Origin of the sequence: Plantibacter sp. RU18 (assembly GCF_050613355.1) — a bacterium.
Taxonomy (GTDB): domain Bacteria; phylum Actinomycetota; class Actinomycetes; order Actinomycetales; family Microbacteriaceae; genus Plantibacter.
Window position 1 is genome coordinate 1,981,270 of the sequence record NZ_CP159618.1, and the last position, 56,384, is coordinate 2,037,653.

A 56,384-nucleotide genomic window follows, 5' to 3' on the forward strand; every position below is an offset into this window, starting at 1 on the left:
GTGCACGGCGCAAAGCGCGGACGCGAACTCGGCTTCCCGACCGCGAACCTCTCTCCCGACTCCCAGGGCCTGATCCCTGCCGACGGGGTGTACGCGGGCTGGCTCGGGTGGCGCGGGCATCACTACCCGGCCGCGATCTCCGTCGGCAACAACCCGACCTTCGACGGCGTGCCGCAGAAGCAGGTCGAGGCGTACGTCCTCGACGAGACCGATCTCGACCTCTACGACGACGAGGTCGAGGTGCAGTTCGTCGAGCGCATCCGCGGTATGGTCGCGTTCACCGGCATCGAGCCGCTCATCGTCCAGATGACCGACGACGTCGAGCGCGCGCGCCGGATGCTCTCCTAGTGGCACCGCTTCCGCTCTGGCGGGGCAGGACCCTCGCACTCGTCGGGATCGTACTCGTCGCCGCGAACCTGCGTACAGCCGTCACCTCGCTGTCGCCCATCTTCGCGGAGATCGACGGCGACATCGGCGTCGGATCGGTCGGCCTCGGGTTGTTGGGCATGCTGCCCCCGCTGTGCTTCGCGCTCTTCGGGGTCTTCACGCCGCGTCTTGTGCGCCGTCTGCACCTCGAGCCCGTCCTCCTCATCGCGCTCGCCTCGATCGTGCTCGGCCACCTCGTCCGATCGCTCGCCCCGAACTTCGCCGTCCTCGCGATCGGCAGTGCGCTCTGCTTCGCGGGGATCGGGATCGGCAACGTCGTCCTGCCCCCACTGGTCAAGAAGTACTTCCCCGACCGCGTCGGGCTCGTCACCTCGCTCTACGCGACGGTGCTGTCGATCAGCACCTTCATCCCGCCGCTCATCGCCGTGCCGGTGGCCGACACCGCCGGGTGGCACGTCTCGTTGGGGATCTGGTCGATCGTCGCCTTCCTCGCGGTGCTCCCGTGGTTCGCGCTGCTCCTCCGCGAGCGCCGTGTTGCCCGGGCGACCGCCGACCCGGAGATCGAAGAGGCGCCCCGTGTCGACCGGGTGCTCGTCCACCGCTCGCCGATCGCCTGGGCGATCGCCGCGGTGTTCGCGACGTCGTCGCTCAACGCCTACGTCATGTTCGCGTGGCTGCCCACGATCGTGGTCGACATCGCCGGCGCGACGCCTGCGCAGGGCGGATTGCTCCTGTCGCTCTTCTCCGCAATGGGCGTCCCGGCGAGTCTCGTCGTCCCGATGCTCGTCGCCAGGCTCCGTAACGTCGCGATCCTCGTGTACGTCGCGAGCGCCTGCTTCGTGCTCGGCTACCTCGGACTGCTTCTCGCGCCGACGACGCTCACCTGGCTCTGGGTCCTGCTGGCCGGTCTCGGTCCGCTGTTGTTCCCGCTCGCACTCGTCCTCATCAACCTGCGTACGGCGACCCACGACGGTGCCGTGGCCCTGAGCGGGTTCGTCCAGAGTGTCGGCTACACGCTCGGGGCACTGGGGCCACTCGTCGTGAGCCTCCTGCACGCCCTGACCGGCTCGTGGACGGCTCCGTTGATCCTGCTGCTCGTCACGGGTGCGGCCTGCGCCGTCGCCGGACGGATCACCGGGCGCCCGACGACGATCGAGGCCGATCTGGCGGCGCGCGCGACGCGCGAGGGCCGCTGAGCGGAGGGCCCGGCGCACGCTGCTGCGCGAACGCGCACGCGGCGCTGCTCATCTGAGCACAGACGGCTACGGGTGTTGTCGCAGCCCGGACCTCGTCCTAGGCTGGAGGCGTCCTGAGGAGGCCTGACGTGATCGAGAGCGACGAACTGCTCGCCGTCCGCGCTGCGGAGCTCTACTACGACGAGACCAAGACGCAGGACGAGATCGGTGCCCTCCTCGGAATCACCAGGTGGAAGGTCGGTCGGCTGCTCGCCCAGGCGCGCGAGCTCGGCTACATCCGGATCGAGATCGTGCACCCGCGAGCCAGGCGGCTGCCGCTCGAGCGTGCGCTGCGCGAGCGATTCGGCTTGGTCGACGCTGTCGTCGTGCCGAGCCCGAGCGACAGCACCGAACTGCACGAGCGGGTTGCACGGGCAGCCGCCGACTACCTGGGTGCGATGCGTCCGGTTCCCCGAACCCTCGGTGTGAGCTGGGGGCGCACCCTGCGCGATGTCGCAGACCACCTGCCGGACGGCTGGGCGACCGGCATCTCCGTCGTGCAGATCAACGGCGGCGTCAGTCTGAATCAGCGCGTCGGGACGGCCGCCGCAACCGCGGCGCGCATCGCGGAGAAAGGCCGCGGGGACGTCACACTGCTGCCGAGTCCCGCGATCTTCGAGCGCCTCGAGACCAAGCTGAGCATCGAGTCCGACCGCACGGTGGCTGACGTCCTGCGTGCGGCCGCTGCCGCCGACACATACCTGTACGGAGCGGGCGTCGCCAGCTCGGACTCCGCGCTCGTCCACAGCGGGTACCTGACCGCGGCCGAGGTCGACGTGCTCGTCGCTCGCGGTGCCGTCGGCGACGTCGTCGGCCGGTACATCGACGGCGAGGGCATGATCGTCGACCCGACGCTCGACGAGCGCACCGTGGGACTCGACCTCGAGGCGCTCCGTGGCGTCACGCGCAGCATCGCCGTCATCGCGGGGGCACAGAAACGTGCCGTCGCCCGTGCCGTCGTCAGCAGCGGCCTGTGCACGGTCCTCGTCACCGATGAAGCGACGGCGAGCGCCCTCCTCGCCGACCACGATTCACTCAACAGCCCGCAGTACACGCCGGAGCATGAACTGCTCGGAAGGAACGCACCATGACCACTCCACCAGGAGACCTCGTGGCCAAGCCCACGGCGCTCGAACTGATCGACGGCCCCGTCACCGACGCCAGCCTCCGCCGCTACCTCGACGGCCTTCCGGGCGTCGACGCCGTCGGCTTGGAGCAGCGCGCTGCGGGGCTCGGCACGCGGTCCATCAAGACGACCTCGAAGGCCTGGGCGCTCGACCGGATCATCGAGCTCATCGACCTGACCACACTCGAGGGCGCGGACACCCCCGGCAAGGTGCGCTCGCTCGTCGCGAAGGCCATCACGCCCGACGCGTCCGACCCGAGCACCCCGCGAGTCGCCGCGGTGTGCGTCTACGGCGACATGGTCCCGTACGCCGTCGAAGCGCTCGGCGCGGCGCACACCCAGCCCGGCGCCGGTCACGACGCGGGTGGCATCAGCATCGCCGCCGTCGCGACGGCGTTCCCGAGCGGGCGGGCGTCGCTCGCCGTCAAGCTCGCCGACACGGCCGACGCCGTCGACGCCGGCGCGGACGAGATCGACATGGTCATCGACCGTGGGGCGTTCCTCTCCGGCCGTTACGGCCAGGTCTTCGACGAGATCGTCGCCGTCAAGGAGGCCTGCCGTCGCAGCGACGGCAGCTTCGCGCACCTCAAGGTCATCCTCGAGACCGGCGAGCTGAACACCTACGACAACGTCAAGCGGGCCTCCTGGCTCGCCATCCTGGCCGGCGGCGACTTCATCAAGACGTCCACCGGTAAGGTCTCGCCGGCTGCGACGCTGCCGGTCACCCTGCTCATGCTCGAAGTCGTCCGCGACTGGTACCGCCTCACGGGCGAGCAGATCGGCGTGAAGCCGGCCGGCGGCATCCGTTCCTCCAAGGACGCCATCAAGTACCTCGTCACCGTCGCCGAGACGGTCGGCGAGGACTGGCTGCAGCCGCACCTGTTCCGCTTCGGCGCTTCGAGTCTGCTGAACGACGTGCTCCTGCAGCGTCAGAAACTCACCACAGGCCACTACTCGGGCCCCGACTACGTCACGATCGACTAGGACATCATGAGCTTCCTCGAATACGCACCAGCACCAGAATCCACCTCCGTCCTGCACCTCCGGAAGGAATACGGCCTCTTCATCGACGGCGAGTTCACCGAGGGGACCGGCGGGACGTTCCAGACGATCTCGCCGAGCACGGAACAGTCGATCGCGACGATCTCCGCCGCGAGTGAGGCCGACGTCGACCGTGCGGTCGTCGCCGCCCGCCGCGCCTACGACCGCGTCTGGTCCAAGCTGTCCGGGGCCGACCGCGGGAAGTACCTCTTCCGAATCGCGCGTCTGGTGCAGGAGCGTGCCCGCGAGCTCGCCGTCGCCGAGAGCCTCGACAACGGCAAGCCCATCAAGGAGTCGCGGGACGTCGACGTCCCGCTCGTCGCCGCCTGGTTCTTCTACTACGCCGGTTGGGCGGACAAGCTCGACTACGCGGGGCTCGGGGCGAACCCCCGTTCGCTGGGCGTGGCCGGCCAGGTCATCCCGTGGAACTTCCCGCTGCTCATGCTGGCGTGGAAGGTCGCTCCGGCCCTCGCCGCCGGCAACACCGTGGTGATCAAGCCTGCCGAGACGACGCCGCTCACGGCATTGATCTTCGCCGAGATCCTCCAGCAGGCCGAACTGCCCGACGGAGTCGTGAACATCGTGACCGGTGCCGGCGCGACCGGCGCTGCGATCGTGCGCCACCCCGACGTCAACAAGGTCGCGTTCACCGGTTCGACGGCGGTCGGCCGCGAGATCGCGAAGACCATCGCCGGCTCGGACAAGCGCCTGACGCTCGAGCTGGGCGGGAAGGCGGCGAACATCGTGTTCGACGACGCCCCGATCGACGAGGCCATCGAGGGCATCGTCAACGGCATCTTCTTCAACCAAGGCCACGTGTGTTGCGCAGGGTCCCGGCTCCTCGTCCAGGAGAACATCCACGACGAGGTCGTCGACCGCCTGAAGCAACGCTTGCAGACCCTGCGGATCGGCGACCCGCTCGACAAGAACACCGACGTCGGTGCGATCAACTCAGCGGAGCAGCTCGCCCGCATCCGTGAGCTCTCCGACATCGGCGAGCTGGAGGGTGCCGAGCGATGGAGCCCGGACTGCGAGCTGCCCGAGAACGGGTTCTGGTTCAAGCCGACGATCTTCACGAACGTCTCGACGAGTCACCGCATCGCACGTGAGGAGGTCTTCGGCCCGGTGCTCTCCGTGCTGTCGTTCCGCACCCCTGCCGAGGCCATCGCGAAGGCGAACAACACGCCGTACGGCCTCTCGGCCGGCATCTGGAGCGACAAGGGTAGCCGTATCCTCGCCGTCGCGGACAAGCTCCGTGCCGGGGTCATCTGGGCCAACACCTTCAACCGCTTCGACCCGGCGAGCCCGTTCGGCGGCTACCAGGAGTCCGGCTACGGGCGCGAGGGTGGCCGTCACGGCCTCGGCGCCTACCTGGCATCCGCCGGTTCGGCAGCGTCCGTCGTCACCGCAGCTCCGAAAGCTGCCAAGAAGGGAGCTCAGCGATGAGTCGGCTCACGATCCCCAAGACCTACAAACTCTCGATCGGCGGGAAGTTCCCGCGGAGCGAATCCGGAAGGACGTACGAGGTGACCGACTCGAAGGGCGCATTCCTCGCGAACGCCTCACTGGCGTCCAGGAAGGATGCACGCGACGCCGTCGTGGCTGCCCGCGCTGCGCTCGGTGGCTGGTCCGGCGCGACCGCATACAACCGTGGCCAGGTGCTGTACCGCATCGCTGAGCTGCTCGAGGGCCGTCGGGCGCAGTTCGTCGACGAGATCATGCAGGCCGAGGGCGTCTCGCAAGCGAAGGCGACAGCCCAGGTCGACGAGGCGATCGACCTCTGGGTCTGGTATGCGGGCTGGGCGGACAAGTACGTCCAGGTCGTCGGGGGAGCGAACCCCGTCTCCGGGCCGTACTTCAACCTGTCCGTCCCGGAGCCCACCGGTGTCGTCGCGCTGATCGCGCCGCAGGAGTCCTCGCTCCTCGGGTTCGTGAGCGTCGTGGCTCCGGCGCTCGTCGCAGGCAACACCGTCGTCGTCATCGCGAGCGAGCGCCTACCGCTGTCGTCGATCAGCCTCGCGGAGGTGCTCGCGACAAGCGACGTGCCTGGCGGTGTCGTCAACGTGCTCACCGGTTCGCCGTCCGAGATGGCGCCCTGGCTGGCCTCGCACGCCGACGTGAACGCACTCGACCTGGCGGGTGCCGAGGCGCTGGATTGGATCGAGCTCGAGATCCTGGCCGCCGAGACGCTCAAGCGGGTCCTGCGTCCCTCAGGTGGCCGGGTCTCGGTCCCCGCGAGTCTCGACCGCATCACGGCGTTCACCGAGGTGAAGACCGTCTGGCACACGAAGGCGCTGCTCTAGCGGCAGGCGCGGGCCAGACGGTCCTTGCACACCGTCGGTCCCCTGTACACCCGGTCGGACGTTTCAGGCTCGCGACGTAACGTAGCGCCCATGACCGAAACTGCGACTCCGAAGCGCGTGCTCGTGACGGGCGCCACCGGCTACATCGGCGGGCGGCTCGTGCCGCGGCTCCTCGAGGAGGGCTATGCGGTACGAGCGCTCGTCCGCTCCCCGCAGAAACTCACCGACGTGCCGTGGCGGGACGATGTCGAGGTGGTCGAGGGCGATCTCGGCGACCCCGCGCGGGTGGCCGAGGCCTGCGAGGACGTCGACGTGGTGTACTACCTCGTCCACTCGATGGGCGGTAAGGGCGACTTCGAGCAGACCGAGTACGACGCCGCCGAGCACGTGGCCGCGGCGGCCGCGGCCGCGGGGGTGTCGCGGATCGTCTACCTCGGGGGCCTCCACCCGGAGGGTGTCGAACTCTCCAAGCACCTGCGTTCACGGACCGAGGTCGGCCGCATCCTGCTCGCCTCCGGCGTCCCGACGATCGTGCTGCAGGCAGGCGTCGTCATCGGTTCGGGCTCGACGTCGTTCGAGATGATCCGTCACCTCACCGAGATCCTGCCGTACATGCCGGCGCCACGCTGGGTGCGGAACTTCATCCAGCCGATCGCCGTGCGCGACGTGCTCCACTATCTGCTGGAGAGCGCGACGGTCGACCAGGACGTCAACCGTGCCTTCGACATCGGCGGTCCGGACGTGCTGCGGTACGGACAGATGATGAACGGGTACGCCGTGGAGGCGGGTCTCCCACAGCGGCCGATCGCCCCACTGCCCGTCCTGACACCCTGGCTCGCCTCGCAGTGGGTGAACCTCGTCACGCCCATCCCGAGACGCCTCGCCTCGCCGATCATCGAATCGTTGCTCGTCGACTGCGTCATGGGCGATCACGACATCGACGACGTCATCCCGCAGCCTGCAGGCGGTCTCACGGGTTACCGCCGTGCTGTGCGCCTCGCGTTGCAGCGCATGAAGGACGGCGAGGTGGAGACGACGTGGCGCAACGCGACAGTCGTCGGTGCACCGAGCGACCCACTGCCGAGCGATCCGGAGTGGGCGGGCCACACCGTCTACATCGACCTGAAGGAACGGAAGACGGCGACGAGTGCCGATCGCCTGTTCTCGGTGATCGAGTCCATCGGCGGCGAGAACGGATGGTACTCGTTCCCGCTGGCCTGGGCGGTCCGCGGGTGGATGGACAAGCTCGTCGGCGGCGTCGGCCTTCGTCGTGGGCGCGATGACCCACAGAAGCTCAGCGTGGGCGATGCGCTCGACTTCTGGCGTGTGGAGTACCTCGAGCGCGGGCGGATGCTCCGCCTGCGGGCAGAGATGCGTGTACCCGGACTCGCCTGGCTGGAGATGAGCGCGACACCGGTCGACGGCGGCTCGGTCTACCGTCAGCGGGCGGTCTTCTTCCCGAAGGGACTTGGTGGGCGACTCTACTGGTTCGCGATCCTGCCGTTCCACGGGATCATCTTCAACGGGATGGCGAACCGCATCACCGAGGCAGCCGTCGCGCTGCCCGGTGCAGACGGCGTCTCGTCGCGGAAGTCGAAGGTCACGCCGGTGTCGCCGGCCGAGCACGAAGCAGCTGATTCCGCCGAGGCGGACATGCAGGCCTCACGACCGACTCCCGGACCCGCGGAGTAGCGTGGGGCTATGAGCGAACCCACCGTCGTCACCGTCACCGGCGCGGGCGGCCAGATCGGCTACTCCGTGCTGTTCCGTATCGCCTCAGGGCAGTTGCTCGGGCCCGACCGCCCCGTCGTCCTGCGATTGCTCGAGGTCCCGCAGGGGCTCGCATCGGCCGAGGGAACGGCTTTGGAACTGCAGGACGGCGCGTTCCCGTTGCTCGTCGGGCTCGAGGCGACGACCGAGGTGTCTCGGGCGTTCGACGGCACGAACATCGCGCTGCTCGTCGGTGCGCGTCCGCGTGGTCCCGGTATGGAGCGCGGTGACCTCCTCGCGGCGAACGGCGGGATCTTCGCGCCGCAGGGTGCGGCGATCGGGGCCGGTGCGGCTGACGACATCCGGGTGCTCGTCGTCGGGAACCCGGCCAACACGAACGCACTCATCGCGCAGTCGGCGGCGACGGGGGTTCCCGCTGAACGCTTCACCGCGCTGACCCGGCTCGACCACAACCGGGCCGTCGCGCAGCTGGCCGCCAAGACGGGAGCTGCGGTGTCCGACGTCGACGGTGTGGTGATCTGGGGCAACCACTCCGCGACGCAGGTGCCGGACCTCTCGCACGCGACCGTCGGTGGTCGCCCCGCGCTGGAACTGGTCGACGAGGCCTGGGTCGCCGAGGAGTTCATCCCGCGGGTGGCGAAGCGTGGAGCCGAGATCATCGCTGTGCGTGGATCGTCGTCTGCCGCGTCGGCTGCGGCTGCCGCCATCGATCACGTCCACGACTGGGTGAACGGCACGGCGACGCCGACGCACCCGGACCGCTGGACCTCCGTGGCGCTGCCCTCGCAGGGTTGGTACGGCGTGCCCGACGGACTCGTGAGCTCGTTCCCGGCGCGTTCAGTCGACGGCCGGTGGGAGGTCGTCGAGGGACTCGACATCGCACCGGTCTGGCAGGAGCGCATCGACGCCTCGGTGGCGGAACTCGAGGAGGAGCGCGCGGCGGTGCGGGAGCTCGGTCTGCTCGGTTGAGCCGTGATGTCGCCGGATCTGCGTCGGCAGAGGACCTAGATCCCTGGCATCGGATTCGCTCGGTCGCTAGCGTGAACGCATGCGCCGAACCCTGCTTGCCATCACACCCCTCGCTGTCGTCCTGCTCCTGGCAGGATGTGCCGGTTCTCCGACGGCGTCGCCCACTCCGACGTCGACCTCGGCGGCACCATCGCCGACGAGCAGCCCGACGGCGACCGGTGCGGTCGATCCGAACGCACCGGAGGGGCAGTGCGCGGACAGCGTCATCCAGGTTGCAGTCTCGGGGTCTGAGGGTGGTGCTGGCAGCATCTCGTCGAACGTCGTGTTCACGAACACGGGGCAGGAGTCGTGTGTCCTCCGCGGGGCGCCCGGAGTCTCGGTGGTGGGCGATGGCAACGGCACGCAGCTTGGTGCAGCGGCTGTCCAGCAGGAGGATGCGGCGCCGGTGGACGTGACGCTCGCGGCGGGTGGTTCTGCCTCGGCGATCCTCACCTCGGTCAACATCGGCACCGACGGTGGACCGCTCGACAACTGTGAGCCAGTCGCCGGCGATGGCTACCGTGTCTTCCCACCGCACTCGTTCACGGCGGTGTTCGTGGCTTCCGCCGCGGTCCCGGCATGCTCGAACGCGGCCGTCACGTGGATGACGATCGGTCCGGTGCAGGCCGACTGAGCCCGCAGGGCCCTCGGCACGTTGACCATCTTTCCGTGGGAACCCGAATTTTCAGGGCGCCGGGGTCAACCGAACGGTCCGCAGAGCCTGACTTCATGGGGTTGCGGTGGGGTGCAGCTCGTGAGTGCTGCGCATTGCTGATCTCGGACTGGTTCGGCATCAGCGTCGTGCTGGTCTGGTGTAGTTCAACGGAGGGTAGGGTGCTTCGGTCACGGGTGCGTCCGCGAACGGGAACTGAGGGTCGAAGCGCCCGACGGGGATCGGCGTCGCGGCCATTCCGCTCGCTGCGCTCGGGCTACTCGAGCCGAGGATCGCGGGCGCGGCCACGGCGTCCTCGAGGGTGTTCGTCGGGCGCAACAGCCTGAGCCTCGCGGGATTCCGCGCAGCGGCCTGACCTTAGCCGTCGGACGTCGGTGCGCGGCGGATACACTGACCCCAGAACCGGTCGATGCAGATGGGTGGTGGTGACGTGTCCAGTCCCTGGCTGGCCGCTCCGGCGCGTGCGGAAGCGCAGCGTGGACTCGTCCGACGGCTCGTGCGCGAGTCGTGGGAGCGCTCGATGGGCCGTCATCTCGACCCGGACAACCTCATGCCCGCGCTGGCGTTCGACGACGACGAACTGCGCGAGCACCGGCTCGGACACCCGCTCGCCGGTGTGCTCCCGGTCATCACCAGACTGCTCGTGAATGACGCCGACGACGATTCAGGCATGCTCGTGGCGGTCGGCGACGCGATGGGGCGACTGCTCTGGGTGGACGGCGACCGTCACCTGCGACGTCGCGCCGAGGGCATGCTCTTCGTGGAAGGCGCCGGCTGGTCCGAGCGCGAGGTCGGCACGAGCGCGCCGGGGACCGCCCTCGAACTCGACCACGGCATCCAGATCCATGCTGCTGAGCACTTCAACCGCCTCGTGCACCCGTGGAGTTGCACCGCTGTGCCCGTCCACGATCCCGAGACGCGGCAGATCATCGGCGTCATCGACATCACCGGGGGAGCGCAGGCGGTCGCGTCGCATGCCTTGCCGTTGATGGAGGCGACAGCCGCTGCGGTCGAGTCGGAGATCATGGTGCAGCGTCTGCGGGCGATCGCCGACCGACGCTCCCTCGGCCGTGCGCGCCGGGAGCAGCAGCTGCGTCGCGCGACACCGATCCGCGCCGGCCTACAGGTCCTCGGACGTGACACCGGACTCCTCATCGGACACGGCGCGGTCACACCCACGGCGCTCAGCCGTCGGCATGCGGAGATCCTGACGCTCCTGTCCTGGCACCGTCAGGGCCTCAGTGCGGACGCGCTCGCCGAGCTGCTCTACGACGGCGACGAAGCCGCCGTCACGCTCCGCGCTGAACTCGTGCGCCTGCGAAGGGTGCTGACCGGTGTCGCGCCGGCGCTCGTCCCCGCATCGCGTCCATACCGGCTGACCACTCCGCTCGAACTCGATGCGCACCAGGTGCTGTCGCTCCTCGATCGCGGCGCCCATCGCGCGGCGCTCGCCGCGTATCCCGGTCCGTTGCTGCCCGACTCCTCGGCTCCGGGCATCGTCGAACTGCGAGAACTCGTGGCGACCAGGCTCCGTGAGGCGATGCTCACGGACGCGTCCGTCGACCTGTTGCACGACTACATCCGCGCAGCGGCAGCTCCGGACGACGCCGAGGTCTTGCTCGCATGCCTCCGTCTGCTTCCTCCGCGATCGCCGAAGCGCGCGGGGCTCGTCGCCCGCATCGAGGCGATCGAGGCCGAACTGGCTGCTCCCTGACGGCTGCGCCCATGCAACATCGTGCAACCTCCGCGTGAGTACTCTCGAACCGAGCCCACCCGAGAGGTGCGGCCACCGACAACGTCGTCGACAAGGAGTGACATGACCGTCTACGCCAACCCGGGCACCGCAGGTGCCGTGTTCACCTACGCGCCACGCTACGACCACTTCATCGGGGGTGAGTACGTCCCGCCGGCGAACGGCCAGTACTTCGAGAACCCGACTCCCGTGACCGGGGCGGTGTTCACCGAGATCGCCCGCGGTACCGCCGCCGACGTCGATCGCGCGGTCGAGGCCGGTTGGAAGGCGTTCCCCGCCTGGTCGAAGACGAGCGTCGCGGAGCGCGCCGTCATCCTCAACCGCATCGCCGACCGCATGGAGGAGCACCTCGAGGAGATCGCCGTCGCCGAGAGTTGGGAGAACGGCAAACCGGTCCGGGAGACGCTCGCCGCGGACATCCCGCTCGCGATCGACCACTTCCGCTACTTCGCCGGCGCGATCCGTGCACAGGAGGGCGGCATCTCCGAGCTCGACCACGACACGGTCGCGTACCACTTCCACGAACCTCTCGGCGTGGTCGGGCAGATCATCCCCTGGAACTTCCCGATCCTGATGGCAGTGTGGAAGCTCGCCCCGGCGCTCGCCGCAGGGAACTGTGTGGTGTTGAAGCCGGCCGAGCAGACGCCGGCATCGATCCATGTCATCGTCGACCTCGTGAAGGACCTGTTGCCGCCGGGAGTCTTCAACGTCGTCAACGGCTTCGGCATCGAAGCCGGCGCCCCGCTCGCGTCCCATCCCCGCATCCGGAAGATCGCGTTCACGGGCGAGACCACCACCGGCCGCCTCATCATGCAGTATGCGAGCGAGAACCTCATCCCCGTGACGCTGGAGCTCGGTGGCAAGAGCCCGAACGTGTTCTTCGAGGACGTGGCGCGGGAGAAGGACCTCTACTACGAGAAGGCGCAGGAGGGCTTCAGCATGTTCGCCCTCAACCAGGGAGAGGTGTGCACCTGTCCGAGCCGGGCGCTCGTGCAGCGCTCCATCTACGACGGCTTCGTCGGAGACGCACTGACCAGGATCGGGAAGATCACGCAGGGCAACCCGCTCGACACCGACACGATGATCGGAGCCCAGGCCTCGAACGATCAGCTCGAGAAGATCCTGTCGTACATGGACATCGGGAAGCAGGGCGGCGCGAAGCTGCTCATCGGCGGCGAACGCGCTGATCTCGGGGGTGAACTGAGCGGCGGCTTCTACGTCCAACCGACCGTGTTCGAGGGCACGAACGACATGCGGATCTTCCAAGAGGAGATCTTCGGTCCTGTGCTCGCGCTCACGAGCTTCAGCGACTACGACGAGGCGATCTCCATTGCGAACGACACCCTGTACGGACTGGGAGCCGGTGTGTGGAGCCGCGAGGCGACGACGCTCTACCGTGCGGGACGGGCGATCGAGGCCGGTCGTGTCTGGTCGAACACCTATCACCAGTACCCGGCACACGCGGCGTTCGGGGGCTACAAGCAGTCGGGTATCGGTCGCGAGAACCACAAGATGATGCTCGACCACTACCAGCAGACCAAGAACCTCCTGGTCAGCTACGCGGAAGGCCCCATGGGCTTCTTCTGATCCGGAGTGGGTCCACGCGGGTGGCGCGCGTTCGGGTCGCGCCACCCGCTTCCCGGCGGCACCCGAGTACTCGAGCAAGGAGGGCATCATGACCGGACGCGTCGAGGTCACCGAGAGCGCAGCAGCGTTGCTGCGCGAGATGACCGCTGTCCACGGGCCGCTCATGTTCCACCAGTCCGGTGGATGCTGCGATGGCAGCTCACCGATGTGCTACCCCGTCGGCATGTTCCGGACCGGCGCGGTCGACATCCTGCTGGACACGCTCGAGGTTCCTGAGATCGATGCGCCCGTCGAGGTGTACATGTCGCGGTCGCAGTTCGAATACTGGAAGTACACGCACCTGACGATCGACGTCGTGCAGGGCCGGGGGAGCGGGTTCAGTGTCGAAGCGCCGACGGGCCAGCGGTTCATGATCCGTTCACGCATGCTCCATGATGCCGAGCTGGAGCGCTTCGGGCTCGCTGAGGCCGCCACGGACTGAGTGCTCGCGAGCGGCTCGGCCGATGCCGTACACTGGCCAGACGCCCGTCGGGTGCCCGTGTCGTCCGTCTGCAGCGTTCTGTTGCGTCAGGATGACGTGCAGGGCCCGGCGCCCGTGTCTTCCGGCCCCTCGGCCGACGAGGCTTTTCGACTGCTCAGGAGGAGCATGCCGTACACCGGCCAGCAACGCCGTTCCCAGGGGCGTTCCAGCACCCGTTCATCTGGCCGCTCGAACACCCGCGGATCCTCGTCGCGACATGACGACGAAGCGCCGATCATTCCGATCCTCGCGCGCAAGGTGCGCGAGGTCGAGGCGAAGGCACAGAAGGGCAAGGTCGGACCGACGAACCGGACCAAGTACCAGGTCATCGCGTTCCTCGTCCGTGAGGAACGCGCACGCGTCAAGGCCGACACGAGCTACAGCGACGCCACCCGCGCGGAACTCCTCAAACGTCTCGACGGCGTCGCGACCATCCTCGCCAAGACGGCGGCGCGCGACACCTCACTCATCCAGTTGCTCGAGGCCGACGCCGCGACGACGCCTGTCGCGCAGCGCCTGCGCCGTGACTGGTTGCTCGAATCGGGCGCCGAACTCAGCGCCGACGAGCTCATCATCACGGTCGAGAAACCCGTCGTCGAGTCGGTCGTCCCAGCGGAGCTCGCCGAGAAGCAGGTGATCCCGCAGTCCGTGAAGGCGCGTCAGCTCGCCAACCCGTTCCTCGCGCCAGACTTCACCCAGCCGGCTCCACCGCCCACCGCGCGGCGTCGTCTCGACAGCTGGGAACTCATGGGCCCGCTGTACAAGTCGTTCGAACTCGGTTCCGGTGGCGGAGCTGCGTCGATGGAGCTCCCGGAAGCCCCGAAACTCGATCGCCTGTCGCCGCGGGGGCTCGAGGTCATGAAGCACCAGGCGCGATTCGTGGAGGCCGTCAAAGAAGGGCACCGCTCCTTCCTGCTCGCCGATGAACCGGGCCTCGGCAAGACGGCCCAGTCCGTGCTCGCGGCATCGGTCGCGGAAGCCTACCCGTTGCTCGTCATCGTGCCGAACGTCGTGAAGATGAACTGGGCGCGCGAGGTCGAGCGCTGGACGCCGCACCGCCGCGCGACCGTCATCCACGGCGACGGCCAGGGTCTCGACGCGTTCGCCGACGTCATCATCGTCAACTACGAGGTCCTCGACCGCCACCTGGCCTGGCTCGGCGACCTGGGATTCCGGGGCATGGTCGTCGACGAGGCGCACTTCATCAAGAACCTGCACTCGCAGCGCTCGCAGCACGTCCTGTCGCTCGCGAACCGCATCCGCAAGTCGGCACCCGGGCAGGACCCGCTGCTGCTCGCGCTCACGGGTACACCGCTCATCAACGACGTCGAGGACTTCAACGCCATCTGGCAGTTCCTCGGCTGGATCAAGGACGGCAAGCCGACGCCCGCGCTCATGGAGCGACTCGAGGACGCCGGCCTGACACCGGCAGAACACGGTTTCTACTCGGCAGCCCGCTCGGCCGTCATCGACATGGGCATCGTCCGTCGCAAGAAGATCGATGTGGCGAAGGACCTGCCGGCGAAACTCGTCGCAGACCTCCCGGTCGAGCTCGACGACGACGCGATCCGCTCCATCCGCGAAGCAGAGGCCGAGCTCGGTCAGCGACTCAAGTCGCGGTACGTCCGTGTGCTCGAAGCGCGCGGTGAGCAGGTCGACGCGCTCCACGACCCGAACACCGAGCTCATGCGCATGGTCGCCCAGGCCGAGCTCGACGAGTCCAAGGCCGCCGGTGGCACCGAGAACGTGTTCACCATGATCCGGAAGATCGGTCAGGCCAAGGCTGTGCTCGCGTCCGACTACACGGCGCAGCTCGCCCGATCGGTCGGCAAGGTCGTCTTCTTCGCCAAGCACATCGACGTCATGAACGCCGCAGAACAGCTCTTCGCCGGTCGTGGCCTGAAGACGGTCTCGCTCCGCGGTGACCAGACGGCGCAGGTCCGTCAGGCGGCGATCGACGCGTTCAACACCGACCCCGAGGTCTCGGTCGCTGTCTGCTCGCTCACGGCGGCCGGCGTCGGCGTCAACCTGCAGGCCGCGTCCAACGTCGTCCTCGCGGAGCTCTCCTGGACCGCAGCCGAGCAGACGCAGGCGATCGACCGCGTGCACCGCATCGGTCAGGAGGAGCCGGTCACCGCGTGGCGCATCATCGCCGCCCACACGATCGACGCCAAGGTCGCAGAACTCATCGACAGCAAGCAGGGGCTCGCGGCTCGGGCACTCGACGGCAGCGACCAGGACGTCGCCTCGGTCGACTCGGTGCAGTTGAACGCGCTCATCCACCTGCTGCGCGAAGCACTCGGCGGCTAGGAGCCCGCTTCCTCAGACGCTCGGACGCGGGAGCTCGATGCCACCCGTGTCCGAGTCGTCGGGATCCTGGCGAGGATCGGTGTCTGCGTCGTCCCGGTCGATGTGGTGCTGCACCACGAAGCCGATGACCGCCACCGCCAGCATCGTCACCACGGAGATGGCGATCACCAGTTCGGTCATGACCCTCCCCAGGCTCGAGAACGATTCAGCATAACGAGTCGTTCTCCTGAGTGGGCTCTGATCCTCCGGGGGCGCCGGCGCTCAGACGCCGAGCGCCACCTTGACCTGGGCCAGCGACGGGTTCGTGGCGGTCGAGCGATCGGGGAAGATCACGGTCGGCACGGTCTGATTGCCACCGTTCAAGGACGCGACGAGTTCGGCGGTGCCGGGAACCTGTTCGATGTCGATCTCGGTGAACGGGATGCCGGCGGCGGAGAGCTGATGCTTCAACCGTGAGCAGTACCCGCACCAGGTGGTGGAGAACATCGTGATGCCGCCATCGGCGGGGAGATAGTCGTCGGCACTCATCCCAGCAGCCTAACCCGGGCCGGATGAAGCGCCTCCTGCAAGACGGTATTGTCGGGGGTGACTCCCGGCGCCTGCGGTGCCCCGATCCCCTGAAGGACAGTTGACATGAGAATTGGTGTGCTCACGAGCGGCGGCGACTGCCCCGGCCTGAACGCGGTCATCCGCGGAGCGGTCCTCAAGGGGACGAAGATCCACAACCAGGAGTTCATCGGCATCCGCGACGGTTGGCGCGGCATCGTCGACGGCCTGACCATGCCTCTGGACCGTCACAGTGTCCGCGGACTGGCGAAGCAGGGCGGCACGATCCTCGGCACGAGCCGCACCAACCCCTTCGAGGGCCCGCACGGAGGCCCCGAGAACGTGCAGCACACAATGGACCGGCTCGGTATCGACGCCCTGATCGCCATCGGCGGCGAGGGGACCCTCGCCGCGGCGAAGCGCCTCACCGACGCCGGACTGAAGATCGTCGGCGTTCCGAAGACCATCGACAACGACCTCGACGCGACCGACTACTCCTTCGGGTTCGACACCGCTGTCGAGATCGCCACCGAGGCCATCGACCGACTGCGCACCACGGGTGAGTCCCACAAGCGCTGCATGGTCATCGAGGTCATGGGCCGTCACGTCGGCTGGATCGCGCTGCACGCCGGTATGGCCGCCGGGGCTCACGCGATCCTCATCCCGGAGCAGCCGCAGTCGATCGAGCAGATCTGCGAGTGGGCCGACAGCGTCTACCAGCGTGGTCGCGCGCCCATCATCGTCGTGTCAGAGGGCTTCACGCTCGACACCATGGAGACCGCGCACTCGGAGAAGGGCCTCGATGCCTTCAACCGCCCGCGCCTCGGCGGCATCGCCGACGTGCTGGCGCCCGAGATCGAGCGCCGCACGGGCATCGAGTCCCGCGCGACCGTCCTCGGTCACCTGCAGCGCGGCGGGGTGCCCAGCGCATACGACCGCGTGCTCGCGACCCGACTCGGTATGGCGGCGATCGACTCCGTCATGGCCGGCGACTGGGGGACGATGATCGCACTCCGCGGCACTGAGCTCGTGAACTGCCGCTTCGAGGAAGCCCTCGGCAAGCTGAAGACCGTTCCCGTCGAGCGGTACGAGGAAGCGGCGATCCTCTTCGGCTAGACCTCACTCGCACCTCGACAGGCTCGGTGACCGCTTCTCGGCCACCGAGCCTGTCGCGTGTCAGCCCTCGTCGTCCGTTTCCGCGAGCCCCAGCACGTCGAGGAGCCAGGCGAGTTCCTCGGCGCGCTCGTGCCAGGCGTTGTAGCGTCCGCTCACACCGCCGTGACCGGCGCTCATCTCGATCTTGAGCAGCGCGGGTGCGCCGACGTCGCGGAGACGCGCCACCCACTTCGCCGGTTCGACGTACAGCACACGGGTGTCGTTGAGGCTCGTCGTGGCGAGGATGCGCGGATACTGCAGGGTTTCGTCGACGTTCTCGTACGGGCTGTAGCTCTTCATGTAGGCGTACACGTCGGCGTTGTGGAGCGGGTCTCCCCATTCGTCCCATTCGATGACGGTGAGCGGTAGCGAGGGGTCGAGGATGCTCGTCAAGGCGTCGACGAACGGGACACCCGCGAGGATCCCCGCGAAGCGCTCCGGAGCGAGGTTCGCGACGGCGCCCATGAGCAGACCGCCGGCGCTCCCGCCCTCGGCGACCAGTTGCGCGGGTGTCGTCCAGCCCGTGTCGATGAGGTGTCCGGCGACGTCGACGAAATCGCTGAAGCTGTGCTTCTTGTGGAGCAGTTTGCCGTCCTCGTACCAGTGCCGACCGAGCTCGCCACCACCGCGCACGTGCGCGATCGCGAAGGTCACGCCACGGTCGAGCATCGAGAGGCGGGCGATCGAGAAGGATGGGTCCATGCTGGCCTCGTAGGAACCGTAGCCGTACAGGTGCAGCGGGCCGGGACCGTGCTCGCGCGTCCCGACGCGACGGACGATCGAGATGGGGACGCGTGTCCCATCGGCCGCGGTGGCCCATTCGCGGAACTGCTCGTAGCGGGACGGATCGTAACCACCGAGCACGGGCTGCTGCTTGCGGACGAAACGCTCACCCGTCCGGACGTCGAGTTCCAGCACGGTCGACGGCGTCACCATGGATCCGTAGCCGAATCGGAGCATGGGCTGGGCCCATTCGCCGTTGCCGTGCCAGCCGACGGAGGAGAGCGGCTCGTCGAAGCCGAGCTCGTCGATCGCGCCGGTCCGAGGTTCGAGCAGTCCGATCCGGGTGAGGCCGTCGCGCCGGTAGGCGATGGTGACGACCTCGGCGAAGGCGTCGACGTCCTCGAGGCGACGTTCACTGCTGTGCGCGACGACCACGCGTGGCTCGGCGAGCGGGTCGGAGAGCGGTACCTCGACGAGCTCGAAGTCCGGGGCGTCTCGGTTGTGGAGGATGAGGAGTCGATCCTCGCCGTCCGCGATGCGGTGCTCGACGCTGTACTCGACGTCGTCGGTCCGTGGCCAGACCACCCGGGCCTCTTCGGTCAACGCGTCCGCCGGCACGATCCGGGTCTCGCTGGTGACCGATGAGCCTGCGTCGATCATGAGCAATGAGCGGCTACGGGTGAAGCCGGCGCCCACCCAGAAACGCTCGTCAGGCTCGTGGAAGAGGACGACATCGTCCACCTGGGCGGTGCCGACGCGGTGCAGGTGCACGGTGTCAGGCCGCCAGGTGTCGTCAACCGTCGTGTAGACGATCGCGGCGCCGTCGGGGGAGAACTCCGCGCCACCCGCGGTACCGGTCAGCTCGTCGTCGAGGTCCGTGCCGGTCGCGAGGTCGCGGATCCTCACGGTGTAGCGCTCATCGCCCTCGACGTCGACGCCGTAGAGCAGCCGGGTGCCGTCGTCTGCGACGTCGAAGCTGCCGAGCGAGAAGAACTCGTGCCCCTCGGCCTCGACGTTGGCGTCGAGGATGATCTGTTCGCCGGGGGCTGCGCCGCTCTCCGGGAGGACCGGCGGTGTCCAGTCGTCGCCGGTCGTGACCGGCACCCGGCACTGGATGCCGTACTGCTGCCCCTCCACGCTCCGGCCGTAATACCACCAGTCTCCGGCGCGGGTCGGCACGGACAGGTCCGTCTCGAGGGTTCGGCCTTTGATCTCCTGGAAGATGCGCTCGCGCAGCTCCGCGAGGTGCGCCGTCTCCTGCTCGGTGTACGCGTTCTCCGCTTCGAGGTGCTCGATCACCTCAGCCGACTCCTTCTCGCGGAGCCATTCGTAGGGATCCAGCACGGTGTCGCCGTGGTGGGTCCGTTCGATCGGTCGGGTCTGGGCACGTGGAGCAGAGAGCTTCGCCATGCTCCAACGCTAGTCGAGTGCCGAGCCTCCCAGCCCACTCCGAGCCATCGGCGAGCCAGCGGGACTAGCGTTGCCGCATGACGACCATTCCCACCATCGCTCTGAGCGACGGCACCAGCATCCCCGCGATCGGCTTCGGCACCTACCCGCTGCGCGGGCGTGAGGGCACCGATGCCACGCTGTCCGCGATCGCCGAAGGCTACCGTCTGCTCGACACCGCGGTGAACTACCGCAACGAGGACGCGGTCGGCGCGGCAGTCCGCGAAACCGACGTCCCCCGCGAGGAGCTCGTCATCGCGACGAAACTGCCCGGTCGCGACCACGGCTACGAGGAGACGATCACCTCGTTCCGCGGATCACTCGACTCGCTCGGACTCGACACCATCGACCTGTACCTGATCCACTGGCCGAACCCGTCCGTCGGGCGTTTCGTCGAGTCCTGGAAGGCCATGGTCCAGCTGCAGCGCGAGGGCCTTGTCCGGAGCATCGGGGTCTCCAACTTCACCGAGGAGTTCCTCACCCGCATCGCCGATGAGACCGGCGTGCTGCCGGCCGTCAACCAGATCGAGCTGCACCCGTACTTCCCGCAGGAGGAGCTGCTGGCGTTCCATCAGCAGCAAGGGATCCTCACGGAGGCCTGGAGCCCGCTCGGCAAGGCGCAGGCGCCTTTCGCGGAAGCGCCGATCGCCGCCGCCGCCGAAGCACACGGCGTCACCCCGGCGCAGATCATCCTGCGCTGGCACCACGAGCGCGGCGTCCTCCCGATCCCGAAGTCGGCGTCTGCCGAGCGTCAGCGTTCGAACATCGACATCTTCGGCTTCGAGCTGAACGACGCCGAGGTGCAGGCGATCACAGCGCTCGGCAAGGCGGACGGTCGGCTGTTCGGCGGCGATCCGAACACCCACGAGGAGATGTGATCTGCGGCGGGCGTCCTTGGACGCCCGCCGTGCACGGCTCGTAGACTGGATCAGGTGAAGCCCAGAGGTCACGCAGCTGAAGCCGTCCGCCGTCATCCGTCGAGGTCCTTCCTCCTGGTGCCGCTGCTGGCGGTGATCGCCCCGATCCTCGCGCTCGCCGTCCTGGCGCAACCGGCCGGGGCCTCGGCCGAGACCCGTACCGACGTCTCCGACTTCACCTTCTCCTCCTTCGACGGCGACTACACGCTGTCCCGCGGCGCGGACGGCGTGGCGGACCTCACCGCCGTCGAGACCTTCGTCGCGGAGTTCCCGGAGTTCGATCAGAACAAGGGCATCATCCGCGCGATACCCGACGTCTTCGACCGAGCACCGTTGCAGACGGAGATCGTCTCGGTCACCGATGCCGACGGTCGCGACGTCGCGTGGGAAGCCGATCGCGAGGGTGACTTCCTCGAGCTTGCACTCGGGACCGACGACTACGTGCAAGGCACACAGAGCTACGTCATCACCTATACGCAGCGTGGCGTCGTCGGAGCCTACCGGGACACCCGATCGGACGAGTTCTACTGGGATGCGCCGGGCACTGGATGGGACCAGCCGTTCGCCGACGCCCGGATGACGGTGCACGTCGATGCCGAGAGCGCAGACGCGCTCACGGGTGACGGAGCGTGCTACCGGGGTGATCCGGACGACAGCGCACCCTGCGACCTCTCGCAGGCGGAAGAGCCGGGCGGTGACGTCTTCACCACCGCCTCGGTGCCGCTCGAGGCGAGGCAGACGCTCACGGTCGCCATCGGCTTCGAACCGGGCACCTTCTCGCAGCCGGCCAGGCCGGGGGAGGCGCCGGTCTTCTCGATCGTGCCGATCATCCTCGGGGCGCTGTCCGCCGCAGGACTCGGCGCACTCGTCTGGATCCGCGCGAGGTTCTGGCGCAACCACCCGGGCCGCGGGATCATCGTTCCGCAATACACGGTGCCGAAGGACCTCACCCTGCTGCTCGCCGGCGACATCAGCGGCCGGACGGGCACGTCGATGGCGGCGCAGATCGTGAGCCTCGCGGTGCGTGGCAAGCTCCGCATCGTCGACGGGCCCGGCAAGGAGTTCCTCCTGGAGTACGTCGACGACAGTGCGACGGACGAGCAGGAACGTCGCGTCCTGGCCATGCTGTTCCCCGACCGCCGAGCGCCCCGCTCGATGAAGCAGGTGGATGCGGCCCTCGGGAAGGCGGTCACCGCCGAACTCGCGGCGACGAAGCAGATCGCGCTGGACCGCGGGTTCCGACGTAGGGTCGCCTCGGGGCGCGCCTGGATCATCGTCGGAGCGCTCGCGGTCGTCGGCGTCGCAGGCTTCGTCTTCTTCGGCGTCGCCTACACGATCCGAGCGGACAACGGCTGGTCGCTCGGCGCGCTGTTCGTCACGGGAATCGCAGTGCTCGCCGGCATCGCCCTCGCCATCGCGCCGAAGCCCCTGACCGCAGTCGGCGCCGATGCGTACGACTATCTGCTCGGCCTGCGCATGTATCTGCAGCTCGCCGAGGCGGACCGCTTCCGGATGCTGCAGAGCCCGGACGGTGCGGAGCGCATCGATCTGGGCGATCCCGGGCAGCTCGTGCGCCTGACCGAGCGGCTCCTGCCGTTCGCCGTCCTCTGGGGCGTGGAGCGGGACTGGTCGCGCGAACTCGGGATCCGCTACGAGCAGGCCGGGACATCACCGAACTGGTACGCCTCCGGACAGCCTTTCCAGGCCGCCCTGTTCGCGAACGCGTTCACCGGGTTCACCGGCTCCGCGACGAGTACATCCGCGTCCTGGTCCACGAGCGGCGGAGCCAGCAGCTCCGGAGGCTCCATGGGCGGGGGCTTCGCCGGTGGCGGTGGCGGCGGCGGCGGAGGAGGCGGCCGGTGACCGGAGTCGAGTTGACCTCGACCGGGCAGGGTGTAAGGATCGTGTACGGCGGGTAAACCGCCCGCATCTCGCACATGAATTCCCCCCAAACACCTCGTCGGGGGAGCACTGTGTCCGCATTCGTAACGCCTCGAGAAAGACACCAGTGGAACTCGTTACCCTGACTGTCGTGCTGGTCATCGCACTGGCACTGTTCTTCGATTTCACGAACGGTTTCCACGACACGGCGAACGCCATGGCGACCCCGATCGCCACCGGTGCGTTGAAGCCGAAGACAGCCGTCCTGCTCGCCGCGATCCTCAACCTCGTCGGCGCCTTCCTCTCGACGGAAGTGGCGAAAACCATCTCCGGTGGCCTCATCCGCGAGGGTGAAGGCGGGATCCAGATCGGGCCGGAGCTCATCTTCGCCGGCCTCATCGGGGCGATCGTCTGGAACATGCTGACCTGGCTGCTCGGGCTGCCGTCGTCCTCCAGCCACGCGTTGTTCGGCGGCCTCATCGGCGCGGCGATCGTCGGCGCAGGGTTCGGCTCCATCGACTTCGGTGTCGTGCTCTCGAAGGTCATCCTGCCGGCGCTCATCGCTCCGGTCACGGCGGGACTCGTGGCGTACTCCGCGACGAAGCTCGCCTACCGGATCACCCGTCGATACGACGGCAAGCCGGATGGCCGCGACGGGTTCCGATACGCGCAGATCTTCTCCTCATCGCTCGTCGCGCTCGCGCACGGCACGAACGACGCGCAGAAGACGATGGGCGTCATCACGCTCACGTTCATCGCCGTCGGCGTGCAGAGCGTCGGCTCCGGCCCGGAGCTCTGGGTCATCGTCGTCTGCGCCTTCGCGATCGCGCTCGGTACGTACATGGGCGGCTGGCGCATCATCAAGACGATCGGCACGGGCCTCACGGATGTGAAGCCCGCGCAGGGTTTCGCCGCCGAGACGAGCACTGCGGCCACGATCCTCGCGTCGAGCCACCTCGGCTTCGCGCTCTCGACCACGCAGGTCGCCTCAGGTTCCGTCATCGGGTCGGGCCTCGGTCGCCGCGGTTCGACGGTGCGCTGGGGCACCGCCGGTCGTATCGCGCTCGGCTGGCTCATGACCTTGCCTGCCGCCGGGATCGTCGGTGCGCTCGCGGCGGCCGTCGCCCATCTCGGTCTCGTCGGCATCATCATCGACGCGGTCGTCGGCATCGGCGTGATCCTCACGATCTTCCTGCTCTCGCGTCGTAACGAGGTCAACCACAGCAACGTGGTGAGCGAGGTCGCGGACTCCGGTCGAGCCGTGAAGATCAAGCGCAACCCGAAGCCCAAGAAGGTGAAGAAATGATCGACTGGGTGGCATTCCTGATCGTGTTCGCGACGTCCGTCGTCGCAGCGACCGCGGTCGTGAGCCTCTACTCGTTCGGCCTGCGACTGTTGACCACCGCCGGTCGTGTCCCGGTCGTCGCTCCGGCCGAGTTCACCGATGCCATCACCGTCATCACGGCGGAGGAGGCCGCGAAGGCGGCGAAACGCGCGGCGAAGGCGGCGCGCAAGAACCCGTTGACGCCGGCGCAGCAGAACCTCGCCCGTGCCGGGGCGTACGCCTGCTTCGTCCTCTGCGCGGCAGCGGTCCTCTTCGGCATCTACCTGATCGTCCCCTTCTTCCACCAGGGCTGATCCCCCCCGCTCCGTCGGCCAGCGCGGTGCGCTGGACCCAGCGCGGGTCTGTGGCGCGAGCGCCACCCTCCAGAGATCCGCGCTCGCGCCAGTGCGTGTCACGCGCGGCTGAACGGTGTCATCGTGGCCAGCGCGGTGCGGTGGCGCGAGCGCGGGCGATCAGGCACCAGCGACAGGAAATGGCGCGAGAGCGGGTCTCCAGAGACCCGCGCTCGCGCCATCAGGGGGCGGCCGGTCCAGCGCACCGCGCTGGCATCAGCACAGCTCAGGCGGTGTTGCGCCAGCGGCCGATCAGGGTCATCAGATGGTAGATGACGATCGCGGCGATGGTGCCGAGCGCGATCCCGTTGAAGCTGACGTCGCCGCCGGCCACCCACGTGAAGTCGGCGATACCGATGATGAGTGCCGTCGCCGCTGTGAACTGGTTCACGGGCTTCGAGAAGTCCACCTTGTTGTCGAGCCAGATCTTCACACCGATGATCCCGATGAGGCCGTAGAGGGCCGTCGTCACACCACCGAGGACTCCGGCCGGGATGGTGTTGATGACCGCACCGACCTTCGGGGACAACCCGAGGAGCACGGCGAACAGCCCGGCGACCCAGTAGGCCGCGGTCGAGTAGACGCGCGTCGCCGCCATGACGCCGATGTTCTCGCCGTAGGTGGTCGTGCCGGAACCGCCGCCGAAACCGGCGAGCATGGTCGCGAGGCCGTCGGACAGCAGCGCACGTCCCGTCTGCTTGTTGACCGAAGCATCGGTCATCTGGGCGACGCCGCGGATGTGCCCGACGTTCTCGGCGATCAGCACGAGCACGACGGGCAGGAACGCGGGCAGGACCGCCCAGACGGCGGGGTTCGTGATCGGGTTGTCCGCGAGGTGGAACTCCGGCAGCCCGAACCATGCGGCATCGGCGATCTTCGAGAAGTCGATCTCCTGGCGGATCGTGGCGGTGATGTAGCCGACGATGACACCGATCACGATCGACAGTCGTCCGAGGATCCCGCGGAACAACACCGTCGACAGGATGACGGCTGCGAGCGTGATGAGTGCGGTGAGTGGCGCGTCGACGAAGTTGTCCTTGGCGGCCGGCGCCAGATTGAACCCGATGAGCGCGACGATCGCTCCGGCGACGACCGGTGGCATGAGCGCATCGATCCAACCGGTTCCGGTGAGCTGCACGACGACACCGACGAGCGCGAGCAGGACACCGACGGCGAGGATGCCGAACAGTGCACCGCCCATGCCCTGGCTGGCGACCGCTGCGGTGATCGGGGCGATGAACGCGAACGACGAGCCGAGATAGCTCGGGACACGGTTCTTCGTGATGATGAGGAACAGGATGGTGCCGACGCCGGAGAAGAACAGGGTCGTCGTCGGCGGGAAGCCGGTGAGGACGGGCACGAGGAACGTCGCGCCGAACATCGCGACGACGTGCTGCATACCGAGCCCGATCGTCCGAGGCCAGGTGAGTCGTTCGCCGGGTCCGACGATCGCGTGGGTCTCGACGTGTCTGCCGTCGCCGTGCAGAGTCCAGGGCAGCGCCATGTGTTCTCGATTCCGTGTGTGCAGGGGAGGTGGTGAAGGGTCCAGCCGATCGTATCGGCCCTGTCGCGTGCGGGTGAGCGCTGCCGGTACGCTGGTTGCTTCGCCGGTCGATCCAGGAGGTCCCGTGACCACGACGCCACCCGCTCAGCGCTCGTTCCGAGAACGTCTCGACGGCTTCTTCGAGATCACCAAGCGCGGCTCGACCGTCGGCACGGAGGTGCGTGGCGGGCTCGTGACCTTCGTGGCCATGGCGTACATCGTCATCCTCAATCCGATCATCCTGAGCGGCTCCGCAGATGTGACGGGCGGCGAGCTCGGGTTCTCCCAGGTCGCAGCGGTGACGGCCCTCACCGCCGGTGTCATGACGATCCTGTTCGGACTCGTCGCCCGCCTGCCGTTCGCGTTCGCCGCCGGTCTCGGCATCAACTCGTTCCTCGCCGTGAGCGTCGTCGGCCAGGTCACCTGGGCGGAGGCGATGGGTCTCGTCGTCATCAACGGCCTGATCATCGTGCTCCTCGCCGCGACCGGCCTCCGCGCGATGATCTTCAATGCCGTCCCGATCCAGCTGAAGATCGCGATCACGGTGGGCATCGGCCTCTTCATCGCGTTCATCGGCTTCGTCGACGCCGGTTTCGTGCGCTCGACCGGCGCCGGTTCGCCGCCCGTCGGCCTCGGCATCGAAGGTTCGGTCGCGACGATCCCCACCGCGGTGTTCGTCATCTCGCTGCTGCTCACTGGCGTGCTCGTGGCCCGCAAGATCAAGGGCGCGCTGCTGATCGGCATCGTCGTGTCCACGATCATCGCGATCATCGCCGAGGCGGTCTTCAGGGTCGGTGCGTCCGCCGGCGGCGAGAACCCGGGCGGCTGGAACCTCAGCGTCCCGACCGTCCCGACGCAGATCGTCGGCATCCCCGACCTCAGCTTGCTCGGCCAGGTGAGCTTCGGCGGTTTCGAGCGCATCGGTGCCCTTGCCGCTCTCATGCTGGTGTTCACCCTGGTGTTCACGAACTTCTTCGATGCCATGGGCACGATGACCGGGCTGTCGAAGGAGGCTGGTGTCGCCGACGCGAAGGGCGACTTCCCCCGCCTCCGATCGGCTCTGATCGTCGAGGGTGTCGGCGCGGTCGCCGGCGGCGCTTCGTCGTCCTCCTCCTCAACGGTGTTCATCGAGTCGGGCGCGGGTATCGGCGAGGGTGCGCGGACGGGGCTCGCGAACCTCGTGACCGGTGCCCTGTTCCTGCTCGCGATGTTCTTCACACCCCTGACGCAGATCGTGCCCTCCGAGGTCGCAGCCGCAGCGCTCGTCATCGTCGGTGCGCTCATGATGTCCCAGATCAAGGACATCGTCTGGACGGAGTTCTCCGTAGCACTCCCGGTGTTCCTCACGGTCGTCGTGATGCCGCTCACATATTCGATCGCGAACGGTATCGGGGCAGGGTTCATCGCCTGGGTCGTCATCCGGTCGCTGTCGGGGAAGGCTCGCGAGATCAGCCCGCTGCTCTGGATCGTCGCCGCGGGCTTCCTGGTCTTCTTCGCGCGCGGTCCCATCGAGATGGCGCTCGGCGTCGCCTCCTGACGATCCAGTCCGGCCGCCCGGGGTGAAGCAACGGGTGTCGGGGCGGCGACCTAGACTCGGAGCATGACTTCCGACGTCCGATTCGGTCAGTATCCGGCACCTCAGCGGGTCATCGTCCACTTGAGCGATCCGCACCTCCTGGCAGACGGCCGCCGACTCTACGATGCCGTGGATGTCCAAGCGAACCTCGAGCAGGCGCTCCGACAGGTCGAGCAGATGGAGCTGCGTCCCGACGCCATGGTCTTCACCGGTGACCTGGCCGATCTCGGTGAGCCGGATGCGTATCGACGGCTCCGGGAACGCGTGGAGCCCGTCGCCGAGCGACTCGGCACCACGATCGTGTGGCTCATGGGCAATCACGACGAGCGCTCGGTCATGCGCACGGAACTGCTGGACCTCCCGGCGGGTGAGCAGCCGCTCGACGCCGTGTGGGACTTCGGCGGGTTGCGCGTCATCGGCATCGACAGCACGGTGCCCGGGTGGCATCACGGTGAGCTCGAGGACAGCCAGCTGGTGTGGCTGCGTGGGGTCCTCGCGACGCCCGCACCGCTCGGCAGCATCCTCGCGATGCACCATCCGCCCGTCCCGTCGAGTGTGCCGTTCTTCGACATCCTCGAACTCCGCGATCAGCACCGACTCGCGGAGGCGTTGCAGGGAGGCGATGTCCGCGCGATCCTCGGCGGTCACCTGCACTATTCGACCTCGAGTACCTTCGCCGGGATCCCCGTTCAGGTCGCGAGCGCGAGCTGTTACTCGATGAACCTCTCGCGGCCGTCCACCGAGGTCAACGGGATGTTCGGCGGGCAGTCATTCAATCTCGTCCACGTGTACGAGGACCGCATCACGCATTCGACCGTGCCGCTCGGCGACTTCGCCACGGCGGACACCTTCAGCGACGCCTTCATCCAGCGGATGGCGGCGCTCAGCCCCGCGGAACGCCTCGAAGCGTTCTCGCGAAAGCGCTGACCGACCTCGGGAGTCCCGTGAAGCGTCTCGGGCTCAAGACAACTGTCGTCCCATCGTGTGCGCCTCCGGCTACGCTTGACGGCAGGACATCCACCGAACAGGCAACGGAGCCACGAGTGACGATCAGCACCACAACCATCGAACCGACCACCCCGGGAGCACACGAGACCATGGCGGACAGCACGAGCGCAGACGAAACGCGGACGGAGTCCGACTCGCTCGGCTCGATGCAGATTCCCGCGGAAGCATATTGGGGGATTCACACTGCGCGCGCGCTCGAGAACTTCCCGATCACGAAGCGCCCGATCTCGGTCTATCCAGATCTCGTCGTCGCGATCGCCAGCGTGAAGCAGGCGGCGGCCCGAGCGAACGCGGAGATCGGTGTGCTCGACCCCGCGAAGGCGAACCTCATCGATCGCGCCTGCCAGATCATCATCGACGGTGACTTCCACGACCAGTTCCTCGTCGGGGTGATCCAGGGCGGGGCCGGCACCTCGACGAACATGAACGCCAACGAGGTGATCACCAACATCGCCCTCGAACTGGCCGGACACGAACGTGGTGAGTACCAGTACCTGCACCCGTTGGACGACACCAATCGCTCCCAGTCGACGAACGACGTCTACCCGACGTCGATCAAGATCGCGCTCGCCTTCTCGCTGCAGTTCCTGCTCACGGAGCTGGGAGCGCTGCGCGACTCCTGCAGCGCCAAAGCCGCCGAGTTCTCGCATGTGCTGAAGGTCGGTCGGACCCAGCTGCAGGATGCTGTGCCGATGACGCTCGGCCAGGAGTTCCACGGGTTCGCGACGACGCTCAACGAGGACCACGACCGTCTGCACGAGACCCTGTGGATGCTCGCCGAGGTCAATCTGGGAGCCACGGCGATCGGCACCGGCATCACCGCCGATCCCCGGTACGCCGAGGCGGTCGTCCGTCACCTCAACCTCATCACGGACCTGAACCTGACCACAGCCCCCGACCTCATCGAGTCGACGAGTGATGTCGGCGGGTTCATGTCCTTCAGCGGCACGCTCAAGCGCAGCGCGATCAAGCTGTCGAAGATCTGCAACGATCTGCGCCTGCTCTCGAGCGGACCACAGGCCGGGCTGGGTGAGATCAACCTGCCGCCGCGCCAAGCAGGTTCGAGCATCATGCCGGGCAAGGTGAACCCGGTCATCCCCGAGGTCGTCAACCAGGTCGCCTTCAGTGTCGTCGGCGCCGACATGACGGTCACGATGGCTGCCGAGGCGGGCCAGCTGCAGCTCAACGCCTTCGAACCGGTCATCGCGCACTCGCTCCTGCAGAGCATCGTCTGGATGGCGCAGGCGTGCCGGACGCTGCGGGTGAACTGCATCGACGGCATCACGGCGAACGAGGAGCGCCTCGGGGTCATGGTCGGCGCGTCGGTCGGCGTCATCACGGCCCTCACACCGTTCATCGGCTACCAGTCGGCTGCCGCGCTCGCGAAGACCGCATTGCTCACCGGGCGGAACGTCGCAGACCTCGTCGTCGAGGCGAACCTCATGACGCGTGCCGAGGTCACGAAACAACTGTCTCCCGCTCGCTTGTCCGGGATCGAAGCGGTCACCTCGGCCATCCCGATCATCGACCTCCCGATTCCAGGAGCCGACTCGGACCCGAGCCGCTGACGCGGACAGCGTCGAGCTGCACGACGAAGCCGTCCCGATCGACTGGTCGGGACGGCTTCGTCGTGCGGGCGCGTGCGGCCTATGCGGTGACGCGGCAGTGGGTGACGAGCGACCCGACGCCCTCGACCGAGACGGTCACGGTGGCGCCGTCGGTGAGGAAGACCTGCGGGTCGCGCGAGTAGCCGGCCCCGCCGGGGCTGCCGGTTGAGATGAGCGTTCCGGGCAACAGCGTCGCGGAGCCGGAGAGGTGCTCGATGAGCGTCGCGACGCTCCGGACCATGTGGCTGGTCGACGAGTCCTGGAGCGTCACGCCGTCGAGGACCGTCGAGATGTGCAGTTGCTGCGGATCGGTGATCTCATCGGCGGTGACGACGACGGGGCCGGTCGGAGTGAATCCGTCGAAGGACTTGCACCGCGACCACTGGGCCTCGGAGTACTGGATGTTCCGAGCGGTGATGTCGTTGACAACGGTGTATCCGAAGACGTGGTCCAGCGCGTCCTCGGCGGACACGTCGCGCGCAGCACGGCCGATGACGACCCCGAGCTCGGCCTCGTAGTCGACCTGCTCACTGATCTCTGCCGGCCAGCTGGTCGTGCCGTCGTGGCCGGTGAGCGAGTTCGCCCAGAGCCCGAAGATGGTTGGTGCGTTGTCGGTCTTCAGGTTGAGCTCTTGCGAGTGCGCGGAGTAGTTGAGGCCGACGGCCAGGATGGTCGGTGGGCGGAGCACGGCGGAGGCGTGTACGAGACCATCGAGCGGTTCGCCGGTGATCCCGTGCGCGATCGACGTCTCGACGAAGGAGCGGACCCGGTCGAGCTCGGCAGGACCGCGCTCGATCAGCTCTTGGAGGTCGCGCGGGGCGTCCTCGAGGATCTCGTCGAGGAACACCGCCCCGGAATCGCTGATGACGGCGAGGCGGACCCGCTGCACTGCGGGGCTGCTCGACTGGTGGTCTGTGGCGACGAAATGGGCGAACTTCACGTGTCTACGGTATCGCAGCCGCGTCGTCGGCGGGCGTTGTGGCCATAGCGTGCGGTGGCGCGTTCCGCGGTGGTCCGGGTGTCCTTGCCCCGGACAGACTCATCGCCCGGTGCTGCGGCAGAGCCTGCGAGTCGCCCGGGCGATGAGTTGGTGTTGAAAACAGGATGCACCCGTGCCGCGCGCCGCGCAAGCCCGAAATGCACACGGGTTCAGCCGGGCTGCCGCTTCGCCGGTCACGCGCAGAGCGAAATCCGGCTGACGCGACCGCGTCGAGCTGCTTGGATGGAGTCATGACCGATTCATCACGCACCAAGCCCGAGGTCGACGCCCCAGTAGGCCCGGCCCCCGCAGAACTCGTCGTCGAGGACATCTTCATCGGTGAGGGCGACGAGGCTCAGGCCTCCTCGACCGTCGACGTCCACTACCTCGGCGTCGGCTACGACTCCGGTGAGGAGTTCGACTCGTCCTGGAGCCGTGGCCAGTCCATCAACTTCCCCCTCCGCAACCTCATCCAGGGCTGGCAGCACGGCATCCCCGGTATGAAGGTCGGCGGGCGCCGCAAGCTGACGGTTCCTCCGGAGCTCGCGTACGGCCCGGCCGGCAGCGGCCACCAGCTCTCCGGCCAGACGCTCGTCTTCGTGATCGACCTCCTGGGCGTCAAGTAACCAGACTCGTGTGCACCCCTCGCCCCCGCCGGCCGACCAGCCGCCGGAGGCGAGGGGTGTCTCATGTGCAACGCATGCTCGACATCTTCCGGCTCGAACGAGGACCCTCATGACCACCGCAACCCAGTACGTCGACCAGCTGACGGCCACCATCCCCGACTTCCCGACACCGGGGATCCTGTTCCGTGACCTCACCCCGGTCTTCGCCGACGCCGACGCCTTCAGAGCGATCATCGATGAGCTGTCCGAGCGTTTCGCCGGCCGGTTCGACGCGGTCGCCGGTGTCGAGGCCCGTGGGTTCCTGCTCGCCGCTGCCGTCGCGTACGCGACGCACACGAGACTCGTGCCCATCCGCAAAGCGGGCAAGCTCCCCGGCGAGGTGCTGCGTGAGGACTACGGCCTCGAGTACGGGGCCGCGGCTCTCGAACTGCGCACCGGTCAACTCCCGGCGGGCACGAGAGTGCTCATCCTCGACGACGTGCTGGCGACAGGGGGGAGTTGCGGCGCTGCGGTGAAGCTCATCGAGCGGGCTGGTTATGCGGTCGCCGGCCTTGGTCTCGTCCTCGAACTCGAGGGGCTCCCGGGCCGCGAGTCGCTCGCCGGGCGCGACATCTTCTCGATCGCGAGCGCACCCGCCTGACCGCGGGACGGACGCTCAGGCGCTCACGGCGTGGGCGTCTTCGCGTCGTAGCGACGGAACGCGCCCTGCATCCGCACGAGTACCGCGACGATCGCCGCGACGAGCAGGCCACCGGCGAGCGGCGGGACCCACAGTGCGAGCGCCGATGCCGCAAGCCCGATGTAGAGGTCGCCGACGCGTGGGCCGCCCGCGACGACGACGGTGAACAGCCCCTGCAACCGGCCACGGACGGCGTCCGGGACGGCAGCCTGCAGCATGGTCATCCGGAAGATCGCGCTGACATTGTCCGCGGCTCCGGCGACGGCGAGAGCCAGGGCGGCGAAGCCGATCGCGGGGAGGTTGGCGCGGTCCGTCTCATGGGTCGCCGTCCCCGTGAGGGAGACCCAGGCGAGGACGCCGCCGAACGCCGCGATGGCGACTCCGTACACGACGATGGCGCGTTCGATCGCGAGGCCCTGGCGGTCGATCCGACCGATTGGACCGGAGACGAGGCTCGACAGCAGCGCCCCGACGGCCCCGGCTGCGGTGAGGACACCGACCGTGATGGCACCGCCGCCGAGGAGCAGCGTCGCGACGGCCGGATAGAGCACCCGCGGATTTCCGAAGGTCATCGCGATGATGTCCACGATGAAGGTCATGCGGATGTTCGGTGCGGTGCGGAGGAAGGTCCAGCCGTCCGCCAGACTCCGCAGACCCGGCAGCCTGCTGACGCCACCTTCCGGAAGGATCTTCGGGAGTGAGGCGATGCCGAGGAAGGCGGCGGCGAAGAGGATCACGTCGATCGTGTACGTCCACCTGAAGCCGACGGTCGCGACGAGGACGCCGGCGAGTGCCGGACCGACGGTCACCATCACCCCGACGGAGATGCCCGACAGTGCGGCGGCCGACGGCAGGAGCCTGGACGGGAGCAGGCGGGGCAGGATCGCCTGTCTTGTCGTGCCGACGACGGTCGTCGACACGGCGTTCACGGTCGTCAGCAGGTACAACGGCCAGACGACCTCCGAACCGCTCCAGGCCAGCACGGCGATGACCGCGGTGGAGGTCCAGGTGACGACGGCCGCGGTGAGCGCGACGGTGCGGCGGTCGAAGGCGTCAGCGAGCATGCCGCCGTACAGCCCGAAGCAGATCATCGGGATGAGCGCGATGACCCCGACGAGCGAGACGGCGAAGGTGGAGGCCGTCAGGTCGTACACCTGCAGGCCGACGGCGACGATGGTCATCTGGCCGCCGATGCCCGTGATCGCGCCGCCGATCCACAGTCGTGCGAACGCCGGGCTCTCCCGAAGCGGACTCAGGTCGACGAGGATGCCACGCCGGTTCGACGCATCGTCCCGGCTCACCGAGGCATCGAGAGGAGGAGGAGAGCGATGCTGTGGGACATCCCGTCAGCTTACGCGCCGCGTGCGAGGCCTGGCCGTGGAGAGTCGACCCGGCGTCAGGGGCTGCCCCGAGCCGGATGTCGGCGGTGTCGTGCAGGATGGAGTCATGCGTCTCTGGTCGATCCATCCTCGGTATTTCGATGCCCAGGCGCTCGCCTCCTCCTGGCGGGAGGGGTTGATCGCGCAGCGGGTGCTGTCGGAGCCGACATCCAGGTTGCGGGCGCATCCGCAGCTCTGGAGGTTCGTGCACGCCGAGGATCCGCTCCGCGCGATCGCGGCGTTCCTCGATGGGATCGCCGTGGAGGCGGGGGAGCGAGGCGGCTTCCTCGATCGCTCACGGATCCTCGAGCCCGGACCACTCCCGCAGGCGCTCGCCGTGACGGACGGGCAGCTCGACTACGAATGGGGAAACCTCAATCGTCACCTCCGCGAGCGCAGCCCGCAGGTGGCCGAGCGTTGGGCGAAGGTCTGGCGCCCGGAGCCGCACCCGATGTTCGTCCTCGTCGGAGGCGGCGTGGCGAGCTGGGAGCTGGCCTGAGGCGCTGCCTTCGCGATGAGGGCGGACTGAGCGAACGCTCGACGGTGACGGGTCCAGCCGCTAGCGTTGCCCCATGGGCAGACACGCTGATGTGGGAGCCGCGCCGCTCTCGGCCACCGGGACGGTCGTGCGGCTGCGGCCCGACCTCGAACAGGCCATCGAGGATTCCGGCCGCTTGGCGTTCTTCCGTGGACTGCCGAACAGCGCTCAGCGAGAGCTTGTGGGCTGGGTAGACCGGGCGGATCGTGAGGAGCGTGACCCTCGGATCGAGGAGGTCATCGAGCTGCTCGAGCAACGTGCGTCGGAACTCCGCTCGTCGGTCGGACCGAAGGGGACCGCGGCCGAGTCTGCGTGACCGACCCGGCCGCGGCCGGAGACCGAGACCGACGACTCAGAAGCCGAAGTCGCCGCCACCACCGAAGTCCCCGCCACCACCGAAGTCACCGAATCCGCCGTCGCCCCAGCCACCGCCATCGGCCGACGCATCCGTCGCCGATGCATCGGCCGCGGACGCATCCGCTCCGCTGTCCGTACCGGAATCCGCCGATGCGTCACCCGACGCATCTGTGCCGACAGTGTCCGGGATGAACGCCTGCGCGATGGCCGATCCGACGACGACGCCGGCGATGGTGCCGAGCATCGAGCTGGCGAGCATCCCGCCGAAACCCATGCCGCCGCCCTGATTCCCGAAAGATCGTTCGAGTGAACCGGGCTGGCGCATCTCTGAGCGGGTCGCTGCGACGGCGAGTGCGTTCGGCGAGTCGTTCTGAGGGGCCTCACCAGCAGGCGCGTTCTCGGACAGCTGGCGGTACAGGATGCCGCGCTGCTCCGGGGTCAGCTTCGTGAACGCCTCTTCGTGCACCTGTTCGATCGCCTCGGGCGGAGCGGTGCGGAGCAGGTAGCGGTACCGTTCGACGGCGATCTCGTCCTCACTGCGGGGGTGAGCCTGTCCCTGACCCTGTGCGCGCGAGAAATTCTGGCCGTAGGCTGCGTTCCCGGGCGTCTCGGGCTCCGGGCGGCCGAGCAGTCGATCGAGGAATCCCATGGTGTGCTCCTTCTGGTCGCGGGCATCCAGCGTACGGTGCGCCGCTCGGATGAGGCTTGGATGGTGCTGGGAATCCACCGGACCTGTCGGAACGGGAATGCCAGGACGGTCTCCGACGCTGCACCGTGGAGTGCCCGTCGCCGTTCGGCGGGCCGACGAAAGGCGACCATGAGACTCTCGGTACTCGACCTCATCCCTGTACGCACCGATCAGGACACTGCTGCGGCCCTCGCCGCGACGATCGCCCTGGCCAAGCGTGCCGACGAGCTGGGATACCACCGGTACTGGGTCGCCGAGCACCACAACATGCCGTCGGTCGCTTCCACGAACCCGGCAGTCGTCATCGGGATCCTGGCCGCAGCGACCGAGCGCATCCGCGTCGGATCAGGCGGAGTGATGCTCCCCAACCATGCGCCGCTCGTCGTCGCCGAGCAGTTCGCGCTGCTCGAAGCCTCGGCTCCTGGCCGCATCGACCTCGGCCTCGGACGCGCGCCCGGCAGCGATCCGGTCATCTCCGCCGTCCTCCGACAGTCCGGTAACACGAGCGACGTCGACCGGTTCCCGAACAACGTGCAGGACATCGTCGCGCTCCTCGGCGTCGACGGCGCCAGCGTCCGCATGACCTCCGGCGAGGAGTACGCTCTGCGTGGCACGCCGAAGGCGGGCAGCGTGCCCGACGTGTGGCTGTTGGGCTCGAGCGACTATTCCGCGGCGCTCGCCGCAGCGCTCGGCCTGCCGTACGTGTTCGCCCACCACTTCTCCGGCCAGGGGACCGCACGCGCGCTCGAGTTGTACCGGTCGAGCTTCCAGCCCTCGGCGCTGCTCGACGCCCCGCGGACCTTCCTCACGGCGAACGCCGTCGTCGCCGACACCGCCGAGGAGGCGGAGGCGCTGGCGCTGCCGAACCTGCAACAGATGGCGAGACTCCGCGCGGGCAAACCGCTCGGCCCCATCGCGACGGTGGAGGATGCCGCCCGCACCGAGCAGAGTGACCTGGAACTCGGCTTCGTCGAGCAGATGCGCGCGGCGTGGATCATCGGCGACGCCGATCGCGCTGCGGCCGAGCTGACGGGCCTCGCCGATCGCTTCGGCGTCGACGAGGTCATGGTCTCGCCGGTCGGTTCTGCACGTGAGGGGACCCAGGCCTCGACGGCTCCTGCTCGTATCCGGACGCTCGAACTCCTCGCCGAACGCATCCCCCAGGGATGAGGACGACGCCCGTGAGCTGAACCGGCGACGCCTCGTCGCCGGTTCAGTCGTGGGCGGGTTGTGCCGCTCGCACGCGTTCGACGAGTTCCTGCCAGGCACCCGTCAGCTGCTGCTCACCGAGCGTCGCCTCCTTGGGGGCGCACCGGATCCGGTAGATGTAGCGATCGGGGAGCGGCGGCCCCGCGGGTGTGTCGTCCCAGGGCAGCCGATCGAGGAGGACGATCCAGGTGTCGGCGTCCGGTTGTTCGTCGACGAGGACCTCCCAGCGCCTCGTCAGACCGGCCATTCCGCCGCTCCTCGTCACCGTCACCTTCATGCCGCGATGCTACCCCCGGAGTCCGGTCGCGGCCAGGGCGGCGGCGGACGATGCCGTCGGCCTCGGGGCATCGGCCTCAGGAGGCCGGCACGATCCCGACGAGCGACCAGGCCTCGCCCACCGCCGATGTCTCGGTGGAGTCGACGCCGAACCTCGCGATCGCGGCTGTGAGGGTCGCCGCGGCGCATGTCGCGAAATCCGCTCGCTCGCTGAGCGGGCCGGTGAGCGTGTCGTACCAGATGACTCCGGCTCGTTCCCAGGCGTTCCCGCCGAGCGCCACGGCGAGGCTGGCGAACGCTCGGTTCGGGATGCCGGAGTTCAGATGCACGCCGCCGTTGTCGTCGGTGGTCTCGATGTAGTCGTCGAAGTGAGCCGGCTGCGGGTCCTTGCCCAGCACGTCGTCGTCGTAGGCGGTTCCTGGCGCGAGCATCGAGCGGAGGGCGTTCCCCTCCACCTCATCGGTGAAGAGCCCCTCTCCGATGAGCCAGCTCGCCGACGCTGCATCCTGACCACGAGCATGCTGCTCGACCAGGGCGCCGAAGACGTCGGAGACGTGTTCGTTGAGCGCGCCGGGCTGGCCCTCGTAGACGAGGTTCGCGGTGTACTGCGTGACACCGTGCGCGAGCTCATGGCCGATGACGCTCAGTGAACTCGTGAAGCTCCGGAACACCTCTCCGTCGCCGTCGCCGAAGACCATCCGCTCACCGTTCCAGAAGGCGTTGTCGTAGTCGTCCCCGTAGTGCACGGTCGCGAGCAACGGGAGACCCCGGTCGTCGATCGAGTTCCGGGAGAAGGCATCGGCGAAGAGTGCATGCGTGTCGCCGAGGCCGTCATAGGCGTTCGTGACCGCATCGTCTGCCGTGGGTGGTTCGCCCTCCGACCGGACCAGCAGACCCGGCAGGGTCTCGGTCCGTCCTGCGTCGGCGATGGTCCGCTGCGGAGCGCTCGCGACAGCTGTCGCGAGCGCCGTCTCCACACTGCCCGTCGCCGTCCGTGGCTCGGCGCCCGGCTCCGGGAACCGGTAGGGACGGGTGGCCAGGAGTGAGTATCTGGCGGCGCTCGCTGCACGGGCGAGCTTCGGGGAGTCGAGTTCCGCGATACGTTCGAGCAGCCACGGCGGAACGATCCCGCAGACGTGCCGATGGGCTGGCGGGTGAGTGCCGGAGGAGGGGTTCCGCGTGCCGTTCATGCGGTGATCTTGCCACAGCCCGCCGACACCGCTCGGAGGGTTGCCGATCCTGTGGATGAGTCCGCCACAGCTGTCGGGAATAGTGGGGTCGTGAACCCCGTTGTCCCGGATATCCATTCAAATGAATGAAAGAAAGATCAGGAGCGCAGGATGCAATTCGGAATCTTCACGGTCGGCGACGTCACCACCGATCCGACCACCGGTATCACGCCGACCGAGCACGAGCGCATCGAGGCGATGGTCGCTATCGCGTTGAAGGCCGAAGAGGTCGGTCTCGACGTGTTCGCGACCGGTGAGCACCACAATCCGCCGTTCGTCCCCTCGAGCCCGACGACGATGCTCGGGTACATCGCGGCGAAGACCACGAACCTGATCCTCTCCACGAGCACCACCCTCATCACGACGAACGACCCGGTGAAGATCGCCGAGGACTACGCCATGCTGCAGCACCTCGCAGGTGGCCGCGTCGACCTCATCATGGGCCGCGGCAACACCGGCCCCGTCTACCCCTGGTTCGGCAAGGACATCCGGGAAGGCATCAACCTCGCGATCGAGAACTACGCGCTGCTGCACCGCCTGTGGCGCGAGGACTACGTCGACTGGCAGGGCCAGTTCCGCACCCCGCTGCAGGGCTTCCAGTCGACGCCCCGCCCGCTCGACGGTGTCCCGCCCTTCGTCTGGCACGGCTCGATCCGCAGCCCTGAGATCGCCGAGCAGGCCGCCTACTACGGCGACGGTTTCTTCGCGAACAACATCTTCTGGCCGAAGGAGCACTACATGCGCCTCATCCAGTTGTACCGTCAGCGCTTCGAGCACTACGGCCACGGCACCGCCGAGCAGGCGATCGTCGGTCTCGGTGGCCAGGCCTTCATGGCGAAGAACTCGCAGGACGCCGTAGCCCAGTTCCGGCCCTACTTCGACAACGCGCCGGTCTACGGCCACGGCCCGACACTCGAGGACTTCACCGAGCAGACGCCGCTCACGGTCGGCAGCCCTCAGCAGGTCATCGACCGCTACGCATCCATGCGCGAGTCGTTCGGTGACTACCAGCGCCAGCTCTTCCTCATGGACCACGCCGGGCTCCCGCTCGCGACCGTCCTCGACCAGCTCGAGATCCTCGGTGGCGAGGTCGTGCCGGTGCTCCGCAAGGAGTTCGCGAAGGATCGTCCGGCGACCGTTCCAGAGGCACCGACGCACGCGTCGATGGTCGCTGCGGCAGACGCGGCGCTCGCCGCGCAGTCCGGGGCGGTCGAGATCACGCAGGCCGAGGCCGGGTCGTCGTTCGGTCGCGCCGCTGCCGGGCTCTCCCGATGAGCGCGCGTCGCAACATCGCGGTGATCTCGGCGGGCCTCAGTCAGCCCTCGTCGACCCGGTTGCTCGCCGACCGGCTGCGCGACGCGACCGTCGCGCGGCTCGAGGCCGACGGGTTCGAGGTGGAGACCACGTCGATCGACCTGCGCGATTATGCGCAGGACATCACGAACAACCTGCTGACCGGGTTTCCGAGTCAGAAGCTCAGCACGGCCATCGAGGCGATGACCGGTGCTGACGGCGTGATCGCCGTGACGCCGATCTTCTCGTCGAGCTATTCGGGGCTGTTCAAGTCGTTCTTCGACGTGGTCGAGCCGACAGCGATGACCGGTGTCCCGATCGCCCTCGCCGCCACAGGTGGTTCGGCTCGACACTCCCTGGCTCTGGAGTACGCGGTGCGGCCGCTGTTCGCCTATCTGCGGACGGTGACCGTTCCGACGGCCGTCTTCGCGGCCTCGGAGGACTGGGGATCGGGTGACGAGCATGTCAGCGCCCTGCCCGAGCGCATCGACCGCGCGGCCGGAGAGTTGAGCGCCCTCGTGGCGGCCTCCGACCGGTCGGGCCGCCTCGACGATCCCTTCGCGCTCGACCGTCCGTTCTCCGAGATGCTCGGCGGTTTCGAGGCCTGAACACGCTCGACCACGGGCACGAGCTGACCTCGAGGGCGGTGGTCCGGACGCTTCCGGCCGCCGCCTTCGTCGTTCCCAGGCTCTCCTGGGCGGTCTTTGGGATACTGGTGTGGTGCGTCGTGGTCAGCGCGATGCCGGAGGGAGTGGTGCTCAGGTGATCCCCGGAGTGCGTCGACTCGGGTCGACGCTGCGGCGTCTGCCGCGAGTGGCGGTTCTCGCCCTCGCGACCGCACTCGTCGGAGGGGCCCTCGTCGCATCCCCACTCATGGGTGCCGCACCGGCCATGGCCGCCGGCACTGCGACGATCGAGAGCCCTCAGGACGGTGACACCGTCTACCGTGTGGACTACACGCTCGATGGCGAGCAGGTGAGCGGTTTCGACGTGACCGGCTCGGCAGACGAAGGCGCCGAGGTCGTGCTCTCGTACTGGCGCTCCATCGACCTGTACGACGCCGCGAAGCCCTGCTTCAGTGCGGCGACGGACGACGACTCGGCGTGCACCCTGCAGTCCACGGGTGAGAGCGGCGCGGCCGAGTTCAGTTTCGACGGCCAGCCGATCGAGATCGGGTCGGACGGCGGCTGGTCCACTCGGATCAACATGACGCAGTGGTTGCGCGGAGCTGACGCGGGGGAGTACGACATCACGCTCGCACTCGTGTCGACGAACGCCGACGGTGGGGCCACACTGGGCGATCCCGTCCGGCTCGTCTATGACTCGACGACGACGGCGGAAGCCGCGGCGGCCGAGTCCGAGTCTGCTCCGAGCGCGAGCACCGGTCCACCGATCTGGGTCTGGCTGCTTTTCGCCTTTCTGCTGCTCGACCTCATCGCACTCATCCTCATCCTGATGCTCCGGCGTCGACGCACGATCGCCGCGGCCGAGGCCGAGGAGCGCCGGGGCGTGAGGCGTCGCTCCACACACCGGGAACCCCCCACTCTCTGAACCTGTTAGACTCACAAGGTTGCCGTCCAACGGCCGCGGATCAAGAGAGCCCACGCATCAGGCGCAGGGCACCGCGCAACGAACAGGAAGGGGATCACCACTATGGCTCTTGAGGGAGACCGTAAGAAGGCGATCATCGAAGAGTACGCAACCCACCCAGGTGACACCGGATCCCCCGAGGTTCAGGTGGCGGTCATGACCCGTCGCATCAAGGACCTCACGGAGCACCTCAAGGAGCACAAGCACGACCACCACTCGCGTCGTGGCCTGCTCCTCCTGGTCGGCCAGCGTCGCCGCCTCCTCGGCTACCTCCAGGCTGTCGACATCGAGCGTTACCGCTCGCTGATCGAGCGCCTCGGACTCCGCCGCTAGGCAGCAGCTCTCCGGAGACAACGCGAACTTCTTGACGGGCCGTCATCCTCCGGGATGGCGGCCCGTTCGCGTTGTCCGACCGCCACACGAGTAGTCGACAGTTGTAGAACATGTGTGCAACGGCTCGACCGATCGCTTCACGTCTGGCAAGGTCGAGAGTCGGCTTCGAGTGAGGCCGAGGCAGCACCGCACCACGGCAAGGAGCACCATGAGCATCTGGCGGACGAAGAGCATCGAGGACTCCCTCGCGGATTCGACCATCGAGGGACGCAGTCTCAAACGCACGCTGGGCACGTGGGACCTCATGATCATGGGTGTCGCGGTCGCCGTCGGCGCCGGCATCTTCTCCGTCGGTGCCAAGGCCGCCGGCAACTACGCCGGCCCGTCCGTCTCACTCGCCTTCATCCTCGCGGCCGTCACCTGTGCCCTCGCGATCATGTGTTACGCCGAGTTCGCCTCGACGGTTCCCGTCGCCGGCTCCGCCTACACCTTCACCTACGCCACGCTCGGCGAGCTGCTCGCCTGGATCATCGGCTGGGACCTCATCCTCGAGATGCTCACGGCCGCCGCCGTCATCGCCAAGTACTGGGGCATCTACCTGAGCAACGTGTTCCTCCTCTGGGGCTGGGACGTCCCGAGCGAGATCGACGTCCTCGGACTGAAGGTCAGCTGGGGTGCGTTCGTCATCGTCGCGATCTTCACGACGCTCCTCGTGCTCGGCACGAAGCTCTCCTCCCGCGTCGCGAGCGTGTTCACGATCATCAAGGTCGCGATCGTCATCTTCGTCATCGTCGTGGGTGCCTTCTTCGTGAAGGCGGCGAACTACACGCCGTTCATCCCCGATGAGGTGCCGACCAAGGGCGGAGCGTCCGACGCCTGGTCGCAGTCGCTCTTCTCCTTCATGACCGGAGCAGCCCCCGCCCAGTACGGCATCTTCGGGCTGCTCGCCGGAGCGTCGCTCGTCTTCTTCGCCTTCATCGGGTTCGACGTCGTCGCCACCAGCGCGGAAGAGGTCAAGAACCCGCAGAAGAACCTCCCGCGCGGCATCTTCGGCGGCCTCGCCATCGTGACCGTCCTCTACGTGGGTGTGAGCCTCGTCCTGACGGGCATGGTGCCCTACACGACACTCGCCGAGGCGGAGGACCCCTCGCTCGCGACGGCGTTCATCGCCGTCGGCGCCGATTGGGCCGCGCAGGTCATCTCGATCGGTATCCTCGCCGGTCTGACGACCGTCATCATGGTGCTGCTGCTCGGCCTCGCCCGCGTCGTGTTCGCGATGAGCCGTGACGGATTGCTGCCGCGGTCGCTCAGCGTCACCTCGGAGAAGCGCAAGACGCCCATCCGCATCCAGATCGTCGTGGGTGCACTCGTCGCGCTGATCGCCGGTCTGACGGACGTCGGCATCCTCGAAGAGATGATCAACATCGGGACGCTCTCCGCGTTCGTGCTCGTCAGCATCGCGGTCATCGTGCTCCGGAAGAAGTACCCGGACCTGCCCCGTGCGTTCCGCGTGCCGTGGTCGCCGTTCGTGCCGATCCTCTCAGCGGTGCTCTGCGTCTGGCTCATGCTCAACCTGACGACCCTCACCTGGGTTCGGTTCCTCGTCTGGCTTGCGCTCGGCTTCATCATCTACTTCGCCTACAGCCGGAGGCACTCGATCGTCGGCAAGAGGGCTCGGGGCGAGCTCGTCGAGTGACGATGCGGCTGACCGACGCCGGGCGAGGAGAGCGCTCAGCCGGTCGACGGTGACGCCGACGAGCACCGCACCGATGACGGACAGTGCTGTGGCCAGCAGCGGCTGGTCAGGGAGCATCCGGCCGACCATCGCCCCGATACCGGTGTTCCACAGCGCCCAGGCAAGACCGGCGAGCACCGTGATCGGCAGATACCGTCTCGGCCGGAGACCACTCGCTCCGGCAACGAGGTTGACGGCGATACGCGCGAACGGGATGTAGCGAGCGGTGAGGATCGCGGCTGCGGCCCGTCGGTGCATCGCTTCCCCGGCGCGATCGATCGCCGCAGCCACACGCGGACGCCGCATCCAGCGGAACCGCGACGTCCCGATCCGACGTCCGAGCAGATAGCAGCAGACATCCCCCGTCACCGCTCCCGCCCAAGCGACCCCGACGAGTGCCGCGAGGTTGGGTGAGCCGCTCGAGGCCGAGATCGCTGCGAGAGCGGTGACCGCCGTCTCGCTGGGCAAGAGGACCAAGAAGGCGTCGGCGACCGTCAAGAGGTAGAGCGCGGGGAAGACCCAACCGGACGCGGCGATCGCGAGCAGCCACACCGTGATCCCGGCCTGCACCTCGTCGACCCACGCCATGCCACCGATTGTCGTCGACACGGGTGAACAGCACATGTCGTGAATACAGGGTGTCCCTGGCCGTCGCCGGGCGCACGTGTGAGCATGGTGGTGGGCACACGCCCACGGAAGGGGCATCATGGCGAGGTTCGTGCGGTTCGACAGCTTCGGCGGTCCTGAGGTGTTCCGGCTGGTCGAGGGCGACATCCCGACGCCTGGTCACAACGAGGTCCGAGTCCGGGTGGTGGTCGCGGGGCTCAACCCCGTCGACTACAAGCTCGTGTCCTCGCCCGAGGCGCTCGCCGCGTACGGATGGCAGGTGCCAAGCGGCAACGGCAACGACTTCGCGGGTGTCGTCGACGGCATCGGCAGTGGCGTCACGGAATTCGCCACCGGAGACCGCGTGTACGGCGGCCACCGCTTCTTCGCGCAGGCCGACTACCTCGTGGCTCCGGCGTCGATCCTGCACCACGTGCCTGACGGGCTGACGCTCGAGCAGGCAGGGTCGCTCGACATCGCCGGTCGCGCGGCGCTGGCCTCCGTGGCCGCCGTCGGCGTCGGACCGTCGGACACCGTCCTCGTCAGCGCCGCCGCCGGCGGTGTCGGGGTGCTCGCCGCGCAGCTCGCCAAGCGGGCCGGTGCGGTGGTCCTCGGCTCGGCGGGGGACCGCAACCAGGACTTCCTCCGCGAGCTCGGGATCGTCCCCGTGCTCTACGGCGACGGCCTCCGCGAGCGTGTGCTCGCTGCAGCGCCGGGCGGCATCACCGCAGTGATCGACACCCACGGACGCGAGACGCTCCAGCTCGCCGTTGACCTGGGGGTCGCACCCGATCGGGTGAACACGATCGCCGATCGCCCGTTCGCGGCCGAACACGGATTCAGCGGGGTCGGCGGGCAAGCCGCCACGCTCGCGCAACTCGCAGAGCTCGGCGAGTGGATCGCGAGCGGTGACATCGCGCTGCCCATCGACAGCGTCTGGCCGATCGAACGGGTCGTCGACGCGTACCGGCACCTCATCGACGGGCGTCTCCGCGGCAAGGTCGTCGTCGTCACGTCCTGACGTCGCGCCGGGATCCTGTCGGGTCGTCGTGCGGTGCGACCGGGTCGAACGCGCGCTTGCGGCTGAAGATCCAGCTCGCCCTCGGCTCGATGAGTGGCCGGAAGATGCGACGGACAGGTGAGCTCGACAACACGATGACGATGAGGACGGAGAGGACCAGCATGCCGACGAGCACGATCTCGGGGTTGAAGGTGTCCTTCAGGATCCCGGACTCACGCAACGGGTAGAGCACGAAGGAGTGCAGCAGGTAGACGTACATGGTCGACTGCCCGTACTTCGTGATCCAGGACTGACTCCGCGGTACGAGGACGAAGAACGCGGCGGTGAGGACGACGGCCAACAGGATCGCGGCGAGGCGGACGAGTCCGCCGGTCCAGTCCTCGTTGCCGAGTGCGGCGTATCCGCGGTCGTAGAAGAACCAGTACCGGAGGTCGATGCGGCGCCAGAGGTCGATCCCGACGATCAGCACGACCGCCCAGCCGACGAGGACGGCGGCAGCGGCGAGACGGACCCACCAGGTCTTCGCGCGGACGAGGTGCCAGCGGTCCACGAGCCGCCAGCGGTTGATCTGCCAGCCCAGCACGAAGAACGGCAGGATGCCGAGGGCTCGGGACAGCGAGAAGGTGCTGTCGACGTTGTCGAGATAGCCGACGCCGACGGAGATCACCACGCTCCAGAGCAACGGCCACCGCAACAGCGCGAGGTAGGGCAGGATGAGCCGGAAGATCCCGAGGGCGAGCAGGAACCACAGTGTCCAGGACGGCTGTGTCGGGTTCAGCTCGCGCTTGCCCTCGACGAGGAACTGCACGAGCGACCAGATGCCCTCCATGATCAGGTACGGCACGAGGATGTCGGTGATCACCCGGCGCATCTGGCGTCTCCCGGGCGGGCTCGACTTCGAGAAGAATCCGCTCACGATCGCGAAGGCCGGCATGTGGAAGGCGTAGAGGAAGAGATAGACGACGAGAGCCGGGTCCGATTCCGACGTCAGTCGCTGGGTGGCATGACCCATGACGACGAGCGTGATGCACGCGAAACGGGCGTTGTCCCAGAACGGGACCCGCTTCTTCGGGCGGGCGGTCACCGGCGTTGCACCGCTCAACGTCACCTCCTGTGGCATCGGCACCCAGCGTAGCCCAGGGCCCCTCCATGGCCGCCGAAACGAGGGACGACTGCCCGATGGCGTACCGTTGGAGGGTTGCAGGAGAGCGGAGGACGGGATGGCGGAACGCGGTCTGAAGACCTCGCTCATCAGTTTCGCCCCGTCGCCGAAACGTTGGCCGGTCGCACTCACGGCCGCGATCGCGATGGCGGTGCCGGTCGCCGTCGCGACGTTCTTCGGGCTGACCCCCCTCGGGCTGCTCGCCGGACTCGGCGCGTTCACCGCCCTGTACTGCGTGCCACTGAGCCGCCGCGACCGTCTGAGGGTGCTGCCGTTCATCGGTGCAGGGCTCATCGCGGCGGCTGCGCTCGGCGTGCTGGTGTCGAGCTCGCGCCCGCTCACCGCCGTCGGGCTGATCGTCGTCGGCTCTGCAGTGATCTGGCTGGTGCAGGGCATCGTGCTCGGCCCGCCCGGGGCGCTGTTCTTCATCCTCGTGTTCGGCATCGCCGGTCATCTGAGCGCGCCGGTGGCGAACGGCGGTGCGGGGCTGCAGGGAGGCCTCGTCATCCTGCTCGTGGCGGCCGGCTCGATCTTCGCCTATCTCGTCGTGATCCTGCCTCTGCTCATCCCGGCCGTCCGCCGGGCCGCAGGGAAGCCGACCCCGATGCGAGCGCTGTTCCCCGAATACAGCCTGAGCGCGACCGATCGGCGGATCGCGACTCGGCTGACCGTCGCCCTCGCGATCAGCGCCGTCATCGGTGCACTCCTGGGCCTCGGACACGGGTACTGGATCGCCGGTTCCGCCGTCGCGATCCTCAGCGTCGGCCACTCACGCACGCTGAGCGCCACGCGCGGGGTCCACCGTGTGCTCGGGACACTCGTGGGTGCCGCCATCTTCCTCCTGGTGGCGTCGCTCGAACCCCACGGCTACGTCCTGGCGGTCGTCCTCGCAGCGTTGCAGTTCACGATCGAACTCGTGGTGATCCGGCACTACGCGCTCGCACTCGTCTTCATCACGCCGCTCGTGCTCACCATCAGCACGTCGTCGTCGAACCAGCCCGTCCTCGCGATCGTGGGGGAGCGCGTGCTCGATACGGTCATCGGCGCCGCCGTCGCGATGGTCCTCCTCCTCGTCTCCTGGGGGCGCGATCGCAGGGTCGCCGCTTCCGCAGGCACCCTGGACACCCCGCCCATCACCTGAGGATCCGTGTCGTTCCGGGGGTGGGCGAATGCCCCTCTGCTAGGCTCGGACACGGCGGACCGTCATGGTTCGCTGCGCGCAGAGCCAGCCGACAGGAAGCTGGTCCTCGGTGGTGTATCCCTCGCAATCCGCGGGTGGTGTTCTACTGGTGGCCAGCCAAGTCCCGGAAGACCGGGCGGCTTGAGCAAGTACTGCAGGTGTGTCGCGCGCTGCATCATGCACGACCGCGCTCGACGGCGCGCCCATTCGGGGCGCGCGGCCCGTCACTCGACGGGAGCGCACACGTACGAAGGAGAGACCTGTGGAAGGTCCAGAAATCAAGTTCGCCGAGGCTGTTCTCGACAACGGCAAGTTCGGCAAGCGCACGGTCCGGTTCGAAGCCGGCCGCCTCGCGCAGCAGGCACAGGGCGCGATCGCCGCGTACCTCGACGAGGAGACCATGCTCCTCTCGGCCACCTCGGCCGGAAAGCACCCCAAGGACAACTTCGACTTCTTCCCCCTCACGGTGGACGTCGAGGAGCGCTCCTACGCAGCAGGCAAGATCCCCGGTTCGTTCTTCCGTCGTGAGGGTCGCCCCTCGACCGAGGCGATCCTCGTCTGCCGCCTCATCGACCGGCCGCTGCGCCCGTCGTTCGTCACCGGCCTCCGCAACGAGGTCCAGATCGTCATCACCGTCCTGTCGATCGCGCCGGGCGAGTTCTACGACGCCCTCGCGATCAACGCGGCGTCGATGTCCACGCAGATCTCCGGTCTCCCGTTCTCCGGCCCGATCGGCGCAGTCCGTCTCGCGCTCATCCCCGGCCAGGCCGGCGAGGCCGACCAGTGGGTGGCATTCCCGAAGGTCGACCAGCTCGAGGAGGCCGTCTTCGACATCATCGTCGCCGGTCGCATCGTGACCGACGCCAACGGCAACGAAGACGTCGCGATCATGATGGTCGAGGCCGAAGCGACCGAGAACAGCTGGAACCTCATCAAGGCCGGCGCCACGAAGCCCGACGAGGCAGTCGTCGCAGCGGGCCTCGAGGCCTCGAAGCCCTTCCTGAAGCAGCTCGTCAAGGCGCAGAGCGAACTCGCTGCCCAGGCGGCCAAGGAGATCGCGGCCTACCCCGTGTTCCTCCCGTACACGCAGGAGAGCTACGACGCCGTCGCCGGTCTGGCACACGACGAACTGGTGAACGTCTACCAGATCGCCGACAAGATCGAGCGCCAGAACGCCGACGACGCCCTCAAGGACCGCGTCAAGGCGACCATCGCCGAGCGGGTCGAAGCCGGCTCGCTCGACGCTGAGGTGCTCACGCAGTTCTCCGCCGCATACAAGTCGGTCTCGAAGGTCGTCATGCGCGGCCGCGTCCTCCGTGAGGGCATCCGGATCGATGGTCGCGGCCTGACCGACATCCGTCCGCTCGACGCCGAGGTGCAGGTCATCCCGCGCGTCCACGGTTCAGCGATCTTCCAGCGTGGCGAGACCCAGATCCTGGGCGTCACCACGTTGAACATGCTCAAGATGGAACAGCAGATCGACTCGCTGTCGCCCGTCACGAAGAAGCGCTACCTGCACCACTACAACTTCCCGCCCTACTCGACCGGTGAGACCGGCCGGGTCGGTTCGCCGAAGCGTCGCGAGATCGGGCACGGCTTCCTCGCCGAGCGCGCCCTCGTGCCGGTGTTGCCGAGCCGCGAGGAGTTCCCCTACGCGATCCGTCAGGTCTCCGAGGCACTCGGTTCCAACGGTTCCACGTCGATGGGTTCCGTCTGCGCCTCGACCCTGTCGCTGTTGAACGCCGGTGTGCCGCTGCGCGCACCCGTCGCCGGTATCGCCATGGGACTCATCTCCGACGTCGTCGACGGCGAGACCCGCTATGCGGCCCTCACCGACATCCTCGGTGCCGAGGACGCACTCGGCGACATGGACTTCAAGGTCGCCGGTACGTCCGAGTTCGTCACGGCCATCCAGCTCGACACGAAGCTCGACGGCATCCCGACCTCGGTCCTCACCGGTGCCCTCCAGCAGGCCAAGGATGCACGCACGACGATCCTCTCCGTCCTGAACGCGGCGATCGACGCTCCTGACGAGATGGCGCCGACCGCGCCTCGCGTCATCAGCGTCCAGATCCCCGTCGACAAGATCGGTGAGCTGATCGGCCCGAAGGGCAAGACGATCAACTCCATCCAGGACGAGACCGGCGCCGACATCTCCATCGAGGAGGACGGCACCGTCTACATCGGCGCTGTCGACGGCCCGTCGGCCGAGGCTGCCCGCGCACAGGTGAACGCGATCGCGAACCCCACCAACCCGGAGATCGGCGAGCAGTTCCTCGGAACCGTCGTCAAGATCGCCGCGTTCGGTGCATTCGTCTCGCTGCTCCCGGGCAAGGACGGCCTGCTGCACATCTCCGAGGTCCGCAAGCTCGCCGGTGGCAAGCGTGTGGAGAACGTCGAAGACGTGCTCGGCGTCGGGCAGAAGATCCTCGTCGAGATCACGAAGATCGACGATCGCGGCAAGCTCTCGCTCGCACCGGTCGTCGCCGATGAGGCCGACACGCACGGCAGCGACGCTGCCAGCGAAGGCCCTGAGGCTCCCGCCGAAGGCTAAGCGACACACGCACCCGAGGACGCCCGTCCCGCTCACGCGGGGCGGGCGTCCGTCGTCTGCCGGGTGATGCTGCGGCGTGTCGACGGTTGAGCCGGGCGCGCATCCGGCGTAGCCTCGGAGCACCCCGCGATGACGCGGGGGCACGGCACCGCTCACGAGGCACCGCCGTGAGGTCACCGAACTCAAGGCGGCGTGCATCGTGTCGATGGAGACTCACACCCATTCCCCGCAGGACTCAGACGGTCGGGGAGGTGATGCACGCGAGCCGTCCGTCGACCAGACCGCGCAACACCCGGCTGCCCGACACGAGTTCGTGCAGCTCCTCGACCCGGACGGTGTCCGCCATGAGGACGCCCTGTACGACCTCTTCGTCGCAGACCTCGGTCCCGGCGAACTCCTCGGCCTGTACGAGGACATGGTCGTCAGCCGCCGCATCGACACCGAGGCCACCGCGCTCCAGCGCCAGGGTGAGATCGGACTCTGGCCGCCGTCGCTCGGTCAGGAGGCCGCGCAGGTCGGTTCTGCCCGCGTCCTGCGAGGCGACGACTTCGTCTTCACGAGCTATCGGGAGCAGGCCGTGGCGTACTGCCGCGGTGTCGAACTCGACCAGCTCATGGCGATGTGGCGCGGGACGGCGCTGTCCGGTTGGGACCCGTTCGCCGTCGGAATGGCCACTCCGGCCGTCATCATCGGTGCACAGACCCTGCATGCCACCGGCTACGCGATGGGCTGCCAGCGCGACGGTTCGGATGCGGTCGCCGTCGCCTACTTCGGGGATGGAGCGACCAGCCAGGGGGATGTGAGCGAGGCGCTCGTCCTCGCCGCGAGCTTCCGCGCTCCGGTCGTCTTCTTCTGCCAGAACAACCAGTACGCGATCTCCGAGCCGGTCGGCCTGCAGGCGCAGCGCCCGATCGCCGAGCGCGCGCCGGGGTACGGCGTGCCCAGCATGCGCGTCGACGGCAACGACGTGCTCGCCGTGACCGCAGCCATGCGCATCGCCGTCGACCGCGCGAGGTCCGGGGGCGGTCCGACGTTCGTCGAGGCTGTCACGTACCGCCTCGGCCCGCACACCACCTCTGACGACCCGACCCGCTATCGCGACGAGGCCGAGGTGGCCTCCTGGCGGGCGAAGGACCCCGTCACCCGCCTGGAGCGGCTGCTGGAGCGCGAGGGGGTGCTCGACGACGCGGCACGCGCGCGGGTCGCGCGGGTCGCCGACGACGCTGCCGGAGCAGTCCGCGCCGGCTGTCTCGCGTTGCAGTCGCCCGAGCCGCTCTCGGTCTTCGACGACGTCTATGCGACGCCGCATCCCGGTATCGACCGACAACGCGAGGAGTACCGCGCCTACCTCGCGATGTTCGACGGCGGTGCACGATGACGACGCTCACGCTCAGCAAAGCGATCAACACGGGGCTTCACCACGCGCTTGCAGACGATGACCGGGTGCTCCTGCTCGGCGAGGACATCGGCAAGCTCGGGGGTGTGTTCCGGGTGACGGACGGACTCCAAGCGAAGTTCGGTGCCGATCGGGTGGTCGACATGCCGCTCGCGGAATCCGCGATCATCGGCGCTGCCATCGGACTCGCCTTCCGGGGTTTCCGGCCGGTCTGCGAGATCCAGTTCGACGGGTTCATCTACCCTGGGTTCGACCAGATCGTCGCTCAGCTGGCGAAACTGCACTACCGGACGAAGGGTGCCGTGCGCATGCCGGTCACGATCCGGGTGCCCTACGGCGGCGGTATCGGTGCAGTCGAGCATCACTCGGAGTCGCCTGAGGCGTATTTCGCACACACCGCAGGACTCCGCGTGGTGACCTGTTCGGACCCGCAGGATGCGCACACCATGATCCGGCAGGCCATCGCGTGCGACGATCCGGTGCTGTTCTTCGAGCCGAAGCGGCGGTACTGGACGAAAGGTGAGGTGATCGACGACCTGCCGACCGACCCGCTGGCCTTCACCCGGGCACGCACGGTGCGCTCCGGTTCCGATGCGACGCTCGTCGCCTATGGGCCGCTCGTGCAGACGGCGTTGGAGGCGGCGGCTGCGGCCGCAGACGAGGGTGTCGACCTCGAGGTCATCGATCTGCGTTCGCTCGCGCCGCTTGATCTCGACGCCGTGGTCGCGTCCGTCGAGAAGACCGGCAGGCTCGTGATCACGCACGAGGCCCAGCGCTCGGGAGGCGTCGGTGCGGAACTGGCCGCCTCCATCACCGAGCGCTGCTTCGACCTCCTCGAGGAGGCGCCTGTCCGTGTGACAGGCTTCGACACCCCATACCCTGCGTCGGCGTTGGAGGACCATTTCCTGCCCGACCTCGACCGCATCCTCGACGGGGTCGACCGCGCGCTCGGGCGAGCGTCGTCCACCTCGATCCGACGGGAGGGCGCACGATGAAGCGCTTCTCGCTGCCGGACCTCGGCGAAGGACTGACCGAGAGCGAACTCGTGTCCTGGCGGGTGGCGGTCGGTGACCACGTCGAGCTCAACCAGGTCATCGCGGAGGTCGAGACGGCGAAGGCTCTCGTCGAGCTGCCGGCGCCGACCGCCGGCGTGGTGACGAGGCTGCATGTCGAACCGGGTACCACGGTGCTCGTGGGAGAACCACTCGTCGATTTCACCCCGGACGGGGAGGAGCCGAGCGCAGAACCGGTCGGCCATGTACCGGCGGTCGAGAACGCGGCTGCAGGAGGTCCGGGCAGGATCGAGCGCGAGCCGGTCCTCGTCGGCTACGGCCCGCGAACAGCCAGTGGAGAACGGCCGCGTCGGCGTGAGCGGATCGGGGCATCGGCGGACGCGGCCGCCCCGATGGCGGAGCGTCCCGAGGTATCGACGGTCGGCACTCCACCGGTCCGGGAACGTCCTCGGGCGACACCTCCCGTCCGTCGTCTGGCGCGCGATCTCGGCGTCGCGCTCGACGGCCTCATCGGGACGGGCGTCGGTGGACGGATCTCGCGAGCGGATGTGGAACACGCAGGCACAGGGGGCGCGATCGCGGAGGCTGGTGTCGAGGCGGCGTCTCGTCCGCCGGGCACAACTGCCGTCGCCGGGCGACCGGTCGGGTCCGCACCCGCCGAGGCCGACGGCTCGGTCCGCCGACCGATCACAGGGGTGCGGCGCCGCACCGCTGAGGCCATGGTGCGGAGCGCGTTCACGGCGCCCCACGTGACGGAGTTCCTGACGGTCGACGTGACGCCGACGATGTCGTTGCTCGAGGCCCTCGCGAAGTCGTCTCGGACAGGCGACCACCGCGTGAACATCCTCACCGTCCTCGCGAAGGCCGTCTGCATCGCTGCAAGGCGGACGCCGTCCATCAATGCGAGCTGGGACGAGGACGCCGGTGAGATCATCGAGTACGGTCATGTCGGCCTCGGGATCGCTGCGGCGACGCCGCGCGGGTTGCTGGTCCCGAACATCGCCCGTGCGGAGGAGCTGAGCCTCTTCGAACTCGCCGATGCGCTGTCAGAGCTCGTCCGGACTGCGCGGGAGGGTCGGACGGCGCCGTCGGAGCTGCGCGGGGGCACCATCACGATCACGAACGTCGGCGTGTTCGGCGTCGATGCCGGCACGCCGATCCTGAACCCGGGGGAGGCTGCGATCATCGCGCTGGGCGCCGTGCGGCGGCAGCCGTGGGAGTTCGACGGTCAGGTCGCGCTCCGACACGTGGTGACGCTGGCGTTGTCGTTCGACCATCGTCTGGTCGACGGCGAGCAGGGGTCGAGATTCCTCGTGGACCTCGGGACGATGCTCTCAGATCCGGCGATGGTGCTGACGATGGTGTGACGGTGCCGACCGGGCCCGGTGGCGCCGGGCCCGGTCAGATCCCGAGGTCGACGAGGTCGAGGAGGCGCTCGGTCGCGAAGGCGATCGTGCGATCGTCAAGGCCGCGCAGCGGTCCGTCGATGATCAGCATGCCGAGACCGTGCACCGAGGACCAGGCGAGCAGCTCGGCGCCCTGGCGGCGCTCTGCGGGGAGGACTCCCGCTGCGGCCAGCTCGTCCAAGACGCCGCCGAGCGTCTCGAACGGCGTGCGTCCGGCCACACCTCGCTTGCTGATGCTCGTCGCCTCGTCGAGGTCGGTCGGTACGGAGAAGGCGGTGCGGAAGAGCCCGGGCTCCTCCTGGGCGAACCGGAGGTAGCCGCTGCCGACGGCCCGCAGGCGGAGGCGTGCGTCGGAGGCGGCGTCTCCGGCCGTCTCGATGGCCGCAAGGGCCGTGGCCATCCGATCGGCGGCGAAGCCCTGCGCGGCGTCGGAGACGGCCCGGACCAGCGCCTCGCGGTCGGCGAAGTGCCGGTAGGCGGCGTTGGGGGAGACGCCGGCTCGTCTGGTGGCTTCGCGCAGGATGACCGCGTCCGGCCCACCGGTCCTCGCCATCTCCACGCCGGCGTCGAGCAGGGCCTGACGGAGGTCGCCGTGGCGGTAGGTGCTGCGCGGGGTCTCGGGCGTGCTCATGGGTTCCGATCCAGCATCGTCCGGGCCTGGACGGATCGGACGTGACGTGACATTGTGAACAGTGTACACATCAGGTTCGACGAAGGAGTGCGCATGGTCCAGTACACGGATGTCTTCAGTGGGTTCTCGGTCGACGACATCGATGCGGCCAGGGCGTTCTACCGTGACGTCCTCGGCCTGCAGGTCGCCGACAAACGAGATGGGCTTCCTGAACGTCTCCCTCCCGGCCGGTGGTGCCGTCCTCGTCTACGGCAAGCCGGGTCACACGCCTGCCTCCTTCACCATCCTGAACCTCGCGGTCGACGACGTCGAAGCGGCGGTCGACGAGCTGAACGCACGCGGCGTCGTGACGAAGATCTACCCCGACGAGCAGCTGCCGACGGATACCAAGGGGATCATGCGCGGCAACGGTCCTGACATCGCCTGGTTCACCGACCCCGCGGGCAACGTGCTGTCCGTGCTCGACGGCCGGGGCTGATCCGCCGCGCTGCGGGTCAGCGCGCGAGCAGCGCGGCCAGCGCCATCTGCTCGAGAGTGGTACGTACGGCCTGCCGCTCGAGGGTGTCCTCGCGGTCGGCGCGGAGGGCGGCGCTGTGCGGCGTCGAATTGATGAGGCCGAAGCCCGCGTGGGCCCTGATGCGCAACTGCGGCGTCGGCGTGCCGGGATGGAGGTCCGAAAGGACGTCGACCCAGCGCTCGACGTAACGCCGTTGCAGGGTGCGGACGGTCCGGCTGTCCTCGGGGGTGAGGCTGTCGAGGTCGTGGTCCTGCACCCGGATGACGTCGCGGCGGTCGAGAGCGAATGCGACGTGGAATCCGACGAGGGCACGGAGGGCGAGTTCGCTGTCCGGTGCCCGGTCGACCTCGGCCGCGCCGCCGTCGAGGAGGTCTTGACTGACGTCGATGAGGAGCGCGGCGAGGACCGCCTGCTTGCTGGGGAAATGGCGGTAGACCGCCGGCCCGCTCATGCCGACCGCCATCCCGAGGTCCTCCATGGAGACATCGGTGAAACCGTGCTCGGCGAACAGGCTCGCGGCCGCGCGCAGGAGGGCTGTGCGGCGAAGCGCCTTCGCCTCGCGCCGACCGACGTGCGGCGTCTTCGGCGTCGCGGCGGCGGGTTCGGACATCGTGCCTCCTCGGGGTGGACAATTCCGGTTAACGAACACTAACCTGGATTTCAGTGAGTGAACAGTAACTGAATCGCTCGCAGTCGACGACGACAAGGAGCCGCTGGTGACCATCCTCACGAGCAACGCTGATCCCGCCTCAGTCCGTTTCCATGAGCAGGAGGCGGCTCAACGGGCGCTCGCCCAGACCCTGGCGCAGCGTCTCACCGAGACCGCGTCCGGCGGGCCGGCGGCATCGAGGGAACGTCATGTCGCGCGCGGGAAACTCCTCCCGAGGGACCGCGTCGACCGCGTGCTCGACGAGGGCAGCCCGTTCCTCGAGATCGCACCGCTCGCAGCCGACGGCCTGTACGGCGATGCGAGCCCCGGTGCCGGAGTCATCGCCGGAATCGGGCGAGTGCACGACCGCCTGGTCCTCGTCGTCTCGAACGACGCCACCGCGAAGGGCGGCTCGTACTTCCCGATGACGGTGAAGAAGCACCTGCGTGCGCAGGAGATCGCGAATGCGAACCGGCTGCCCTGCCTCTACCTCGTCGACTCCGGCGGCGCGAACCTCCCGAATCAAGACGAGGTCTTCCCCGATCGAGAGCATTTCGGCCGGATCTTCTTCAACCAGGCCAGGATGTCGGCCGCCGGCATCCCACAGCTCGCCGCCGTGCTCGGATCCTGCACCGCAGGTGGGGCGTACGTCCCCGCCATGAGCGACGAGAGTGTCATCGTCCGCGGACAGGGCACGATCTTCCTCGGCGGCCCGCCGCTCGTGAAGGCGGCGATCGGCGAGGTCGTCACCCCCGAGCAGCTGGGAGGCGGCGAGCTCCACGCGAGGGTGTCCGGAGTGACCGACCACCTCGCCGAGGACGACGCCCAGGCGCTCGACATCCTCCGCGACGCAGTCGCGACCCTCGCGCCGCCGTCGCCCAGAGCGTGGGAGGTCCGACCGACGGTCGCACCCCGCGTGCCGGAGACCGAACTGTACGGCGTCGTCCCCACCGAGCTGCAGACCGCCTACGACGTGCGCGAGGTGATCGCCCGTCTGGTCGACGGCAGCGAGTTCTCCGAGTTCAAGCGCGAGTACGGCGAGACGCTGGTCACGGGCTTCGCGCATCTTCACGGGCACCCGGTCGGCATCATCGCGAACAACGGTGTGCTGTTCAGCGAGTCAGCGCTGAAAGGAGCCCACTTCATCGAGCTCGCCGACCAACGCGGCATCCCGCTGGTGTTCCTGCAGAACATCTCCGGATTCATGGTGGGTAGCGATGCGGAAGCCGGGGGGATCGCGAAGCACGGGGCGAAGATGGTGACGGCCGTGGCGACGACACGGGTCCCGAAACTCACCGTCGTGATCGGCGGCTCCTTCGGAGCGGGCAACTACTCGATGTGCGGTCGTGCGTACGATCCGCGATTCCTCTGGATGTGGCCGGGTGCCCGGATCTCCGTGATGGGTGGGCCGCAGGCGGCCAGCGTCCTCGCCACCGTCAAGCGCGACCAGCTCGAGGCGCGCGGCGAGGCCTGGAGCCACGAGGACGAAGAGGCCTTCCGGGCACCCATCCTCGCGGACTTCGAGAAGCAGGGCAGCCCGTACTACTCCACCGCGAGGCTCTGGGACGACGGCATCATCGAT

51 protein-coding genes and 2 pseudogenes (2 of these 53 only partly in view) are annotated in these 56,384 nt (G+C 68.2%); 39 read left to right on the plus strand and 14 right to left on the minus strand.

Annotated elements, in window-relative coordinates; all coding sequences use genetic code 11:
* The 9 genes from ABMA10_RS09540 to ABMA10_RS09580 all read left to right on the plus strand — a co-directional run.
* Positions 1 to 348 carry the end of a bifunctional riboflavin kinase/FAD synthetase gene (locus ABMA10_RS09540; RefSeq protein WP_347868294.1) on the plus strand. Its footprint begins 585 nt before the window's first position, so the window shows 348 of its 933 coding nt (coding positions 586–933); its start codon lies off the left edge, out of view; it ends in the stop codon at positions 346 to 348.
* Positions 348 to 1,583, plus strand: a complete 1,236-nt coding sequence (locus tag ABMA10_RS09545; RefSeq protein WP_347868293.1) for an MFS transporter — start codon at positions 348 to 350, stop codon at positions 1,581 to 1,583. Before ABMA10_RS09540 ends, ABMA10_RS09545 begins: the two co-directional genes overlap by 1 nt.
* Positions 1,584 to 1,711: 128 nt before the next feature.
* The gene (locus ABMA10_RS09550; protein WP_431031454.1) at positions 1,712 to 2,713 is read left to right on the plus strand and encodes a sugar-binding transcriptional regulator; all 1,002 of its coding nucleotides are present in this window, start codon (positions 1,712 to 1,714) and stop codon (positions 2,711 to 2,713) included.
* Complete coding sequence (deoC, locus tag ABMA10_RS09555; protein ID WP_347868291.1) at positions 2,710 to 3,732, plus strand: deoxyribose-phosphate aldolase; 1,023 nt, start codon at positions 2,710 to 2,712, stop codon at positions 3,730 to 3,732. Before ABMA10_RS09550 ends, deoC begins: the two co-directional genes overlap by 4 nt.
* A 6-nt stretch (positions 3,733 to 3,738) precedes the next feature.
* Positions 3,739 to 5,235 (plus strand): aldehyde dehydrogenase family protein, encoded by a 1,497-nt coding sequence (locus tag ABMA10_RS09560; RefSeq protein ID WP_347868290.1) that lies wholly within the window; start codon positions 3,739 to 3,741, stop codon positions 5,233 to 5,235.
* Positions 5,232 to 6,092, plus strand: a complete 861-nt coding sequence (locus ABMA10_RS09565; RefSeq protein ID WP_347868289.1) for an aldehyde dehydrogenase family protein — start codon at positions 5,232 to 5,234, stop codon at positions 6,090 to 6,092. Before ABMA10_RS09560 ends, ABMA10_RS09565 begins: the two co-directional genes overlap by 4 nt.
* 90 nt (positions 6,093 to 6,182) lie before the next feature.
* Positions 6,183 to 7,784 (plus strand): SDR family oxidoreductase, encoded by a 1,602-nt coding sequence (locus ABMA10_RS09570; RefSeq protein WP_347868288.1) that lies wholly within the window; start codon positions 6,183 to 6,185, stop codon positions 7,782 to 7,784.
* A 9-nt stretch (positions 7,785 to 7,793) separates the two neighbouring features.
* The gene (locus tag ABMA10_RS09575; protein WP_431031455.1) at positions 7,794 to 8,792 is read left to right on the plus strand and encodes a malate dehydrogenase; all 999 of its coding nucleotides are present in this window, start codon (positions 7,794 to 7,796) and stop codon (positions 8,790 to 8,792) included.
* A 79-nt stretch (positions 8,793 to 8,871) separates the two neighbouring features.
* The gene (locus ABMA10_RS09580; protein WP_431031456.1) at positions 8,872 to 9,465 is read left to right on the plus strand and encodes a DUF4232 domain-containing protein; all 594 of its coding nucleotides are present in this window, start codon (positions 8,872 to 8,874) and stop codon (positions 9,463 to 9,465) included.
* 159 nt (positions 9,466 to 9,624) lie between these two features.
* Here ABMA10_RS09580 and ABMA10_RS09585 read toward each other — a convergent pair whose 3' ends face one another.
* Complete coding sequence (locus tag ABMA10_RS09585; protein WP_347868286.1) at positions 9,625 to 9,822, minus strand: hypothetical protein; 198 nt, start codon at positions 9,820 to 9,822, stop codon at positions 9,625 to 9,627.
* Positions 9,823 to 9,934: 112 nt separating this feature from the next.
* Here ABMA10_RS09585 and ABMA10_RS09590 point away from each other — a divergent pair, with 112 nt between their 5' ends.
* The 4 genes from ABMA10_RS09590 to ABMA10_RS09605 all read left to right on the plus strand — a co-directional run bounded on the left by ABMA10_RS09590 (position 9,935) and on the right by ABMA10_RS09605 (position 15,674).
* Positions 9,935 to 11,218, plus strand: a complete 1,284-nt coding sequence (locus tag ABMA10_RS09590; protein ID WP_347868285.1) for a GAF domain-containing protein — start codon at positions 9,935 to 9,937, stop codon at positions 11,216 to 11,218.
* 102 nt (positions 11,219 to 11,320) lie between these two features.
* A complete protein-coding gene (exaC, locus tag ABMA10_RS09595; RefSeq protein WP_347868284.1) occupies positions 11,321 to 12,844 on the plus strand; it encodes an acetaldehyde dehydrogenase ExaC in 1,524 nt (507 codons plus the stop codon).
* Positions 12,845 to 12,932: 88 nt separating this feature from the next.
* Positions 12,933 to 13,325, plus strand: a complete 393-nt coding sequence (locus ABMA10_RS09600) for a DUF779 domain-containing protein (RefSeq protein WP_347868283.1) — start codon at positions 12,933 to 12,935, stop codon at positions 13,323 to 13,325.
* A gap of 165 nt (positions 13,326 to 13,490) precedes the next feature.
* Complete coding sequence (locus ABMA10_RS09605; RefSeq protein ID WP_347868282.1) at positions 13,491 to 15,674, plus strand: DEAD/DEAH box helicase; 2,184 nt, start codon at positions 13,491 to 13,493, stop codon at positions 15,672 to 15,674.
* 12 nt (positions 15,675 to 15,686) lie between these two features.
* Here the strand turns inward: ABMA10_RS09605 and ABMA10_RS09610 are convergent, their stop codons facing one another.
* Both ABMA10_RS09610 and ABMA10_RS09615 read right to left on the minus strand, forming a co-directional pair.
* Entirely contained in the window at positions 15,687 to 15,854 is a 168-nt protein-coding gene (locus ABMA10_RS09610; protein WP_347868281.1) for a hypothetical protein, read from the minus strand.
* An 81-nt stretch (positions 15,855 to 15,935) separates the two neighbouring features.
* Positions 15,936 to 16,202, minus strand: coding sequence for a mycoredoxin (locus ABMA10_RS09615; RefSeq protein ID WP_347868280.1), 267 nt, complete (start codon positions 16,200 to 16,202; stop codon positions 15,936 to 15,938).
* A gap of 105 nt (positions 16,203 to 16,307) precedes the next feature.
* Between ABMA10_RS09615 and ABMA10_RS09620 the strand changes: the two genes are divergently transcribed.
* Positions 16,308 to 17,336, plus strand: coding sequence for a 6-phosphofructokinase (locus ABMA10_RS09620; protein WP_347868279.1), 1,029 nt, complete (start codon positions 16,308 to 16,310; stop codon positions 17,334 to 17,336).
* A gap of 60 nt (positions 17,337 to 17,396) precedes the next feature.
* On the opposite strand, the gene ABMA10_RS09625 is transcribed toward ABMA10_RS09620, so the two are convergent.
* Positions 17,397 to 19,508 carry a S9 family peptidase gene (locus tag ABMA10_RS09625; protein WP_347868278.1) on the minus strand — a complete coding sequence of 704 codons (2,112 nt, stop codon included), beginning with the start codon at positions 19,506 to 19,508 and terminating at the stop codon, positions 17,397 to 17,399.
* Between the two features lie 77 nt (positions 19,509 to 19,585).
* On the opposite strand from ABMA10_RS09625, the gene ABMA10_RS09630 reads away from it, so the two are divergent.
* From ABMA10_RS09630 to ABMA10_RS09645, 4 genes are all read left to right on the plus strand, one after another.
* Positions 19,586 to 20,425 carry an aldo/keto reductase gene (locus ABMA10_RS09630; RefSeq protein ID WP_347868277.1) on the plus strand — a complete coding sequence of 280 codons (840 nt, stop codon included), beginning with the start codon at positions 19,586 to 19,588 and terminating at the stop codon, positions 20,423 to 20,425.
* Between the two features lie 54 nt (positions 20,426 to 20,479).
* Positions 20,480 to 22,327: a DUF2207 domain-containing protein gene (locus tag ABMA10_RS09635; RefSeq protein WP_347868276.1), complete on the plus strand. Its 1,848-nt coding sequence runs from the start codon at positions 20,480 to 20,482 to the stop codon at positions 22,325 to 22,327.
* A gap of 145 nt (positions 22,328 to 22,472) precedes the next feature.
* Positions 22,473 to 23,651, plus strand: coding sequence for an inorganic phosphate transporter (locus ABMA10_RS09640; protein WP_431031457.1), 1,179 nt, complete (start codon positions 22,473 to 22,475; stop codon positions 23,649 to 23,651).
* On the plus strand, positions 23,648 to 23,983 hold the full coding sequence (locus ABMA10_RS09645; RefSeq protein ID WP_347868274.1) for a peptidase: 336 nt from the start codon (positions 23,648 to 23,650) through the stop codon (positions 23,981 to 23,983). Before ABMA10_RS09640 ends, ABMA10_RS09645 begins: the two co-directional genes overlap by 4 nt.
* Before the next feature lie 265 nt (positions 23,984 to 24,248).
* Here the strand turns inward: ABMA10_RS09645 and ABMA10_RS09650 are convergent, their stop codons facing one another.
* On the minus strand, positions 24,249 to 25,526 hold the full coding sequence (locus ABMA10_RS09650; RefSeq protein WP_347868273.1) for a uracil-xanthine permease family protein: 1,278 nt from the start codon (positions 25,524 to 25,526) through the stop codon (positions 24,249 to 24,251).
* 124 nt (positions 25,527 to 25,650) lie between these two features.
* Between ABMA10_RS09650 and ABMA10_RS09655 the strand changes: the two genes are divergently transcribed.
* From ABMA10_RS09655 to ABMA10_RS09665, 3 genes are all read left to right on the plus strand, one after another.
* The gene (locus ABMA10_RS09655; RefSeq protein WP_347868272.1) at positions 25,651 to 27,102 is read left to right on the plus strand and encodes an NCS2 family permease; all 1,452 of its coding nucleotides are present in this window, start codon (positions 25,651 to 25,653) and stop codon (positions 27,100 to 27,102) included.
* Between the two features lie 63 nt (positions 27,103 to 27,165).
* On the plus strand, positions 27,166 to 28,068 hold the full coding sequence (locus ABMA10_RS09660) for a phosphodiesterase (RefSeq protein ID WP_347868271.1): 903 nt from the start codon (positions 27,166 to 27,168) through the stop codon (positions 28,066 to 28,068).
* Positions 28,069 to 28,238: 170 nt separating this feature from the next.
* The gene (locus ABMA10_RS09665; protein WP_347868399.1) at positions 28,239 to 29,717 is read left to right on the plus strand and encodes an aspartate ammonia-lyase; all 1,479 of its coding nucleotides are present in this window, start codon (positions 28,239 to 28,241) and stop codon (positions 29,715 to 29,717) included.
* Between the two features lie 79 nt (positions 29,718 to 29,796).
* Here ABMA10_RS09665 and ABMA10_RS09670 read toward each other — a convergent pair whose 3' ends face one another.
* Positions 29,797 to 30,696, minus strand: a complete 900-nt coding sequence (locus tag ABMA10_RS09670; protein WP_414693656.1) for a fumarylacetoacetate hydrolase family protein — start codon at positions 30,694 to 30,696, stop codon at positions 29,797 to 29,799.
* Between the two features lie 290 nt (positions 30,697 to 30,986).
* Between ABMA10_RS09670 and ABMA10_RS09675 the strand changes: the two genes are divergently transcribed.
* Entirely contained in the window at positions 30,987 to 31,361 is a 375-nt protein-coding gene (locus tag ABMA10_RS09675) for an FKBP-type peptidyl-prolyl cis-trans isomerase (RefSeq protein WP_347868270.1), read from the plus strand.
* 109 nt (positions 31,362 to 31,470) lie between these two features.
* Positions 31,471 to 32,001, plus strand: coding sequence for an adenine phosphoribosyltransferase (locus ABMA10_RS09680; protein WP_347868269.1), 531 nt, complete (start codon positions 31,471 to 31,473; stop codon positions 31,999 to 32,001).
* A gap of 23 nt (positions 32,002 to 32,024) precedes the next feature.
* Here ABMA10_RS09680 and ABMA10_RS09685 read toward each other — a convergent pair whose 3' ends face one another.
* Complete coding sequence (locus ABMA10_RS09685; protein ID WP_347868268.1) at positions 32,025 to 33,341, minus strand: MFS transporter; 1,317 nt, start codon at positions 33,339 to 33,341, stop codon at positions 32,025 to 32,027.
* Between the two features lie 145 nt (positions 33,342 to 33,486).
* Here ABMA10_RS09685 and ABMA10_RS09690 point away from each other — a divergent pair, with 145 nt between their 5' ends.
* Positions 33,487 to 33,918: a pyrimidine dimer DNA glycosylase/endonuclease V gene (locus ABMA10_RS09690; RefSeq protein ID WP_347868267.1), complete on the plus strand. Its 432-nt coding sequence runs from the start codon at positions 33,487 to 33,489 to the stop codon at positions 33,916 to 33,918.
* 73 nt (positions 33,919 to 33,991) lie between these two features.
* Positions 33,992 to 34,273, plus strand: a complete 282-nt coding sequence (locus tag ABMA10_RS09695; RefSeq protein WP_347868266.1) for a YdeI/OmpD-associated family protein — start codon at positions 33,992 to 33,994, stop codon at positions 34,271 to 34,273.
* Between the two features lie 36 nt (positions 34,274 to 34,309).
* Here ABMA10_RS09695 and ABMA10_RS09700 read toward each other — a convergent pair whose 3' ends face one another.
* Positions 34,310 to 34,963: a hypothetical protein gene (locus ABMA10_RS09700; RefSeq protein WP_347868265.1), complete on the minus strand. Its 654-nt coding sequence runs from the start codon at positions 34,961 to 34,963 to the stop codon at positions 34,310 to 34,312.
* Between the two features lie 168 nt (positions 34,964 to 35,131).
* On the opposite strand from ABMA10_RS09700, the gene ABMA10_RS09705 reads away from it, so the two are divergent.
* A complete protein-coding gene (locus ABMA10_RS09705) occupies positions 35,132 to 36,172 on the plus strand; it encodes an LLM class flavin-dependent oxidoreductase (RefSeq protein ID WP_347868264.1) in 1,041 nt (346 codons plus the stop codon).
* Between the two features lie 43 nt (positions 36,173 to 36,215).
* On the opposite strand, the gene ABMA10_RS09710 is transcribed toward ABMA10_RS09705, so the two are convergent.
* Together ABMA10_RS09710 and ABMA10_RS09715 are read right to left on the minus strand one after the other, a co-directional pair.
* Complete coding sequence (locus ABMA10_RS09710; RefSeq protein ID WP_347868263.1) at positions 36,216 to 36,488, minus strand: protealysin inhibitor emfourin; 273 nt, start codon at positions 36,486 to 36,488, stop codon at positions 36,216 to 36,218.
* Positions 36,489 to 36,564: 76 nt separating this feature from the next.
* Positions 36,565 to 37,677, minus strand: a complete 1,113-nt coding sequence (locus ABMA10_RS09715; RefSeq protein WP_431031458.1) for a M4 family metallopeptidase — start codon at positions 37,675 to 37,677, stop codon at positions 36,565 to 36,567.
* A 150-nt stretch (positions 37,678 to 37,827) separates the two neighbouring features.
* Between ABMA10_RS09715 and ABMA10_RS09720 the strand changes: the two genes are divergently transcribed.
* From ABMA10_RS09720 to ABMA10_RS09740, 5 genes are all read left to right on the plus strand, one after another.
* A complete protein-coding gene (locus ABMA10_RS09720) occupies positions 37,828 to 38,991 on the plus strand; it encodes an LLM class flavin-dependent oxidoreductase (RefSeq protein WP_347868261.1) in 1,164 nt (387 codons plus the stop codon).
* On the plus strand, positions 38,988 to 39,617 hold the full coding sequence (locus ABMA10_RS09725) for an FMN reductase (protein WP_347868260.1): 630 nt from the start codon (positions 38,988 to 38,990) through the stop codon (positions 39,615 to 39,617). Before ABMA10_RS09720 ends, ABMA10_RS09725 begins: the two co-directional genes overlap by 4 nt.
* Before the next feature lie 154 nt (positions 39,618 to 39,771).
* A complete protein-coding gene (locus ABMA10_RS09730) occupies positions 39,772 to 40,560 on the plus strand; it encodes a hypothetical protein (protein ID WP_347868259.1) in 789 nt (262 codons plus the stop codon).
* Between the two features lie 102 nt (positions 40,561 to 40,662).
* Entirely contained in the window at positions 40,663 to 40,932 is a 270-nt protein-coding gene (rpsO, locus tag ABMA10_RS09735; RefSeq protein ID WP_056012204.1) for a 30S ribosomal protein S15, read from the plus strand.
* Between the two features lie 208 nt (positions 40,933 to 41,140).
* Positions 41,141 to 42,628 carry an amino acid permease gene (locus ABMA10_RS09740; RefSeq protein ID WP_347868258.1) on the plus strand — a complete coding sequence of 496 codons (1,488 nt, stop codon included), beginning with the start codon at positions 41,141 to 41,143 and terminating at the stop codon, positions 42,626 to 42,628.
* A gap of 141 nt (positions 42,629 to 42,769) precedes the next feature.
* Here the strand turns inward: ABMA10_RS09740 and ABMA10_RS09745 are convergent.
* Positions 42,770 to 43,441, minus strand: a pseudogene (locus ABMA10_RS09745) (DedA family protein); the annotation flags it as partial.
* On the opposite strand from ABMA10_RS09745, the gene ABMA10_RS09750 reads away from it, so the two are divergent.
* Positions 43,374 to 44,294, plus strand: a complete 921-nt coding sequence (locus tag ABMA10_RS09750) for an NADP-dependent oxidoreductase (protein ID WP_347868257.1) — start codon at positions 43,374 to 43,376, stop codon at positions 44,292 to 44,294. The pseudogene ABMA10_RS09745 and the gene ABMA10_RS09750 overlap by 68 nt on opposite strands.
* Here the strand turns inward: ABMA10_RS09750 and ABMA10_RS09755 are convergent.
* Positions 44,284 to 45,396, minus strand: coding sequence for an acyltransferase family protein (locus ABMA10_RS09755; protein WP_431031459.1), 1,113 nt, complete (start codon positions 45,394 to 45,396; stop codon positions 44,284 to 44,286). The two genes, ABMA10_RS09750 and ABMA10_RS09755, sit on opposite strands and share 11 nt — an antisense overlap.
* Positions 45,397 to 45,514: 118 nt before the next feature.
* Between ABMA10_RS09755 and ABMA10_RS09760 the strand changes: the two genes are divergently transcribed.
* The 5 genes from ABMA10_RS09760 (at position 45,515) to ABMA10_RS09780 (ending at position 52,966) form a co-directional block, all read left to right on the plus strand.
* Complete coding sequence (locus ABMA10_RS09760; RefSeq protein WP_347868255.1) at positions 45,515 to 46,597, plus strand: FUSC family protein; 1,083 nt, start codon at positions 45,515 to 45,517, stop codon at positions 46,595 to 46,597.
* Between the two features lie 301 nt (positions 46,598 to 46,898).
* Complete coding sequence (locus ABMA10_RS09765; protein WP_347868254.1) at positions 46,899 to 49,190, plus strand: polyribonucleotide nucleotidyltransferase; 2,292 nt, start codon at positions 46,899 to 46,901, stop codon at positions 49,188 to 49,190.
* A 205-nt stretch (positions 49,191 to 49,395) separates the two neighbouring features.
* Positions 49,396 to 50,568, plus strand: coding sequence for a pyruvate dehydrogenase (acetyl-transferring) E1 component subunit alpha (pdhA, locus tag ABMA10_RS09770; protein WP_347868253.1), 1,173 nt, complete (start codon positions 49,396 to 49,398; stop codon positions 50,566 to 50,568).
* Positions 50,565 to 51,581 (plus strand): alpha-ketoacid dehydrogenase subunit beta, encoded by a 1,017-nt coding sequence (locus ABMA10_RS09775; protein WP_347868252.1) that lies wholly within the window; start codon positions 50,565 to 50,567, stop codon positions 51,579 to 51,581. The genes pdhA and ABMA10_RS09775 overlap by 4 nt, the downstream gene beginning before the upstream one ends.
* Positions 51,578 to 52,966 (plus strand): dihydrolipoamide acetyltransferase family protein, encoded by a 1,389-nt coding sequence (locus ABMA10_RS09780; protein ID WP_347868251.1) that lies wholly within the window; start codon positions 51,578 to 51,580, stop codon positions 52,964 to 52,966. The genes ABMA10_RS09775 and ABMA10_RS09780 overlap by 4 nt, the downstream gene beginning before the upstream one ends.
* A 34-nt stretch (positions 52,967 to 53,000) precedes the next feature.
* On the opposite strand, the gene ABMA10_RS09785 is transcribed toward ABMA10_RS09780, so the two are convergent.
* On the minus strand, positions 53,001 to 53,636 hold the full coding sequence (locus tag ABMA10_RS09785) for a TetR/AcrR family transcriptional regulator (RefSeq protein WP_431031460.1): 636 nt from the start codon (positions 53,634 to 53,636) through the stop codon (positions 53,001 to 53,003).
* 93 nt (positions 53,637 to 53,729) lie between these two features.
* On the opposite strand from ABMA10_RS09785, the pseudogene ABMA10_RS09790 reads away from it, so the two are divergent.
* A pseudogene (locus tag ABMA10_RS09790) lies at positions 53,730 to 54,114 on the plus strand (VOC family protein).
* A 16-nt stretch (positions 54,115 to 54,130) separates the two neighbouring features.
* Here ABMA10_RS09790 and ABMA10_RS09795 read toward each other — a convergent pair.
* Positions 54,131 to 54,763 carry a TetR/AcrR family transcriptional regulator gene (locus ABMA10_RS09795; protein ID WP_431031461.1) on the minus strand — a complete coding sequence of 211 codons (633 nt, stop codon included), beginning with the start codon at positions 54,761 to 54,763 and terminating at the stop codon, positions 54,131 to 54,133.
* 106 nt (positions 54,764 to 54,869) lie between these two features.
* Here ABMA10_RS09795 and ABMA10_RS09800 point away from each other — a divergent pair, with 106 nt between their 5' ends.
* Positions 54,870 to 56,384: the 5' portion of a carboxyl transferase domain-containing protein gene (locus ABMA10_RS09800; RefSeq protein WP_347868247.1), read on the plus strand. Its footprint extends 93 nt past the window's final position; only the first 1,515 of its 1,608 coding nucleotides appear in the window; it begins with the start codon at positions 54,870 to 54,872; its stop codon lies off the right edge, out of view.

Excerpts from the sequence above, each read along its gene's own strand:
- deoC (WP_347868291.1), top strand. The coding sequence starts at position 2,710 with ATGACCACTCCACCAGGAGACCTCGTGGCCAAGCCCACGGCGCTCGAA.
- ABMA10_RS09560 (WP_347868290.1), top strand. The coding sequence starts at position 3,739 with ATGAGCTTCCTCGAATACGCACCAGCACCAGAATCCACCTCCGTCCTG.
- ABMA10_RS09565 (WP_347868289.1), top strand. The coding sequence starts at position 5,232 with ATGAGTCGGCTCACGATCCCCAAGACCTACAAACTCTCGATCGGCGGG.
- ABMA10_RS09570 (WP_347868288.1), top strand. The coding sequence starts at position 6,183 with ATGACCGAAACTGCGACTCCGAAGCGCGTGCTCGTGACGGGCGCCACC.
- ABMA10_RS09575 (WP_431031455.1), top strand. The coding sequence starts at position 7,794 with ATGAGCGAACCCACCGTCGTCACCGTCACCGGCGCGGGCGGCCAGATC.
- ABMA10_RS09580 (WP_431031456.1), top strand. The coding sequence starts at position 8,872 with ATGCGCCGAACCCTGCTTGCCATCACACCCCTCGCTGTCGTCCTGCTC.
- exaC (WP_347868284.1), top strand. The coding sequence starts at position 11,321 with ATGACCGTCTACGCCAACCCGGGCACCGCAGGTGCCGTGTTCACCTAC.
- ABMA10_RS09600 (WP_347868283.1), top strand. The coding sequence starts at position 12,933 with ATGACCGGACGCGTCGAGGTCACCGAGAGCGCAGCAGCGTTGCTGCGC.
- ABMA10_RS09605 (WP_347868282.1), top strand. The coding sequence starts at position 13,491 with ATGCCGTACACCGGCCAGCAACGCCGTTCCCAGGGGCGTTCCAGCACC.
- ABMA10_RS09610 (WP_347868281.1), bottom strand. The coding sequence starts at position 15,854 with ATGACCGAACTGGTGATCGCCATCTCCGTGGTGACGATGCTGGCGGTG.
- ABMA10_RS09615 (WP_347868280.1), bottom strand. The coding sequence starts at position 16,202 with ATGAGTGCCGACGACTATCTCCCCGCCGATGGCGGCATCACGATGTTC.
- ABMA10_RS09620 (WP_347868279.1), top strand. The coding sequence starts at position 16,308 with ATGAGAATTGGTGTGCTCACGAGCGGCGGCGACTGCCCCGGCCTGAAC.
- ABMA10_RS09625 (WP_347868278.1), bottom strand. The coding sequence starts at position 19,508 with ATGGCGAAGCTCTCTGCTCCACGTGCCCAGACCCGACCGATCGAACGG.
- ABMA10_RS09630 (WP_347868277.1), top strand. The coding sequence starts at position 19,586 with ATGACGACCATTCCCACCATCGCTCTGAGCGACGGCACCAGCATCCCC.
- ABMA10_RS09645 (WP_347868274.1), top strand. The coding sequence starts at position 23,648 with ATGATCGACTGGGTGGCATTCCTGATCGTGTTCGCGACGTCCGTCGTC.
- ABMA10_RS09650 (WP_347868273.1), bottom strand. The coding sequence starts at position 25,526 with ATGGCGCTGCCCTGGACTCTGCACGGCGACGGCAGACACGTCGAGACC.
- ABMA10_RS09660 (WP_347868271.1), top strand. The coding sequence starts at position 27,166 with ATGACTTCCGACGTCCGATTCGGTCAGTATCCGGCACCTCAGCGGGTC.
- ABMA10_RS09665 (WP_347868399.1), top strand. The coding sequence starts at position 28,239 with ATGGCGGACAGCACGAGCGCAGACGAAACGCGGACGGAGTCCGACTCG.
- ABMA10_RS09675 (WP_347868270.1), top strand. The coding sequence starts at position 30,987 with ATGACCGATTCATCACGCACCAAGCCCGAGGTCGACGCCCCAGTAGGC.
- ABMA10_RS09680 (WP_347868269.1), top strand. The coding sequence starts at position 31,471 with ATGACCACCGCAACCCAGTACGTCGACCAGCTGACGGCCACCATCCCC.
- ABMA10_RS09690 (WP_347868267.1), top strand. The coding sequence starts at position 33,487 with ATGCGTCTCTGGTCGATCCATCCTCGGTATTTCGATGCCCAGGCGCTC.
- ABMA10_RS09695 (WP_347868266.1), top strand. The coding sequence starts at position 33,992 with ATGGGCAGACACGCTGATGTGGGAGCCGCGCCGCTCTCGGCCACCGGG.
- ABMA10_RS09700 (WP_347868265.1), bottom strand. The coding sequence starts at position 34,963 with ATGGGATTCCTCGATCGACTGCTCGGCCGCCCGGAGCCCGAGACGCCC.
- ABMA10_RS09705 (WP_347868264.1), top strand. The coding sequence starts at position 35,132 with ATGAGACTCTCGGTACTCGACCTCATCCCTGTACGCACCGATCAGGAC.
- ABMA10_RS09710 (WP_347868263.1), bottom strand. The coding sequence starts at position 36,488 with ATGAAGGTGACGGTGACGAGGAGCGGCGGAATGGCCGGTCTGACGAGG.
- ABMA10_RS09715 (WP_431031458.1), bottom strand. The coding sequence starts at position 37,677 with ATGAACGGCACGCGGAACCCCTCCTCCGGCACTCACCCGCCAGCCCAT.
- ABMA10_RS09720 (WP_347868261.1), top strand. The coding sequence starts at position 37,828 with ATGCAATTCGGAATCTTCACGGTCGGCGACGTCACCACCGATCCGACC.
- ABMA10_RS09725 (WP_347868260.1), top strand. The coding sequence starts at position 38,988 with ATGAGCGCGCGTCGCAACATCGCGGTGATCTCGGCGGGCCTCAGTCAG.
- rpsO (WP_056012204.1), top strand. The coding sequence starts at position 40,663 with ATGGCTCTTGAGGGAGACCGTAAGAAGGCGATCATCGAAGAGTACGCA.
- ABMA10_RS09740 (WP_347868258.1), top strand. The coding sequence starts at position 41,141 with ATGAGCATCTGGCGGACGAAGAGCATCGAGGACTCCCTCGCGGATTCG.
- ABMA10_RS09750 (WP_347868257.1), top strand. The coding sequence starts at position 43,374 with ATGGCGAGGTTCGTGCGGTTCGACAGCTTCGGCGGTCCTGAGGTGTTC.
- ABMA10_RS09760 (WP_347868255.1), top strand. The coding sequence starts at position 45,515 with ATGGCGGAACGCGGTCTGAAGACCTCGCTCATCAGTTTCGCCCCGTCG.
- pdhA (WP_347868253.1), top strand. The coding sequence starts at position 49,396 with ATGGAGACTCACACCCATTCCCCGCAGGACTCAGACGGTCGGGGAGGT.
- ABMA10_RS09775 (WP_347868252.1), top strand. The coding sequence starts at position 50,565 with ATGACGACGCTCACGCTCAGCAAAGCGATCAACACGGGGCTTCACCAC.
- ABMA10_RS09780 (WP_347868251.1), top strand. The coding sequence starts at position 51,578 with ATGAAGCGCTTCTCGCTGCCGGACCTCGGCGAAGGACTGACCGAGAGC.
- ABMA10_RS09785 (WP_431031460.1), bottom strand. The coding sequence starts at position 53,636 with ATGAGCACGCCCGAGACCCCGCGCAGCACCTACCGCCACGGCGACCTC.
- ABMA10_RS09795 (WP_431031461.1), bottom strand. The coding sequence starts at position 54,763 with ATGTCCGAACCCGCCGCCGCGACGCCGAAGACGCCGCACGTCGGTCGG.